Here is a 57671-nt window from a genome sequence, read left to right on the forward strand (position 1 = left end):
TAAAAAATGAATTAACAGGTACGTTTTGTCTTGTTTAGTTTTCAAAGATCATTTTCACTTCTTGTCGAAGCGACTTTATTAATATAACATTTCGACTTTCTTTTGTCAAATGTTTTTTTGATTTATTTCTCCGCCGCTGTGAGCTCATTTTTTCGTAAGCGCATCAGCGACGTTTAATAATATAACACGGTCAAGAATCAGAGTCAACATCTTTTTTAAAAGAATATCCTCGGTGATAGACAGCCTGTCCTTTCGTTTCCATCTGACTGACGTTGATAAGTCCCTTTTCCGTCAGGTAATCAAGCATAACGCCAAGGTCTTGGGTAAAGTGCTCTAGGTCAGGATGCTGAAGAAGCTCACCGAATTGCCAAATGTCTTTTTCTTTCATAACTTCGAAAAGATGTGCCGAACCGATCTCGGCTTTGGAATGAATAAGAAAATCATTTGCTAAGAATAATAATTCGAGTCTTTTTCCCAAGCTCTCGTGACTTTCGATGAGCTCGGAATATAATTTGTACACTTGTGGCTCCATCTGGCGCACTTGGCTCCATACCGTAGTTTCCGGATGGAATCCTCTGTCGATTACTTCAATACGCGCTAAATGATGCAGCGCATGAACAACTGCGTTGTAGGCATCTAAAAATTGATTGGCTTCAAAAAAAGCTTTTCCTTCAACATATCTTCTGATTAATTTTCCGTATTCGAGTCCGATCTTCAGTTTGCGTTCAGCAAACGGAAATGTATTCAGCCTGTCAATCAGCTCAGCAATGTATTCATTGCGATCAAACATGACTTTTCCGTTTACAATCCAATCTATGATTCTTCTATTTGTCCCGAGCAAAATCCATTCTTGAATCTGAGAATCTGTTACCACATGCAAAGAAGCTGTTTTTTGGTCAAATTCATAATGCTTTATAAAAACAGGCTCGTCAGCCTCCTTTACAATCACCAGCAAAGCGGCATCAAAGTTATCTGTTAAGGAAGATGTTTTGTTTCTTCTCTCAATCATTATGACAGCCAGTGTATTGGGATGACTTGCTCTTTCTTGGTAAATTGGACGGAGAAGATTATCCATCACTATTCCTCCAATGCAATTGTTCAAAATTTTTTTATTCTCTATTTGATTCAATTCTATGGTTAAAACGAAATTCCTTTTTTCTAAACACATTGAACTATTATAAACAATTTCACAGTAAGTCTCCATATGTAAATTCCAGTTCAACCGAAAACATGAAGAAAATCCCATCGGCTTTGTGCTATAGTTAAATCAGAGGGGGATGGACATGGCGAAATACTCCAGCAAAATTAATAAAATCAGAACATTTGCGTTAAGTTTGGTTTTCGTTGGGTTTATCATTATGTACATCGGGATCTTTTTCAAAGAGTCGGTTTTGCTTTCCAGTTTGTTTATGATACTTGGGCTTTTATCCATCGGACTCAGCACGGTTGTTTACTTTTGGATTGGAATGCTTTCGACCAAAGCGGTCCGCGTCATATGTCCGGGCTGCGAAAAAGAGACAAAGGTTTTAGGAAGAGTAGATATGTGCATGCATTGCAGGGAGCCTTTGACTTTAGATAAAGACTTAGAAGGAAAAGAATTTGATGAGTCATATAATAAAAAGAAAATCTCCAAATAAAATAAGCTGACCGTTTCGTGCGGTCAGCTTATTTTTAATGGTTTTCTTTTTTCGAACACTCTTGGCAGACGCCGTAAATTTCTAAACGGTGGTGGCTTACTTTAAAACCCGTAACATGGGCAGCGAGCTGTTCAACTTCGTCAAGGCCCGGGTAGTGGAAGTCCACAATTTTGCCGCAGCTTTCACAAATCGCGTGATAGTGATCGGATGTGACAAAATCAAATCTGCTGGAAGCATCGCCGTATGTGAGCTCTTTCACCAAACCGGATTCCCGAAACACACGCAAATTGTTATATACCGTCGCTACGCTCATGTTAGGAAATTTCCCTTCCAGAGCTTTATATATATCGTCCGCTGTTGGATGAGCCATAGAGTTAACGAGATATTCCAGAATCGCATGACGTTGAGGAGTAATGCGAACTCCGGTTTCCTTCAACGTTTCTAAGGCTTCTTTTAGTTCATGTGCAGCCATCCGTCATGCACCTCTCTTCTAAAAAAAATTCTTACATTGTAATGTTTATAATTAGTGTAACTCTTTTTACGATAATTTGTCAATTGGTATTAGGGCAAAAGTAAGCACTCCGTAAGAGGATGACAGACGAATTTACTTTTCCGACATATCTTTGAGTGTCTGTAGGGCTTCAGCGACATGGTCTTTCACTTTTACCTTTCTCCATTCTTTTACGAGCCGGCCTTCTTTGTCAATCAAAAAAGTGGAGCGCTCAATTCCCATATATTCTTTTCCGAAGTTTTTCTTCAGCTTCCATACGTCAAACGCCTCTGCCAGCTTATGTTCATCATCAACAAGAAGCAGAAATGGAAGGTTATGCTTCTCCTTGAATTTCCCGTGCTTTTCCTGGCTGTCCGGGCTGACGCCGATAATAACGGCATCCAGTTCAGCGAAGCTTTCGTGGCTGTCCCGAAAATCGCATGCTTCAGTTGTGCATCCCGGTGTCATGTCCTTTGGGTAAAAGTAAAGCACGATATACTTACCTTTATAATCCGATAATGTTACTGTTTCCCCATGATCGCCTTTCAACTCAATATCTGGCGCTTTTTGTCCGATTTCAATAGTCATTACGTTACCTCCGGATGTGTTTTTATTAAGCGTATCCAATTCTTGTCCAGATTACAACTATCCCCTTCATTCTAAGTTTGAATCCATTGTTCTTGTTCAGAAGCATGCTACAATAGAAGGGACGCATGGAGATATAGGAGGTTTTTATTCTTGCATACAAAATCAATTGAACTTCACAATGAGGCATTAGAGCACATTGTCGGCGGTGTAAACAGCCCGTCTAGATCATATAAAGCAGTCGGCGGCGGTTCTCCCGTCGCAATGGAAAAAGCAAAGGGCGCTTATTTTTGGGATGTGGACGGCAACAAATACATTGATTATTTAGCGGCGTACGGTCCAATTATTACAGGACATGCCCACCCGCATATTACAGAAGCGATTAAAAAAGCAGCAGAGAATGGTGTATTGTACGGTACCCCAACGAAACATGAGGTTACATTTGCTAAGATGCTCAAAGAAGCCATTCCTGCTATGGACAAAGTAAGATTCGTCAATTCGGGAACAGAAGCTGTTATGACGACTATCCGTGTGGCTCGCGCATATACAGGCCGGACCAAAATCATTAAATTTGCAGGCTGTTATCACGGACATTCAGATCTTGTTCTTGTCGCTGCAGGTTCCGGCCCGTCAACTCTCGGCACACCAGACTCAGCCGGTGTACCGAAAAGCATCGCAAACGAAGTGATCACAGTTCCATTTAATGATATCGAAAGCTACAAAGCGGCCCTTGATAAATGGGGCAGTGAAATCGCGGCAGTTCTCGTTGAACCGATTGTCGGCAACTTCGGTATCGTTGAGCCGATAGAAGGTTTCTTAGAAAAAGTAAATGAATTGACGCACAACGCAGGCGCTCTCGTTATTTACGATGAAGTTATTACGGCTTTCCGTTTTATGTATGGCGGCGCGCAGGATCTCTTACAGGTGAAACCGGATTTAACTGCTCTCGGAAAAATTATCGGCGGCGGACTTCCGATCGGCGCCTATGGCGGTAAAAAAGAAATCATGGAGCAGGTAGCTCCGCTTGGACCGGCTTATCAGGCTGGAACAATGGCCGGGAATCCAGCTTCCATCCTATCAGGCATCGCTTGTCTGGAAGTACTCAAAGAGGAAGGCGTGTATGAAAAGCTTGATCATCTAGGCGCAATGCTGGAGGAGGGCATTTTACAGCACGCGGAAACACACGGCATCACAATTACGGTTAACCGGTTAAAGGGTGCACTTACGGTTTATTTCTCTGATGAGAAAGTTGAAAATTATGAGCAGGCTGAACGGAGTGACGGAGAAACATTCGCTACGTTTTTCAAGCTGATGCTGGAACGCGGAATTAATTTAGCACCTTCTAAATATGAGGCCTGGTTTATTACAACAGCACATACAGAGCAGGATATAAAAGACACGCTTGCAGCGGTTGAGGATGCTTTTAAACATCTTAAAAACTAGAATCAGACACCTTTGACAGGAGCATTGAGCTCCTGTTTTTTTATTGCTTCTAACATCGTGTAAGATTTTGGTCATTTTCTTGAAAAATAGCTTGAATATTTGTATCGATCCCTGTATATTACTTAATTGTTTAGCAAATAAACTGACCGGGAATTTTAAGGATTAGCCATTTGCTATGTCACACAATTTATTATAGAAAGGAATGCACGCACAAACTAATGAAACTTGGTGCCCGCATTTTCAAAACAGGGATTGCGATTACACTTGCCCTTTATTTGGCTTCGTGGATTGGGCTTCCCGCGCCGATTTTCGCTGGGATTGCAGCGATATTTGCGATCCAGCCGTCGATTTACCGCTCTTTTCTCATTATTATTGATCAGGTTCAGGCAAATATCATCGGAGCTGTGATTGCCACAGTGTTCGGCCTTATTTTTGGACCCAGCCCGATTATGATCGGGTTGACAGCAGTTATTGTCATTACAATCATGCTGAAACTTAAAATTGAACATACCATTTCAATTGCTCTTGTAACAGTCATTGCGATATTAGAATCTGCCGGCGACGACTTTTTAATGTTCGCGCTGATCAGAACAAGCACAGTCATCTTAGGGGTGCTTTCTTCCTTTATCGTTAACCTTGTGTTTTTGCCTCCTAAGTACGAAACAAAGCTGATTCATAATACAGTCGAAAACACAGAAGAAATTATGAAGTGGATCAGGCTAAGCATGCGGCAGTCAACAGAGCATTCGATTTTGAAAGAGGATATTGAAAAACTGAAAGAAAAAATGATCAAACTTGATCAGACTTATCTTCTATATAAAGAAGAAAGAAGTTACTTTAAGAAAACGACTTATGTAAAATCACGAAAGCTTGTCCTGTTCAGACAGGCAATCATTACTGCAAACCGAGCGCTTGATACACTTAAGAAGCTGCATCGTCTGGAAAACGACATCTATCATATGCCGGAAGAGTTTCAGGAAACACTGACTGAAGAACTTGATTACCTGCTTCACTGGCATGAACGGATTTTGATGCGATTTGTCGGCAAAATCAAGCCGCATGATGACGCAGTTGAAGAAGGCATTCGATATAAGCAGCTTTTAACAAAATCATTTTTAAAAAACCAGCAGAACACGGATGATGAGCTTATTGATTACAACATGCTCAATATTATGGCAAGTGCAGTAGAATACCGCGAGCAGCTTGAACATTTAGAAACACTTATCACAAGTTTTCAAACGTATCATCCGAAAGACTGCGAAATAGAAACAGAAGAGTAACCCGGTTACAGAGCCGGGTTTTTTTATATACAAAAAAATCTTATACCCTTGTTGAAAGGATATAAGATTCAAGTTCAGTTCAAATTTTGAATGGTAAATAAGTGCTTGTACTGGCTGTCATAGTCCATGAGCTCATCATGGGTTCCGATTTCGATGATTGTGCCGTTTTCCATGACAACAATCTTATCCGCATGTGTGATGGTCGATAAGCGGTGGGCGACAACAAAAGTTGTTCTGTCCTTCGCCAGTTTGTCCATCGCTTCTTGAATGTAATGCTCGCTTTCCAAATCAAGAGCTGATGTCGCTTCATCTAAAATGAGGAGCGGCGGATTTTTCAGAAATACCCTCGCAATTGAGATTCGCTGCTTTTGCCCGCCTGACAGCTTAACGCCTCTTTCTCCCACCCGGGTCTCATACCCTTCAGGAAAACTCATAATAAATTCATGGGCATTGGCAGCTTTGGCAGCTTCCATAATCTCTTCAAGAGTGGCATCAGGTTTGCCGATTGCGATATTTTCCCGAATCGTCTCACTGAATAAAAAGGTATCCTGAAGCACCATGCCAACCTGGTTGCGAAGGCTTCTCGCTTCATAATCGCGAATATCTGTCCCGTCAATCAGCAGTCTGCCGTTTGTCACATCATAAAATCTCGGGATCAGGCTGACGAGTGTTGATTTGCCCCCTCCGCTCATGCCGACGAGAGCTACAGTTTCTCCTCTATTCACTTTTAAAGAGACATCATGGAGAATGTTTTCTTTTTCCTTCTCATATTGAAATGAAACGTTTTGAAATTCAACTTCTCCGCGGATCTGATCTGCCTTAATGGCATTTGGTTTGTCAGTGAGTTCATACGGCTCGTCAATAAATTCAAACACCCTGTCCATTGATGCAATTGACTGTGTCAATGTTGTAGACGAATTAATCAGCCTTCTAACAGGGTTGTACATTCTGTCAATATATCCGACAAACGCGACCATTGTTCCGACTGTCAGCGGTCCATTAATGACAAAATAACCGGCGCATGCAATCACGATGAGCGGCGCCAAATCTGTTATGGTATTGACGACCGCAAAGGTTTTGGCATTCCAATTCGTGTGGCGGATGGCTTTATCTAAGAAATGGCTGTTTTTCTCATTAAAATGAGCCTGTTCATGATCTTCTATCGCAAAGCTTCTGATAACAGGCATGCCTTGAATGCGCTCGTGCAAATGACCCTGCACTTGAGCGAGCGCCTGCGAGCGCTCTCTTGTCAGCTTTCTTAAACGGCCGTAAAAATACTTCACCGATATGCCGTATAATGGAAATAAAACGATAGAGATCAGTGTTAATTTAATATCCAGTGTCAGCATGATAGAGATCACAATCAAAATCGTCAGCATATCAAGCCATATATTCATCAGTCCCGTGATGACAAAATCCTTTGTTTGTTCTACATCATTGATCACTCGGGAAATAACTTCCCCTGTTCTCGTATTCGCATAAAACCGAAGGCTCAGCTTCTGTATATGGTCAAACAGCTTGGCCCTTATATCATAAAGCACCTTGCTGGCTGTCCACTGGGCAAAATATTGACGATAATATTCAACAGGCGGGCGCAAAATTAAAAATAAGGCGAACATGATCGCCATAATGGTGAACAATGACGTGGTTTTGTCACTGGCCGTGCCGCCTCCTTGAATAATGTCATCAACTACGTACTTCAGAAGCAATGGGAGAGCAAGCGGAATGGAGAATTTTACGATCCCGATTAATACTGTAATAAAAATTTGCTTCTTATAAGGTTTGACGAATTGCATGTAGCGTTTCATGACCCCCACGTTGATTCCCCCTCTCTCTTTACCATGATGTGTGTGAGCCCATGTGAAAAACCTGTTGTACCCCGCAACAGGTTTTTACGTAACTATTATTTTGTATAGCGCAAATACCGTTCATACCACATATCGACAAACTCGGGCGCAAACGGCCCCTGCCGCTGGTGAATCCAGTGGAGCAGCGTGTTTAAGTAGTCTCTTAAAATACTGTCGATTTCTTTTGGGTAATTCATGGCTTTCCGATGATCGTCATATTCGTCTTCATCGAGAATATTGTAGGTCATATCAGGGAAAACCTTAACATCCAAGTCATAATCAATATATTTAATTGCTTCGCCATCATAGGCAAATGGAGAACTGATGTTGCAATAGTAATGAACCCCGTCTTCCCTCAGCATCCCGATGACATTAAACCATTGTCTTGCGTGAAAATAACAGATTGCGGGCTCTCTCGTTATCCATGTCCGGCCGTCTGATTCGGTTACCATCGTCCGGTCATTGGCTCCGATGACACACATTTCTGTACTTTTTAAGATTGTTGTCTCATTCCAAATTCTATGAATCAGCCCGTTATGCTTATAGCTGTGAATTTGAACGGTTTCTCCTTCCTTGGGATAGCCCATATTTCTCCCCTACTTTCTATAAAGCCCTACAGTTAGTATGTCCAAATTTGCTTACCGACAACGTCTTTTACCTATTATAACGTTACAAATTGAAAAATGAAAATAAAAGAGCCATTCCGGCCGGGGAATGGCACATTCCTGCTCTACACAAAGGAAGACGGCTTTTCTGAGCTGCGATAAGAACGAATCACCTGCTCTGTCTGCTTTTGAAACATATCTTGAATATCGGCAAGGTGTTTCCGTTTTACCGCAATTTCAACCCGAATATCGTGCAGCCTTGCATCCCTTTCCAAATGCCGGAGTTCTGCTTCAATTTGTTTGCAGCGGTCGAGCTCTGATTGGAGATCGAGAAGCTTATCCATCGTTTTCATTTGTTCGCTTACCAGCTTTTCAAATTCCGTCATCGGTTCCTCCTTAGCCCGGTGAAAGTATAAACGTTTCCTCCTTTATTCATTTCGATTCCAATTCAGCAAACCCTTTGACTCATTCTGTAGACCTTTCACAAGTTTTGTCGTTTTCAAACAGAAAAAAAGCACTTCCACCCGAAGATGAAGTGCTTTTTTCTGTTTCAGTGATTAGCTGTTTTGTTGTTTGTTTTGTTCAGCAGATTGGTTTTGCTGTCTTACCTGCTGAACGTTCGTTTCACTAGCGAATTCAGTGCCGAATTGACCTTGTTGGCCAGCAGCTGATTGCTGGTTTTGTTTTCTGACTTGCTGAACGTTTGTTTCGCTAGCAAATTCAGTGCCGAATTGACCTTGACCAGCAGCTGATTGTTGATTTTGTTTTCTAACTTGTTGTGCGTTTGTTTTGCTGAAATTGTTTGAGTTAGCCATTGTTATCACCTCCACGGTCATTAGAATGTGCAGGTGACCGTATGGCTATTCCTCTTTTTTAAAAATTTTTAAACGAGCAGTGAGCGTCCGCCGTCAACGATAATTGTCTGTCCGCGAATCATGTCAGCCTTGGAAGACACTAGAAATTCAACTGTATCAACCATATCTTTAATTTCGACCATGCGTCCCGCCGGCGTGTTTTGACGCGCATCCTCAAGCAGATCCTCTCTGTTCGGGAAGTGTTTCAGTGCATCTGTGTCAATCGCTCCGCCTGAAACGGCATTGACGATAATTTGTTTTGGTGAAAGTTCCACTGCAAGATAACGGGTTAATGCTTCTAACGCCGCTTTTGATACACCAACCGTCGTGTAGTTTTCAAGGTAGCGGATAGAGCCTAAAGAACTGATGCTGACGATATGCCCGCCTCCGTTCTTTTCCATTAGCTTGGCTGCTTCCTGAGCGCAGAAAAGCAATGCTTTCGCGTTAATGTTCATCGTCCAGTCCCAATGTGTTTCTTCTAATTCCATGACAGGTCTCAGAACGCCTGAAGCGGCATTATTGACAAAAACATCAAGTCTGCCGAACGTTTCATCAATTTGCTGAAACATTTCTTTGATTTTTGCCGGCTGTCCTACGTTTGCTTTTACGACAAGCACTTTGACGCCAAGCTTTTCGATTTCTTCCGCTGTTTCCAAAGCTGCTTTTTTGCTGCGTGCATAGTTAATGACGATGTTATAGCCGTTCTCAGCAAGTCTGATCGCAGCTGCTTTTCCGACACCTCGGCTGCTTCCTGTTACGAGTGCGCATTTATTTTGTTCCATTTTTCCTCATCTCCTTGTAGCGTATAGTTCTTTTATTTCCACAAACAATAATGGCAAGAACTTATAAGGGGGTCTTCTGTTATGTATGTCGGACGTGATATGAGCGAATTAAACATGGTTTCCAAAAAAGAGTGGAAAAACAGTGAACTCGCCTATTTTCATCATGCCTTTCAGCAAATTATGCCTTATTTGAACGAAGAAGGCCAATCAAAATACCGGGAATTAACGCAAGAAATTGAAGCGCGCGGCGGCATGAAGCGCAATGAAGCGGACTACAGCCACGGCACGCGCGTCACTTACGATTAAGACGTTCTTACGGAGCAGCCGAGTATGCGGCTGCTTCCACTGCCATCTTCCAGATTTTTTGATGTGACACCGGGAACGCAAATTGTTCGAGCTCTTCTTTCGTTACTTTTTTCAGCTCAACGGTATCCGACACTTGTTTTACTTTACCGAAAAACACAGAAATATTCCATACCAGGTGGGTGAAAACGTGCTCTACTACACCTTGCAGATCACTAATATCAGCTTGTATCCCGCATTCGTTTTCTAAAAATGCAGCGAGCTGTTCGCGCTCGGTCTTAATCCCTTTTTGCGTTTCAAGATTAGGGAATTCCCACAGGTTGGCAAGCAAACCTTTTGACGGCCGTTTGTGTATATACACTTGTCCGTCTTCATCAGTCAGCACGATTGCGGCCATTGTTTTGATTCCGGGCTTTTTCTTTTTGCTTTTTACCGGAAGTTCCCGTTCAGTGCCTTCATCAAATGCCGAGCAATGCCGCTGAACTGGACATAATAGGCATGAAGGCGATTTCGGCGTGCAGATCAAGGCTCCAAGCTCCATCAGGCCTTGATTGAATTCAGATGGTTTTTCTTTGGAGATGAATGCACGGACTGCTTCTTCAAAGATCGTTCTTGTTTTTGGCTTGGCAATATCGTCCCAAATGGAAAGAATCCTGGACATGACACGCATCACATTTCCGTCAACCGCAGGAATCGGTTTATTATAGGCGATGCTGAGCACAGCTCCCTTTGTATAAGGGCCGACGCCTTTTAAGCCGCCAAACGCTTTCTCTTCTGATGGAACAATGCCGCCGTACTCGTGTTTCACTTCTTTTACCGCACTTTGCAGATTTCTGACTCGGGAATAATAGCCGAGCCCCTCCCATGCTTTCAGCACTTTTTCTTCATCAGCATCAGCGAGCGCTTCCACTGTTGGGAACTGTTCCACAAACCGCAGAAAGTATGGAATCACCGTCTCTACTCTCGTTTGCTGCAGCATCACTTCAGATACCCACACTTTATATGGATCTTGGTCCTCTCTCCACGGCAGCATGCGCTGCTCCCGTTCGAACCATGAGATTAAATCATCGCGAAATTGCTGTATGTCTTTTTGTTTTAATTTGTCTTCAAGTACGTTCATATGTGTTTCTCCCCAGTCTTTCGCGCCCCGCTTTTCTTTCGACTGTTTTTTGTTGTACACTAAGGGCACAGTACGATAATATGTTACATTAAATAGAAGTAAAGAAAAAGCGGAAACATATGAGAACGATTGAATCGATTTAAAAATTGGGTATATGAAAATGGGGAATATCTTACAAAAGTGAATGTGCAGGACAATCCTGCAAGGAGGTCACCTATGGATACAGGCACACATGTCGTCATGGGCATCGCACTGGGCGGTATTGCAACGCTTGATCCTGTAGTCGGATCAGATCCGGCAATGGCTCACGCTGTTATGATCGCAACGCTTGCGGGCTCTCAGGCTCCGGATATTGATACTGTGTTAAAGCTTAAAAATAATGCGGTTTATATAAGAAATCATAGAGGATTTACCCATTCAATTCCCGCCGTTTTATTTTGGTCTGTCATCATCCCGGCCATTCTGTATATATTTTATCCGCAGGCCGATTTTCTGCACCTGTGGCTGTGGACACTGCTGGCAGTCGTGCTGCATGTCTTTGTTGATATTTTCAACGCGTACGGAACGCAAGCGATACGTCCGTTTTCGAAAAAATGGGTTGCGCTCGGCCTGATTAATACGTTTGATCCGTTTATTTTTATCAGCCATCTGGCGGCGATTGCGGTTTGGTATGCAGGCGGCAGTCCCGGCATCACATTTCTCAGCTTATATATCATATTGGCAGGCTATTATTTGGTGCGCCTGATCATGCAGCTGAGAATTAAACGGAAGCTACATGAGATGATTCATGATGAGATCGAAAGCATTATTATTTCCCCAACGATGAAATTCAGACAATGGCGGATCGCCGTGACGACAGCCCATGCTTTTTATGTAGGAAGAAGCATGGAAGGACATGTGGTGATTCTGGATACGTTTAACCGCGTGCCAGTTCCTGAAACCGAAGTGATGCAAGCGGCAAAACAGGATGATAACATCGCGGCGTTTCTGTCGTTTTCTCCGGTTTACCGGTGGGAAGTGGATACGTTTAAAGATCATTATGAGGTGAGGTTTATTGACCTTCGTTATCGGAGCAAAGGCCATTATCCGTTTGTGGCTATCGTTCATATCGGCCATGACCTCAAAATTCGATCTTCTTATACGGGATGGATATTCAGCGAAGAAAAGCTTCAGAAAAAACTAAAGCTCGGCTCTATTTAGAGCCGGGCTTTTTTTCGTCTTATATATAAAACAGCAAGCAGCAGACTGACGAAAGATATGAGCGCCGATATTTTGAAGTATGGCGGATAGTAGGTCAGTTCAATGTGATTGTCTCCCTTTTGCGCTTTGAAGCCTATAAAAGCATAATCTGCTTTTTCGATCGTCTGCGGTTTCCCGTTGACCTTCAGCTCCCAGCCTTTTTCATAGGGGATCGGTAGCATGATGTACTCATTTTTCGGAAGGCGATATGCAAACGTCAGCTTATTTTTATCCCATTTCAGGTCGTCTGCTTTCTCTGTCTTATTTTGCAGTACTGCGCTATTCAGCGTTTGATAGTTTTCTTCATAAAGCGCTATGTTTCTCAGCTCATACGTTCCTTTCGGAAGTTTGATTGAGATAGCGCCTGATTTAGGCACTCTGATCGTGATATCATTTACTCCGGTTTTATAAATCGATTGGTTTGATTTCCTCGTCGTGACATAATCATTTACCTTTAACGTAAATCCTTTGTCTTTTGCTTTGCTTTTCAAATAAAAGCTGACATAGTAGTCTCCCGGAGCGGATGACGCCTGTTTCGGAGTGATCATTAGTTCTCCTCCGCTTTCTCCAGTTACGATAAACAGTCCATTTTGATACTGGGCATGTTTTGCGGTGATGTCAGATTCAGGAAGAAGATTGGTCAGTTTTGGTGCCTGCTCCGTTTTTCCCGATGGATCTGCTATTACAATCCCTTTCAGCATTGCCTGTTCTTTCGAAAGTGCGGGCATTTTGTCCAGCTCGCTTTCGCTGTATATGGCATCGGCTGATTTGACGAAAGGAAGCATGTATTGATTTTCATAAACGACATAATGCTCCGATTCCAAATACTTTTTGAAGCCGTACGGGACGCTGGCTTCGTTTGTTTTTTCCGTCATATAGTATTTGCCGTAAAGCAGGCTGTACAAATTCGCCCTGTCTCCCAATGACGCATAACGGCTGACGCTTTCCCTCCCCATATCGATGCTCAACTCATTCCAATAGAAGCTCAGCAAATCTTTGTTTAAAATGCTGGAATAGGCACTGAAACCATTGAATCCGTAAATGATTGGCGTATTATTGCGAACCCCGTTCATCCAGTCGATTCTCATGAGCGGATCATCGTCTTCCCTCTGTAAACGCCTGATAAGTTCAGCTGATTCTTGTCCTCTGTATTCCTCACCTGTGAGATATGCCCTTGTCACACTGTCCAGGCCGCCACCTTCAGAGAGTGCGTGCTTTTGATAGGTGTTGGCGACAAAGAGAGAGGATAGAATGATCACACCGTACACAGCCACCGTTGCCCATTTCTTCGCAAAAGCCGCAGCAAACAAGGCAGCGATTGTCAGGAATAAAAGCAATAGAATGCTTTCATTCGCAGGCTTCCATAGATCCAGCTCATACCGTTGGATATGATACAAGTAAAGAAGCAGAACAAGAGCGGCGGCCGGGAGCAGTTCTTTGTGCTTGAGCTTGGCAAGCTGTGACAGGCCCGCCGCTGCCGCACCGGCGATCGTAAAGGCCAGAACATATTCAAACCTGTTTTGCGGGGCGGAAAAGCCGTTAAACACACTTGCTGCATACGGGCTGAAATGAAACAGAATAAACAGCAGGCTCAATCCGGCAAAGAGTCGAAACACGCGGTTTTTGTAAAACGTCACAATAAACAAAAACAGCAGAAAGGCAGCCGGCAAAATGATGATCCGGCTCGAAAATAAGATATTATCATCGAAATTGAACCACTCTATTTTTTGGCTGTACGGAGGGCGCAGGTTGTTTAAATAACCGTATACCACCGGCACAAACGCAGCCGCACTGATGCCAAAGGAAACGATGCCCGAAACCAAAAACATTCTGCATTGAATCCATCTTTTCTCTTCATGTTCCTCCAGTCTGATCAGCCACCTGAACAGCACGTAGATTCCGATGAAAATGAGGTTTATGTATGCAAAGTAAAAATTGTTGATTAACGTCAGCGAGCACGCAACGATAAACCATGCCGGACGCCGCTCTCTCATGATTTTTTCTGCTCCGAGCACAAGCAGAGGAAGCCAAATCATAGTATCGGTAAAGAATTCCCAATACGCTTCGTGGCGGAAATAAATGATCGACACACCGTATAACACGGCCCCCGTAAACGACGCTGCTCTATGTTTGAGAAGGTAGTGAAAAACTGAAGCGGCCGTAAAGATGATCACGCTCAGTTTGAAAATGCTGATAAAAACAGCTGACTCTGCCCAAAAAAGCGTATCCGCTTCTCCAATCAGCTGTACGGCTTGAAGAAGCCAGACGGCGGCAGAGACCGCAAGAAAAAGAAAGGAAGCAGAAAAATAATAGCCAAGCTGACTGAATGTGCCGCCGCCAAGTCCGAATGAGTAATTGTAGAAAAAATTCCCGTGTGAATATTGGTCAAATAATAATTGTTTAAATACGATCATTTGCGCAAGCCCGTCACCCGGACCTGTCATATATCTGCCGTCCGCCCATTCTTTCACAAAAAAAGCGTGTGCCAGAATGGAGACCAGCAGACTGGCCGCATAGATCATGACATATTTTCTTTTCATATACATTCTCCAGTCTTGCTTTTGAGATGGTAGTAGACACGCAAAAAAAGCACTGCCAATGGTATTGGTGATTTCAGTGCATTTTTGTCAGACGCCGCACGCTTTTCAATTCGTTCGTTTCAGGCATGTCTTTGTTCGGGATATTCGCTTCTTTAATCAAATAATGCGGGCGTTTTTTTGTTTCATAATAGATTCGGCCAATATATTCCCCTATGATTCCGAGGCTTAACAGCTGTACTCCGCCGAGAAATAACACAGCTGAGATGATAGTGAAATATCCTGGCACAGAAATGCCGTTTGTCAAAATTTTAACAAATGTAGTAATGATATAAATGATGGAAAGCAGCAAAATGAAAATGCCGGTATAAAAGCAAATTCTCAGCGGTTTATGATTAAATGATACAACGCCGTCCATCCCGTAGTTAAACAGGCTGCTGAACGACCATTTGGATGTGCCGTTTTTTCGTTCGACATTTTCATAAAACACAATTTTCTGATCGAAGCCGATCCAGCAAAACAAACCTTTTGAGAAGCGGTTGCCTTCGCTCAGCTTCAAAAGGGCGTTCACGGCTTGGCGGCTCAACAGCCGAAAGTCCCCGACACCGTCACGCAAATCAACCTCCACCGCTTTATTGATGAACTTGTAATACAGAGAGGACAAGAGTGAGCGGACAGGGCTGTCCCCTTTTCTGTTCCTTTGGGCAATGACTTGATCATAGCCTTCTTCATAGCCTTTAATAAAATCCTTCAGCAAATAGGTCGGATGCTGCAGATCGGCGTCCATTACAATAACCGCCTCGCCTTGGGCATGCTCAAAGCCTGCCAGAATCGCGGCTTCTTTTCCGAAGTTTCGAGAAAAAGATATGTATTTTACCCGGCTGCATACGGCGGCCAAGTCTTTGATCTGCTGAAGCGTGTCATCAACACTTCCGTCGTTTATGAAGAAAATTTCATAATCATAATGAATGCTCTTAAATTCCTTTTTCAAAGATTCATGAATGAGCTTGACATTATACCCTTCATTGTAAGACGGGATAATAATTGAGATTAATCCTTGCTTCATTAAGGCACCTTCTTTTTATTATTCTTTTTAAGCATTGCCTTAGGGGAGTTTTTGCACAAATCTTCAGTAAGGCTATTCCTTTTTTTAAAGTCGTTTAAACCTGTTTTTTGTTACATTTTTCAGGTGACATTCATGATTTTTATTGTTATTTTGTCATGTTTAAAACAGACTATGAAAAAAACGCACAGAAAAAGTCTGCCATTATGGCAGACGGATCGAAAGAATCCCGACTCATTACTTTGTAAGATAGTCCATAATCAGCTGATTGACGATGGCTGGTTTTTCGTGGTTAATCCAATGGGAGGCTTCATCTACAAAAATGAGATGTCCATTCGGGCAATGCCTTTCCGTTTCTTTCGCCAGCTTTCTGCTTAAAAAGCGGTCTTCCATTCCCCAGATCATCCGGTAAGGTACTGTTTCGTAAGGGGTTTTCTCTGCAAGGCTTCCCTTTCTGAGGGCTCTGTACCAGTTCAGCATAGCAGTCAGTGCGCCCGGCTGTCGCCACGCTTCTTTGTACCTGCTGACATCCTCAGAAGAAAAAAGCTCTGGACGGTCCGATAATCCAATCGCTTTATCTAATGTTTCATAATCATTTTCCTTTAGCGATGCCTCCGGTATATCGGGCAGCTGGAAGTAAGCGATATACGAGCTTTTCAGCCATTGCGGCGGATAAACCGGTGTTACGGATTTCATGATGTGCGGGTGCGGGATGTTGATGGCAATCAGTTTTTCTAGATATTCCGGTCGTGTGGAAGCCAAATGCCATGCGACAGCACCTCCCCAGTCATGACCGATGACAATCGCTTTTCGCTCTGTGAATTGCGTAATAATGCCAATGATATCATCTCTTAATGTATCAATCCGATATGCCTCAATACCGTCCGGTTTGTCACTGAGATTGTAGCCTCGCTGATCAGGAGCAATGACCCGGTAACCAGCGTCGGCAAGCGGTTTGATTTGATTTTTCCAGCCGTACCAAAACTCAGGAAACCCGTGAAGCAGGACGATTAACGGGCCATCCTCCGGCCCTGCGGCTGCAACATGGAGCGTGATTCCGTTTGTTTTGACAAATTGGCATTTAACTCCGTCCACATATATCTCCTCCTTGACTTTGCGTCATGTTTTTTAGCCTTTTCTCCGTTAGCATAAACGTGATGACACAGGCGGCAAGCAGCAGGATCAGCTGAAAAACGATCCAGTTTGATCTCAGCAGCAAACCCGTTCCCGCAATCACCAACCCTGAAAGGATCATCAATGATGCACTGTAACGGTTCGCTTCATTCCATAATATATGATCTGTCATTGAGAGTCTCGTTCTGTACCCGTACATACTGTTGATTGATTTAGGAGGAAACAGTTTGATCAGTATACCCGCAATGATCATGAGCCCTCCGCCGACCAAACCAGCCATATCATCATCTCCTTTCTCATTGTTACGTGCAGAAAGAAGAAATGTTTCATCCACAGGCAAAAAGACAAGCCTCTGCCTGCCTTTTTATCGTATTTGTAAATCCTTTGTGTGAATATAGCCTTGGACACCGCCGTAATCAACAAATGCCCAGTTAAAGTCAAAACCGCCGTTGTCACTGAATCCCCATCCGAGTATTGTCACCTCCGTTCCGGATGAGAGTTGTTTGGCTTTTCCGTTTTCGGGTGTCGGTGCATAGAAGGCTGTCTGTTTTACTGTTTTCACTTGGCTTGCGGTTTTCATTAAGAAGTGTGTTGAAATATATGCTTTTTTTCCTTTGAATTGAATTTGAGCCCAATCGGCATTTGCGAATCCATTAACTGTGACTTTTTGTTCTGATGATACAGTGCCAAGAATTTCACCTTTATGATTTGGCTCTGTCCGGACATTCAGCTTTCCTGCTTTTATGATGTAAGAATCGGATGATGGCATGCTGACAGATATGTCGTGAAGGGGCGCAGCTTTTGCTGCGGGAGCGGAATGAAGTGCTGTCAAACCCAGTCCTGCGGCAGCTGTGAAAGCGAGCATCACTTGTTTCTTTTTCATATAAAGCTCCTCCTCGCATTTGACAAGATATAAGTGGTATTCCCTGATTGACCGGCGGGTGAAACCCGTTTTGTTTATTTTTCTCTCTCTGTTAAGTTCATTTTAAGAAAACAAAAAACCTGCCGGATGCTAACGGCAGGTTTTTTAATGCAAAAGGCCTCTGCTTTGGTTTAAGTAATCATTTACATCATGACGGGAGCTTTGGAAAAGGTGAAGCTGGCTGCCATAGTTTTCAATCCATTGCGAAACGATTTTTTCGGTCATTTTTTCACCCTGATAGGCGTGTCCCGCTTTCGCATAGGTGGCTTCGAAATCGCTCCATAACAATTCCACCCATGTCTTTGCCTGTATATAGCTGATCATATCGTTCTTTTCCAGAAGCAGATTTGTCAGTTTCTCAATGTACGTATTCATATGTGCAGTCTCCTTTCTTCAGGAAAAAAATGACGCTTTAAAACGTGTTGTTCTCCATATACTAACCTTACGTCTTCATCTGCAAAGACGCAACTTTTTGATCTCGAACCTAGGGGGAAATGACATGGTCCGGAATAAAGAAAAAGGATTTCCTTACGAAAACGAAAACAAATTTCAGGGCGAACCGAGAGCAAAGGACGATTATGCTTCGAAACGTGCTGACGGATCAATCAATCAGCATCCTCAAGAAAGAATGAGAGCCTCCGGCAAACGGTAAAGAAAACAGCTGCATGCGCTGCAGCTGTTTTTACCCTTTATTGACTTGATATTCGTAGACGCTCTTCTTTTCTGATAAGTGTGAGAAGGTAGAAAGCACAAGTCCGCATGCGGTCATAAGCGCACCTCCTGCAAACAGCCAGGAATAAGAGCCTGTTCCGTTTAAAATCATTCCGCCGATCCATGCACCAAGGGCATTGGCAAGGTTAAAGGCTGATACGCTGACAGCTGCGGCAATGGTTGTGCCGCCCTCAGATGAGGAAATGACCTTTGTTTGCAGAAGAGGCGGCGTGCCGAATGCGCATGCCCCGAATAGGAACGTTGCCACAATGGCTGCAGCCGGGTAAATGGCGATGTAAGGAAATACAGCCAGAACACCGATTAAACCGATCATTACGCCGATCATCGTCCGAGTCAGCAAAGGCAGCGGCACTTTTCCAGCAAAGAAATTCCCTGCAACGCCCCCCAAGCCATACGCAAAGAGGGCGCCTGTAATGCCAACCGTGCTGAATCCGGCTGAATGCCTCAAGATCGGCTCGATAAAGGTGTAGGCGATAAAGACGCCAGAATAGCCTAAAATCGTAATCGCGAAGGAATACAGCACTTGTTTGTGTTTAAATACTCCCCATTCATTCATAAGCATCGGGATCACTTTTGGTTTTCTGTTCGGCACGGCAGCCATAAGGCCTAAGAATCCGATGACACCTAGGGCGGTAATGATAGAAAATACAGCTCTCCAATTCAGGACATCTCCGAGATAAGAGCCGAATGGCACCCCAAGCATCAGAGCCACTGTCAGCCCGCCATTCATTGATGCAGCGGCAGCGGCACGCTTTTCAGGCGGAACCATTTCACTGGCAAATACCATGGCAATCGCGAAGAAAGCGCCGTGAATGGACGCAGATAAAATTCTTGATATGGCCAATACTGCAAAATTAGGCGCGAGCGCACTCATCAGGTTGGAAAGGATAAAAACCGCCATCAGCCCAAGAAGCACAGGCTTTCTCGGAAGCTTGACGGAAATGATGGTGACGATCGGTCCTGTCAAACAAACGCTTGCCGCATAAGCCGTGACGAGAAGACCCGCAGATGAAACCTGTATATGAAAGTCATTGGCAATCGACGTCAAAATACCCATCACCGCGTATTCTGTATAGCCGATTGAAAATGTACAAATCATAAGAACAAATATAATGAATTTTACAGATGGGTTTTTGATACTCAACGTCATCGCCTCCTTTAGTTTTAAAAAACAACGAGTTTCATCTTAAAAGATTTTTGGAGTGAATTCAATGATTTTTTCTTTAAGATTTCGTGTAAATGTGCTGCACAAAAAAAGAGGCTGATAATCAGCCTCCTGTTACGCTTTATTCTTTTTCTTTCAATACTGAAATTGGCAGCGCTTCCTCTTGCTGAGGGGAAGAGGTCCTGTATCCCCATGCGAAAACGCCATTTAAATAACTGATGGTAAACTCGTCCTCAGTGTCTTCCACACGATATGTTTCTCCCGGTGAGTAATCTTCCGGGTTCAGTAAATATGCTTTTGCCATCGTAATTTTCCGTTCGAGCACTGCCAGTTCGTTTATGATTCCATGCTGTTCCGCTTTTCTTGCTTTTTCAGAAAGTGATGCGATTTCGGTATTGAGTTCGTGCGTTGTCATTTGACTGTATCGTTTTTCCATTTTTAGCTACTCCTCTTCCTGCAGAAATTGCTCGATTAAATCGAGTGAGAATCCTTTGCGGAATAAAAATTGTTTCACTTTCATGGCGCTTTCATATGAGCCGTCATAGCGGTATTTTCTAAACGCCTTTTCAGCGTGAAGGCGAAGCGCCTCTTTCTCTGTGTCTTCATCATTTTCATATTCAATCTGCTCAAGCGCCGCGCTGATGACATCAAATGAGTAGCCCTTGCGCTGAAGCTGCAACTGGGCGCGCTGTTTAAGTTCTTTCGTCGAAAGCTTTTTATCTTTTTTGAGAAGCTTTTCAACGTGCTTGACCGCTTCTCTTATCTGATCTTCAAAGGAAAAGGAACTTAGCGCGTCCTTAATTGTATCGTCGTCAATTCCCTTCGCTCTCAGCTCTCTAAACAAAACGTCAGGGCCTTTTCCGTTCGTTTTTTTGTGGGTGCTGACGTAGGCTGCGGCAAATTCCTGGTCGTTTAAGTACTTATAGTCGTTGAGCTTATGGATGACTTCTGCAATGACGGGCGCCGGGGTTTCTTTTTTCTTTAGGTGATCCTTGACCTCTTTTGTTGACCTCATTCGGTAGGATAAAAATTCAAGCGCACGGTTGAAGCCTTTCTTTACTTCATCGCCGTATTGAATCTCAATGATGTCAAGGTCATCAAGCTCTTTTCCCTTTTTGAGCTCAAATTTCACGAGCACATCCGCGTCCACGCTGAAGGCGTATTTATCATCGAGAAAAATATTGAAGCGTTCCGTATTCTTTTTTTGCGTTGATATTTTTGTAATAAACGGCATCTTTATCTCCCTTCTCAGGCCTGAAACGCGTTTTCTTTTATGAAAATGAGGTAAAGTATATTTACCAGAACGATGAGGAGAGATGTTCATGAATATCGCAATAACGGGCGGATCCGGCTTTCTCGGCCAGCATCTGACAGGCGTTCTTACCCGCCAAGGACACCATGTTTATATTTTATCAAGAAACGCAAGGGAAACTGAACAAAAAAATATGACATATGTCCAATGGCTAACAGATGGAGCCGCGCCGGAGCAGGAGCTTCCTCAGATAGATGTCTGGATAAATCTTGCGGGACAATCGATTTTTGGCCGCTGGACAGAGAAAACGAAGCAGCACATTCTCTCCAGCCGTATCAATGCGACGCGTGAAGTGCAGCGGCTTATTCATAAACAGAAGGAGAAGCCGCAGACACTGATCCAAGCCAGTGCCGTGGGTATTTACGGCACAAGCCTAGAGAAAACCTTTACAGAGGATTCTGCAACGTCAGATGAGGATTTTCTCAGTCATACTGCGCACCTGTGGGAAAAGGAAGGACAGAACATTGAGGCGATGGGCATCCGGACGGTTTATGCAAGATTTGGCGTAATGCTTGGAGAAAAAGGCGCTCTCCCGCTTATGGTTCTTCCCTATAAGCTTCTGGCCGGCGGCACAATCGGAACGGGCAGACAGTGGCTGTCGTGGATTCACGTAGAGGATGCGGCCCAGATGATCCGATACGCGATGGAAAACGCCCGCATCTCAGGTCCAATCAATGTCACCGCCCCCAACCCTGTGGAAATGAAGCCATTCGGAAAAGCGATTGCACGGGTCAAGCACCGTCCGCACTGGCTCCCTGTTCCAGAATTCTTTTTATCAAAAGCATTGGGTGAAATGAGTCTTCTGATTGTCAAAGGACAGCGCGCTCTCCCAAAAAAAGCGATGACCTCTGGGTTTCGTTTTATCTATTCGGATCTTGAATTTGCACTCTCACAGCTGCTAACGAACCGATTGGCTGTATAAAAACAGAAGGAAGCGTCAACCTTAAGAATAACATGGTTGAAGGAGGTCCTTTTTATGGAAAAGAAGAGGGAGAAGCATCAGCAAGGAGCCAACCTGAAAAAAATGCAGGAAGTTCTTTATTCAGGCGAATTTAAAAAAGCGGAAAAAGCTGCTAAGCGGAAGTAGGAATACATAGCCCCTTAAAGCCAGATACTATGTTTGTTTGATATCACTTTTTAGGGGGAATTTGATATGGGCAGAAATCATATCCACAAAAACCGTGATAAAAACAAACAAAAACTTCCTCAAGTTCCCGATGCATTAAAAAGGGAAACTGACGGCGTTTACGAAGAATATTCAAGCGAGCTTGCTGATGCGAATGACCGCGAAGCGCAAGAGCGTGCGAAAGCAGCCGACAACAGAGCGAAAAAGAAAACCCGTTAATGAAAAACCCCTTGTCTCCGTTTGAGACAGGGGGTTTTTTACATTTCGGTGAAGCGTTCACGGATCGGCGTGCGTTCTTTCACTTTCGGCGCTTCGTCAGGATAGCCCGTTTGTATGATGGCGGCGAATCGTTCATTATCCTGTAAACCAAAGGCTTGATGAACTTCTTTGTCGTAAAGGATTTTTCCGCTTTTCCAAACCATGCCGATTCCTTTTTCCCAGGCAAGAAGCTGAAGGTTTTGGATCAATGAGCTGGTTGCCGCAAAATCATCGTCGCGCGCTCTTTCGTTTTCATCTTCCTGAAACACGACAAGCAAAAAGCCCGGGACGCGTCCAAGTGTGTTTTTGAAGCTTTGAAGCTTTTCCTCTGTCATATCCGGCTTGGATTTCTTAGAGAACGCTGCAAATGTGTTGATCAGGTTTGCTTTTCCTGTCTCACTGGAAACGTAAATAAATCTCCACGGCTCTGTCACTCTATGGTTTGGCGCAAATTTTGCCGTTTCAAGCATGTCAAGAATGACTGCTGAAGGAACTGGCTCCTGTTTAAATTTTCGAATTGATCTTCTGCTGCGTATGATGTCCCGCAGTGCTGAATGCTGATGTATCTGTTGGGTTTGAGGCATACCGTCTCACCTTCCTAAGTAATTGAAAATGATTATCATTTCATAATGATAACGGAAAGTGCATCTTTTTGTAAACCATCATCCGTATTAGATTTTAAGAATACGGGTTTCTGAGTAAACGGCTGTTCCTGTCATGTTCACTTTCACATGGCCGCCGACTTCGTTCATTTCGATCTCCACTTTTCCGTCTTTCCCGATTTCCTGCCCTTGTTCAATGATAAATTCACGCTGCTCAGCATTGCCGTACTGTTTCATATATGCCCCCATTACGCCGGATGCTGTTCCGGTCACGGGGTCTTCTACCGTTCCCGAATAAGGGGATGAAAAGTGGCGTCCGTGCAGGTCGCTGTCGGAATGAACGGTTTCAAAGGTAAACGGGTGAACTGAAGCCTTTGGCAGATCAACTAACACTTCCGGAAATTGCTTGTTATCCGGAACCATTTTTTTGCAAGCTTCTAATGATCGTAGCGGAACGATAGCTGTCCAAATGCCGGTGCTGCCAAACACAATCGGGAGGTCTTCATGAAAATCCGCTTCGGTGATTCCCAATGCGCCGGCAAGTTTTTCCCGATCGCCAGTAAATGGTTTGAATTGCGGAGAAGCCTGTTCAAGCGTGATATGAATGCGGCCGCCTTTTTCAGCAATCTTCACAGGCAGGATACCGGCTTTCGTTTGGATGCTGTACGTTTTTCCGCTCTCCAGCATTCCTTTTTCACATAATGCGTACAGAGAAGCGACTGTTGCATGACCGCACAAATTCATTTCGTGTCCAGGGGTAAAGTAACGGAGTTCAAGATCAGCCGACTCGCTTTTGCGGATAAAGGAGGTTTCTGAATATCCGGCACGCTCAGCTATGGTCTGCATCTCTTCGTCAGTGTAATTGCCCCCCTGCAATACGACGCCTGCAGGGTTTCCTTTGCCGGGACTGCTTGTAAATGCTTCATATTTTAATACCTTTATTTCTTTCACTTGTCTGCCGCCCTTTCTTTATCAATGTCTCTGTCAGTATAGCAAAAATGATTGTGAATTTTCAGTAATTATCAGAAAAACCCATTTTCTTTTTAAGAAAATGGGAGTGCTGACGATCAAGAATTTCTCGTTTTATAGAGCAAATAAATAAAATACGGGGCGCCGATAGCTGCAGTAAAAACGCCGGCTGGCACTTCCACCGGAGCAAATAAGGTTCTGCCGGCGATGTCTGCTGTTAAGATCAGCAAAGCCCCGATGAGTGAAGACACCGGGAGCAGCGCACCATAAGACGAGCCAACGAGCCGCCTTGCAATATGGGGCGCCATCAGCCCGACAAAACCGATTGTGCCGGCCACCGAAACCGCACATCCCGTAAGAGCCGTACTCAAAAGAAGCAAGAAAAAACGATTTCGCTGCACGGCGCTTCCCGCACCCGCCGCAATATCTTCGCCCAGCATCTGTATATTCATATTTTTTAGCGCAATCATACAAATCAATAAGAGAATGACAGATAAAATAATAGCTATTTTTACATGCTGCCAGTTTGACCCATAAACTGACCCAGTAATATACACATTAGCTTGGGATGCCCGGTAAATCGGGCCTTTGATCATCAGGAGGGTGGTCATCGCTTGTGCCGACATGGAAAATCCGATCCCGATGAGCACCAGCCGAAATGTAGAGGCACCATTTTTGTATGCCAATAAATAGACGACGAGTCCGACTGCTGAGGCGCCGATAAAAGCAACCGCCGGAAGCCATGACAGACTGATCGTAAGTGTACTGCTGCGATCTGAGAAGAACATCATCAAAAGCACAACTGCTACCGCCGCTCCTCCCGTTATTCCGATAATATCCGGAGATGCGAGAGGGTTTCTGACGAGCCCCTGCAATAATGCTCCTGCCGCCGCCAAACAGACGCCGGCGCATAATGCGGTCAAAATTCTTGGCATGCGGAATGACATAATCATCAGTTCGTTCAGCTTCGAACCTGCACCAAAAAATGTTTTTGCCACATCCCAGGGAGGAATAAACCTTTGCCCGAGACCAGCGCTTATGATCAATACAGCTGCAGTTAATCCCAGTAACACAAAAAAGACGATCCATGCTTTTTTTTCAGCCGCGGTAACGCCAAAACGAAGTTTCATAGTTTTGCCCCCCTTCTAGCGATGTACACAAACACAGGCATACCGATTATGGCGGTCATGACCCCGACAGGAACTTCCTGGGGCATAATGATGTATCGCGCACCGATATCCGCCGCAACAAGCAAAATCGCACCCAAAACCGAGGAAAACGGCAGAACCCAGCGATAATCATTGCCGACGATAAATCGGGCAAAATGCGGAATAATGATGCCAATAAAGGAAATAGGCCCGGCAATGGCAACAGCAGATCCGGCAAGCAAAACAACACAAACTGCCATCACACATTTCAGCAGGCCCGTTTTTTGGCCGAGTCCTTTTGCCACATCTTCTCCCATGACGAGGAGATTAATCTTTTGGCCAAGAAAGAAGCAGATCACAAGCGCTGCAGCTGCATACGGGAGCATTGTCATCAGCAGATCCAGACTCCTGCCCTGCACAGAGCCGGTCAGCCAAAATAGCACCTGAGCAAGCTCGAGTTCATTGACAGAAAGCAAGCCTTGGGTGAGAGAAGAAAACATGGCCGCCATGGCAGCCCCCGCCAGCGTCAGTTTGATTGGCGTCAGCCCTTCCCTTCCAAACGATCCTGCGGCATAGACGATCGCGGCGGTAAATGTTGCCCCTAGAAACGAGCTCCATACCAGCGCCTGGGGTGACTGAATATGCAGAAAAAACGATCCGGCAACAATAAAAAACCCGGCACCGGCATTAATCCCGAAAATGCCCGGTGACGCAAGCGGATTTTTTGTGAGCGCCTGCATGAGAGCCCCCGCGGCTGCAAGCGAGGCGCCGACGACTGTCGCAACCAAAGCGCGCGGAAGCCTGACATCCTTGATGATGACATGCTCATTTGTTCCGTTGAAGGAAGTAAACGCCTGATAAACCTGTCCCCATGACGTACCTGTATAGCCGAAAACGACGCTTGCGCAGACAGCCGCCAGTAAAATGAAAATCAGACATACTAACACAATCCATTTTGAAGATGCCTTTTTGCAGATCATGATCTAATTCTCCTAGTTACTTACTATGTAATGTTTGTTTTTGAGAATAATCCTCAATTAGGGATTGACACTCTTAACACTGCTTATTATGATCTAAATGATAATGAATTTCAATATCAGGAGGAAAAAGATGAAAAAGCATATCAGCATGCTATTCGTTATTTTAATGGCCGCTATGGTACTTTCTGCCTGTAATGGTTCAGAAAGTTCAAGCAACAGCGAGGGATCAAGCAATAAAACAAGAACGGTCAAACATGCAATGGGGACATCAGACAACATTCCCGCCAATCCAAAACGGATTGTTGTTTTAACAAATGAAGGAACAGAAGCGCTCTTAGCGCTTGGCATTAAGCCGGTCGGAGCCGTAAAGTCATGGAAGGGCGACCCTTGGTATGACTATCTGAAAGATGACATGAAAGGTGTTAAAAACGTCGGTCTTGAAACAGAACCGAATGTGGAAGCCATCGCAGAATTAGAGCCTGATTTAATTATCGGAAACAAAGTGCGCCAGGAAAAAATTTATGATCAGTTAAACGCAATTGCGCCGACTGTTTTCGCTGAATCTTTAGCCGGGAACTGGAAGGACAACCTGACTCTGTACGCCAACGCGGTGAATAAGGCAGACAAAGGCAAGGAAGTGGTTGCGGATTTTGATAAACGCGTTTCTGATTTAAAAGACAAGCTTGGCGACCAGACTGACAAAACCGTTTCTGTCGTACGCTTTTTATCCGGCGAGTCAAGAATCTATTATACCGATTCATTCTCGGGGATTATTTTAGACCAGCTTGGCTTCAAACGCCCTGAAAAACAAGTGGAGCTGTTTAAGAAACAGAAGGACCAATTTACATTCTCAACAGACAGTAAAGAGTCCATTCCTGATATGGATGCTGATGTGCTGTTTTATTTCACATATAAAGCCGATAATGCAAAAGAAAATGAAAAATGGGCCAATCAGTGGACTAGCAGTTCACTATGGAAAAACCTGAAGGCCGTGAAGTCAGGTAATGCCCATGAAGTTGATGATGTGGTGTGGACAACCGCAGGCGGTATTAAAGCCGCAAACTATCTGCTTGATGATATTGAAACCTATTTCTTAAAAACAAAATAAAAAAGGCTCCGTCTTACGAGACGGAGTCTTTTTTGCTTTTGCCGATCAGACGCGTGACGAGGAACATGGTGACAGAAAGAGATCTGTTTTTTCGGTATGCCAAGTATTTGCCGCGCCACTCGGGTTTGTATTTTTCTTTAAAGGCTCTTAGTCCGCTAAAGCTGTACATGTATCTGACATTATTAAAAATGATGGCGGCAAATCTTTCTGACCAGAAGGATGTAAAAGCCGTGCCAACATTGGCCAAGGGCGCCATCCCCATGTTAAACGACGTGAAGCCCTCCTCCTTCGCCCATAAAAACATCCGGATAAACAATGCATCCATAATGCCGTTTGGGGCGTCATCGCGGTAGCGCATCAGATCAACTGATATCTCCCCTTCCTGATACATCGGCATGACATTTGCGAATGCAACGATCTCTCCTTCTGCATTTTTCATGTAGGCGATCGGCGCTTTCTGTAAATAGGAGCGATCAAAAAATCCGAGCGAGAATCCCTTCTCCCTTTTCGGGCCGAGCCATTCGTCAGAGATCTGTTTCAGCTCCTCCAAAAACGCTTCGGAAAATGGGGGATGATCCACATGGAAGGTATATTCCTCCCGTTCAAACCGGTTATTGATTGCCCGGAGGCCGGCTTTTTTCTTCCCTGTCAGGGTAAATGTATTTAAATCCACATAGGCTTCCTCGCCCAGTTTAAAGAAGTTATAGCCAAAATCGTGATACAGCGCCATGTCCTCTCGTTCAATTTGATAGAACAGGACACTGAAGCCTTTTTGATGCGCTTCGTTTAGAAATTCTTCCAGAACGAGCGGGAATGATTCTCTTTTGCCTGACGGATCGCCGAGCACGACCAGTCTTCTGGCGATTTTTCCAAACAGCAGCATTGCATTTCCGTCACTTGAAAAATAAAACCGCTTATCTCCAAGAAAGCCGAGATGGCTCAGCGCGTTGCCCCCATTTTCATTTAAAAACGAAGCAAGGCGTTTGGAATCAGCTTTTTCCCCGATGGGTTTTGTCTTCTTATGATACACCATTGTAAATATGAAGAAGAACAGCGGCACGATGATAATTGCCATGATCGTCGCATACGTAATATGAGAATCGCTGTGGACGAAATATTCATGCCGCATCACCTTCTTCATCCGGTCCCAAATGAAACTTGCGATGACGTTGTAGTTAAAGAGCGCCACAGTGAAAAGCGCTACAGCGAAAAGCAGTTGCCCCAGCGTATAGGATGCCTGTTCCCGGACAAATTGTTTTTTCAAAAGCACAAGCAATACAATAATCATCGGCAATACGAATATGGCACTGATATTGAGTCCTTTTAAGAAGCTGAACACAAACCCGCCGACGAGGGCTGTTATCGCCATCGTATAGGATCGTTTTGTCCGTTTATAAAGCTCGATCGGCATAATCAGCAGAATGAGCGCTGAGCTTAAGGACAGCCCGTTGAACAGCAAAAGCGCCGGGCGCGGAATGTGCGGAATGACGGTAAGCCTGTCAATCGGCAAGGATACTGACGCCAAGACAATCAAGCCGGCAACAAACACAATAAGCGAAAGCGAGCCTTGCAAAATTCTCACTAAGATTGCCCGCTGGACGATAAGCAAAACGTTTGTCGTCTCAATAGCCGGTGCGATGCGCGGGTTCGTTTCGAGCCGTTTCATTGTATTTTCGGTCAGGTCGCCGGCAGCAAAGAACAGTCCGAGACCGAATGGGATAAATGAATAGACGATCCTGTACAAAACAATTGATGTAACAATCGCCTCCTGGTGATAGCCAAGCTGCTCCATCCCGAGCAAAAACAAAAGGTCAAACGAGCCGAAGCCGCCCGGCACGAGGCTGATCATCCCTCCGATCGCCGCAATGACGAATACACCGAACACATACCTCATATCGGCATGAATGCCCATCGCAAACAAAGACAGGTAGATGACGACTCCAGCCATAAGCCATTCGGCAACCGAAGCGCCAATATATGCGAAAATCGGATTTTTCACTTTATCCGCATTCTCTTCATCTTCGCCTTTTTTGCCTTTTATTTTGGACACTGCCAGGGATATTGGCAAAATTAGCGCAAAACCGATAACGACCGCCCACAGCCAAGGCTTTTCATGAATCACTTCATCCACTGGCAGCACTCGTGCAGCGACGAATATGCTGAATACAGATAACCCGAGCAGCATAGATGATGTCAGCCAGGCGATTCCTTTCACAAGGGCCTTATGGTCCTTCGTATGCTCCTTATAAAACATCATTCTTAACCCGACTCCGGCCAAACCGCCAAACCCGAGCACATTATTAAATGAATTGGCGATCCAGGAAACCCTGAATACCTTTCCGTTCGTGATCGATAGGCGCAGCGAGTATTTCAGGACGTAATCATACAGCGACATGGCCGCCACAGCCAGCAAGCCGATCAATACAAGGATGAATAAGTCCGTTCGTTCCAGCCCGTTGATGACCATGAGTGTACGTTTGAATGACAGATTTGTCAGTTCTTTTTTCGATTGATAAATAACAAATAGCAAAACAGCAATAGGAAAAACGATTTTTAACATTGATAAAGCATTTTTTTTAATCAGCAATGGTCTCTCCAATCATATTCTAGTTCGATCTTTTTCCCCCAATAATCTCCAACTCATTATACACTACCGCTATTTTTCGGACAAAGTCCCTAATACAGTTTCTGCTCCCTTTCTTTCAGCAGTGAAAATCGAGTAATATGGTAAAAGGAGCGAATGATGAGGAAGTGATGAAATGGAATATAATTTACATGATACTACAGTCTTAAACGAAAACATTCTTTCATCTGAGGAGCGGGAAATATGGGTGCTCTATATGAAGGTCTTAACCTCTGCCGGACTCGGTGATGTGTCTGAGTGGATGAAGCTGGATATGAGCATGCCGCAGATGAAAGTGCTGATGCTATTAAACAATCACGGAACACTGAAAGTGAGCGACATCGCTGAAAAAATGGGGGCTTCCCTGTCCAATACAACAGGACTGCTTGACCGCCTTGAAAAATCAGGATTTGTCAAACGCTCACATTCTGAAGAAGACCGCCGCTCTGTAGTTATTCAGTTGACAGAAAATGCAAAAAAAATTTTTCGCGGTCTGTATGAAAAGGGCCACCTGAAATTAAAGCGTTCACTGGAACTGCTTTCTCCCGAAGAAAAGCAGGCCGTTTCCGAAGGGCTTTCTATCCTTTCCAAAGCATTGGAAAAAGCGAAAAAGGAATAAGGTTAAAGTCTGTCATCCGCAAACTGCGGGCGCAGGCTTTTTTTATTTGACATTTAGTTCATTTAAAATGAATAATATATTCAAAGTGAATTAAAAAAGGGGATGATGAATATGTCTGAAGCATTAACAGAGCAGAAAAGCCAAAAGTGGGCAATCAGCCTGTTTACGATTGGTGTGTTTATGGCTGCGCTTGATAACGGAATTATTTCGGCTGCTTTAACAACAATAAACGAGTCGTTTGCCGTTTCTCCTTCTTGGGGATCATGGGGCATTACCCTTTATACGCTCGGTCTTAGCGTCAGTGTGCCAATCGTCGGAAAGCTCTCCGACCGCTACGGCAGAAAAAAACTCTTCCTCATTGAGGTTTGCCTGTTCGGGCTTGGTTCTTTGCTTGTTGCTTTGAGTCAAAGCTTCCCGCTCTTTCTGATATCGCGGCTGATTCAGGCGCTTGGGGGCGGCGGGATTTTCATCATCGGCAGCTCGCACATTCTCGCGACCCTTCCAAAGAAACAACAGGGGAAGGCGCTGGGGCTGCTTGGCGCGATGAATGGGATGGCTGCTGTGCTCGGGCCGAATATTGGAAGCTTTCTGCTAGATTGGACTGGGTCTTGGCATTGGCTGTTTTTGATTAATTTGCCGATCGCGGTGCTATTGGTTGTTTTCGGTTCACGTTTTATTGCGGAAACAAAAGCGCCTGAAGCTAAACGTCTCGATGCGGCTGGAATCTTCCTTCTGTCCCTGTCGATTTTAGCTGTGATGTACGGCATGACGAATCTTGACGGAGCACATCTTTTAAACAGCTTGGGAGATCCGGAGGTTTATGGGTGTATTCTTTTTGGCATTCTCTGTTTTGCAGGGCTTGTTTGGTTTGAAAAACAGGTTGAAATGCGCGGGGGCGATCCGATTTTGGCGTATTCTCTGCTGCGGAACAGCACGTTTCAGCGCACGCTTATGATCGGTTTGTTATCCGGCGGACTCTTGGCGGCGGTCATTTTTATCCCGTCATATGTTGAGCAGTATTTAGGCGTCCCCGCGGCAAAAGCAGGCTATTGGATGACGCCGCTTGCGTTAGCTTCCGGAATTGGGGCCTGGCTTGGCGGAGTTCTCACAGACAAAAAAGGACCGGTGAAAACCATTGTTCTTTCGGGAATCATTTCATGTGTGGGATTTGCTTTATTTCCGCTCTGGGTGACGGAGAAATGGGAGTTTGTGATCGCAAGTGTGATAGCTGGGATCGGTTTTGGCTTTCTGTTAGGCGCGCCGCTGAACGTCCTTGTATCAGAGGCAGCGAAAACGAATAAGGGCACAGCGCTCGGCACACTTTCATTGGTAAGGCAAATTGGCCTGACATTGGCACCTACTCTTTATGCAGGCTTTATCACAGCCGGGTTTAACCAAATCGACGATGAGATCAGCAGCCGCTTACCGGACAGCGGACATTCAGAAAAGGCGATGCAGATGATTCCGGAAATCAACAGTTCTGATGTTTCTTCTTTACAAGAACAAATCGAACGCATTCCCGTGCCTGAAGTCCAAACCGCGATAAGCGACGCCATTCATGCAAGTATCGCCAGCGGCTATCATCATTTATATGCCGCTGCTGCTGTGATTTCACTGCTGGTGATTGCTGCTATCACTCTTCCGGCTTTCCGCCGGCAAAAGCGTTAAGACCACCCCATCCGTTTGGAAAGTTCCGTAATATGAGCGATATGGTGATGTGAGTGCCAGACATACAGCCCTAGCGCGTTTTCTAGCGTCATGATCTCCTTTGTATCAGGATGGTAAAACCCGCGCTGAAATTGCTGCTTCGTTAGACTGCGGAGAAGAGCCGTCCATCGTCCGTGAAGCTCCTGTAAAAGTGCTAGTGAACCGCTCGGATCTGCTGTTTTCGAGTCCTTTAGCTCTGACCATGCTTTTTCATCATACGGACGGATGGCCGGTGTCTCCTCCGTCAAGCTCAATTTAAAACGAGTATAGCCGTTCATATGACTGTCAGCCAGATGATGAACAACTTGGCGAACGGTCCATCCCCCGTCCCGGTAGGGTGTGTCAAGCTGGCTGGTTGTCAAGCCTTCAACGGCTTGCATCAGTTTGGCCGGCACCTCTTCAAGCGCCTGAATCCATTCTTCTTTCAGCTCCTTCGATACGGATTCCCTCGGCTGGTATTCTCCTATTGGATAGCTTAGATTGGCTGTTGTCATGTATGTTCTCCCTTCGGTTCAATCTTCTCCTTTATTTTACAAGAAAAAGATTGTGCACGTGCATAAATTAAACCCGCTGAAGGTTGAAGGAATGGAGACTGCAATCATAATGTAAACAGAATAACACATTACAAACGGCAGGAGCCTCTCTCCTGCCGCTTATTTTTCACCCCGCGTGATCACGCACTTCTACTGTTACTTTCTTCTGTTTTGGCTGATAGACCTTCCCTACAAATAAATAACCGTATTTACATTTATTCAGCGCCCATGAGGTCAGGATCGGGCCGGCTGTGCACACGGCAAACAACAGGAGAACAGCCGGTACGGCAGGTATTTCGGGCATATTCAAAAGCAGCACGTAGCCGATAATCATAAAATAGGCATGGAGCAGATAAATCGAAAAGGAGTAGTTGCTGATAAACATCATGATTTTCGGCACATGCTTTATTTTAGAAAACAAGTGAAAGCACAGGAAAATCATACTTGTTGAGTACAGCATGATATCGGGCCGTTTTGAGCTGATCATGCCGATTTCACCAACATAAGAAACAGTGACAACCAGCGCGCCAGAAGCAATTGCGGCGCCGTATACCACCCAGCGGTATTGGTTCAGCAGCGTTAAAAAGCGCTTGTACTCTTTTCCGCAATAGTAGGCAAGACAAAAGTAGAAAAGCCAGCCTGCGAACGGAACCCAGAAAAATGGAAACCCCCCGCCCTCTTCAGGAGCAGGAGCAGAAGCAGGACTGACTACAGCGAAATAGCTTAAATATGCCGCTGTCACCACAAATGAAATGGACAGCACCCATTTCAGCGATGCTTTTTTCAGATACTCATGAAACAGCATATGCAGAAAGTAAAATTGAAAAATAACAAGAATGAAGTATCCAATAAAGTTTCCTAAGAATACATTCGCCAGGTACTTTTGCACGAACGCAAGAAAGGTTACCTCTCCCCCCATCGCACTTGTCATCAGCAGCGCATCGACAGCCGCGATAAATAAAAAAGGGACGAAAATCACTTTCCCCCGCTTCTTTAAAAAACCGTCCGGGACCCCGTCAGGATAAGAACGCGCCAGCAAAAATTCAGAGATGAAGATGAAAGCAGGCGTGCTGAACATCAGGAGTGTGCGGAACGAATCAATAGTGTGAGACATATCAGCGAGAGCTTCTGCCTGAAGCATCAGGACCATTGAAATGATATGGAGCAGAACGACACTTAAGCACGAAATGCAGCGGATCATAAAAATTTCTTTAATTTGCATAACAGCGCTCCTTTATTTCAAATTTTTAGAAATCGATGGTTGTACCTTAACATGTCTGAACCACTTTGGAAAAGTGCCTGATGACATAAATTAGAATATGAATTATAGACTAAGGTCTTAAAAATTCTTGTTTTAGAGAATCGAAAAAACCTGCTGTCTTGTTACAGCAGGTTTTTGGCAATGAACTATTAATTTGTATTAAGGCCTCCGCCATTCAATCCTTCTTTGATATAGCCGTTCACTTGGCTATTAGAAAGCAAGCCAATATGGCCGATGCCATAAAGCTGGATGTTTCTGGCTCCTTGTAAACGAGACAAGCTATTGATTACAATTTCATCATTTAGACTGTAGATAGATGTATAGAGGATTTTCTGATTTGGATCTGTGCCCGGCAGTGCTGTTGATGAAACTAAACCATTAGCCCCTCCAAGCGTTACCACATTTTGAATCTTATTGCCCCCGCCTAAATATTTAATATAATACAGCGTGTTGGCGCCTCCCATACTATGAGCCACAATATCTACTTTTTTGGCTCCCGTTTCTTTTAAAACACGGTCAACATATGCAGCGAGCTGCGGGCCGTTATTTAGGTTGTTCCCTGTTTTATCATAAAAATCAATTGCATACAGTTTGTTGCTTTGCCAGCCTTGAGAAATTAAGTAGTTTTTAATAGCGAAAAAGTTGTATGAGGCACCACTTATTCCATGAACAAGAACAACAGGATTATGTACTGATTCAGCTTTTGCGCTTGACGGCGGCGCGGCTAGAACAGATAGAATCAGTGATAAACAGATAGTGGATGCAAAAAGTATTTTTTTCACGTTTATTTCCCCCTTAAAATGTTTGTACCACCAATTTCCTATTATACATAAAACATCTACTTTGTTAATATTTTTTCAGAAAATTAATTATATATATTTTTTTCAAATGATAAATGAAGCTGAATCCCATATTCTTCGATTCATTTCGTACCTATCATCTTTATTTCCCAAGTAGACAGGTTGTGTTCCCTTCCTCCCTTTTCTATAATAAGGGGAATAGGCAGTTAGGATCACAGTTGAGCATTGGCTCATCTTTTTTGTGAAACAGCCATAGACACGGAGGAAAGCATGAGAGTATTAAAATACGCCATATTAGGGCTTTTGCGAAAAGGCGAATTGAGCGGATACGATATTACGAGTTATTTTAAAGAGGAGCTCGGCCAATTTTGGAGCGCCAAGCACAGCCAGATTTATCCTGAGCTCAAAAAGCTGACGGATGAAGGTTTTATCACGTTCCGGACGACAATTCAAGGCACAAAGCTTGAGAAAAAAATGTACACCCTGACAGACAGCGGAAAGCAGGAGCTGCATGACTGGCTGATCCGCCACCAGCCGATACCGGAGACGGTCAAGGATGAATTTATGCTGAAGGCTTATTTCATTTCTTGTCTATCGCGACAGGAGGCTTCTGAGTTGTTCAAAGACCAGCTGCAAAAACGCAAAGCCAAGCTGTCTGATCTGCAGGGAAGCTATGAAAAGCTTATGGCTTCAGCGGAGCCGATGTCGTTTTCTTCACCAGACTTCGGCCACTATCTTGTGCTGACGAAAGCGCTGGAGAGAGAGAAAAATTATGTTTCTTGGCTGGAATCAATTTTAGCTATGATCGATAAGGATTAACCGGGAGCGCCCTTCAGGCTGCACCCATACGAATGCGTGGGTTTACCCACATGCAAAAAAACATCTGCCTAAACGGCAGATGTTTTTTACGCGCGGAGCGCTTTCAGCCCCACTGTGAAGGTAATTGCCGCAAAAGCAAGCAGGATGCCGCAAATCCCGAGAATATCTGTGACGTGCGCGTCGTTTGCGATAATCTCAGTCAGCCCGCTCATCGCCCACTTTTGCGGAAGAAATTCTGCAATAGACTGCATAAATTTCGGCTCAATGTCTATCGGCCAATACATTCCGCTTACCATACATGTTGCGATGACGAATAAGTTGCCGAACGCAAGCTGCTGTTCCGGCGTTCTGACATTGGCCGCAATCACCAATCCGAAGCCGACAACAGTCAGCAGAAAAAGCGACACTAACACAATAACCGCAGCCGGATTCCCCCAGTTAACGCCAAACAGCCAATGGGTTGCGAGAAGCAATATGCCAAATTGAATCCAGCCAATGACGAAGAAGGACAGCACATATCCTGCACCAATTTCCGCTCGGCTGACGGAGGCTGTAAGCAATCTGGACCAGACGCCGTTTTTTCTTGCTTCTAAGATGGTTCCCGTTGCCCCCATCATGGTCAGCATGACAAACAGGATAGAAAAGCCTGCTGCTCTGGAAGCTGTATCACTTATGCCCGTGCCTTCTTTTTTATCACTGAGCGCCTTTTGTTTTACGGCTGGCACTGCATCTTCATGCTCTATTGCGATAACTGATTTATAAGCCGCCTTCCAGTTCTCCCCAGCAGCCTGACCCGCCGCTTTTGCCGCTGCAATCTGAATATTGAGCTTTGCCAATGTGCTTTCTGCGTACTGTTTCGCCATCGGCGCTTCCGACAGCTCCGGGCCGTGGCGGAAGATCAGCTCAGGATGTTTTCCATTTTCCAGCTGTGCTTGGAAGGAGCGGGAAATGACAATGATCCCGGCAATTTTCTTTTGTTTCAGCTTTTCTGATGCTTTGCTTTCAGACATGTTTTCGAACGTATACATCTCATCGTGTGCCGTCAGCTGCTGAATATAATGCTGTGAGAGAATCGTATCATCCTGATCAACGATTGCAAGACGTAGCTTATCATCATTACCGCCAAGCATACTCCCAAATACAAAGGTAAGCAAAAGCGGGGCAGCGAACATCATCAAATAATTCTGCGGTTTCTTGAAAATGAGAGAAAGCTCAATGCCGCAAATGGCTATGATTTTTTTCACCTTGGTGTACCTCCTTATCTTGTATGAAGCCGTCTGATACCAAGCACGAGTGAACAAAGGCCGATCGCCGCAAAAAGAAGGACAGGCATTTGAAGGTCAGCCCAGCCTCCCCCTTCCATTAAAGAAAGAAAGCCGTCAAGCGCCCATCGATTTGGCACCGCTTTGGATACAGACTGCAAGACGTCCGGAAATTGGTACAGCGGCAGCATGGACCCGCCGAGAACCGCAAGCAATTGAATACCGAACCCGCCTATCGCATCTGCTGATTTCATATCGCTGATGCACGACGCAAGCAGCATAGAAATGCCGGATACAGCGGCAGCGTAAGAAAGCCCGAGTACACTTACTAACAGCAGATTGCCGCCCCAGTCCACACCAAATACATAGGTTGTGACAATGACAAATATAAAAAACTGTATGATGGCAAACAGATAGGTTCCGAGCCATTTTCCAAAGAGAATGGCATATTTTTGCGCAGGCGTCAGCAGCATTCTGGCAAGCGTTTCCGTATCCTTTTCCTGTAAGAACGATTTCGCCCCGACTGTCATATGAAACAGCATAAACATGCAAAGCATTGCCGCAGAATAGTATTGAAAACTGGTAACGGCTTTGCTGCCGACTGATTTCTCCGTCACAGTGAGCTTGTTACCCGTTTCTTTTTCGAGCGTCTTGACCAGCTTTTCTGCAAAATGCGAAGGATCAAGTTTTCCTTGCTTGACAGCTTCCGTTTTGCTGAGGTAGTCCATTGAGGCTGACGCGGCTTCCTTTACCGCTCTATATTGCTCTATAAAAGAGCCGGCGGCTGTTTTGATAATGGCGCTTTTTAAGGTTTGATCAGGGTCAGCATAGACAAAAGCTGAAGTTTTGCCGGTTTCCCATTGGCTCGGAATGACGATGCCGACATCGATTTTCTTTTCATCAAGCTGTTTCTTCATTTCATCTTCACTGCCGGCTTGTGTGACCTTTATCGACTTTATTTTTTTGAGTACATCTGTTTTGAACATGTTCGCTGCTTCTGACTGATCAGCTTGGACATAGCCGACTTTGATGTCATCAATCTGGCTGCTTCCGTCAACAACCGATCCAAGCGCCGCCCCTAAAATACACGTTAGGATCAGCGGCATTAAGATAAGCATCATAAATCCTTTTCTGTCCTTGATTCTGATTTTGACATCTTTCCATGCGATCCATATGCTTTTTTTCATAGAAGTCCCTCCTCAATCCCGCAAAGTGCGTCCGGTCAGATTCAGAAATAGGCGCTCCAGATTTGGTTCCTGCACCTGAAGAGACAGCAGATTTATATGGTGGGCAGCGGCTTCAGCAAGCAGACTGGTGACAACCTTCTCATGGCGGGCCGCAGAAATGTCAATTTTGAGCTCTGATTCTTGTACTGTGACATTATTGACATGAGCCAAAGAACGGATCGCAAAAAGAAACGCTTCGTCCATCCCGCTAACCGTGAGCTGAATGATGGTATCGCCTCCAAGACGGCTGCACAAATCGGTTTTTGTACCGATCGCAATCATTTCTCCACGATCTATAATGCCGATCCGGTCGCATAAATACTCGACCTCTTCCATGTAATGGCTCGTATAGATCACGGTCATGCCTGTTTCATTAAGCTGTTTCACCGTTTCTAAAATATGATTTCTCGATTGAGGGTCGATGCCGACAGTCGGTTCATCCATGATCAGCAGCTCTGGCTTATGCATTAAGGCGGCCCCGATGTTGATTCTCCGTTTCATTCCGCCTGAGAACGTTTCAATTTTATCTTTGGCCCGCTCAGTCAGGCCTACATATTCAAGGACCTCTGCCGATCTTTTTTTGGCCTCGCCGTGTGAAAGTCCGTACATTTTCCCCCAAAACATCAGATTCTCAATGGCTGTCAGCGTCGGATATAAAGCAATTTCCTGCGGGACAACGCCGATTTTTTGTTTCGCTTTGGCCGTTTCTTTTCCGATGACATAGCCGCCGACTGTGATGCGCCCGCTGTCATGCGGCACCAGGCCGGAAATCATCGAGATGGTTGTGGACTTTCCCGCTCCGTTTGGGCCGAGCAGCCCGAACGACTCCCCTTTTTGAAGGGAAAAAGAAATGCCTTTCACGATTGTTTTTTTTCCATATGCCTTTTTGATGTTTTCTGCTTGCAGCATGTCGTTTCACTCCTTTTTTAATCCCATTGCCATTGTAGAAAAAAGAGAGGCATGCGGCATGTAGCGGCAGATAGAACATAAGGCATGAAAAAAAGGCCTGGAAAAAGGCCTTTTCAGAGAAACGCATATGCTGAACGTCATATGTCAAAAGACAGATATACCATATCTGACGGAATAGATGGCGGCTTGGGTTCTGTCTCTGACAGACAGCTTGCTGATAATGCTTGAAACGTGATTTTTTACTGTACCTTCTGTAATGAACAGCTTTTCGGCAATTTCTTTGTTATTCAGCCCGTACCCCAGCTCAGCCAGAACTTCCATTTCACGCTCGGTCAGGTCGAAGAGCTCCTTAGGTTTTTCTATCTCGTTTATTCCTTTCAGCTGTTTTTCACGCTTCCATTCATTCAGCATTTGGGCAGTCAGTTCCGGAGGAAGCACCATTCCGCCCGAATGAACAGTCATCACTGCTTTTACAATCGTATCTGCCGACATATCCTTCAGCAGATACCCGCTCGCACCTTCTTCAAGCGCTTCTGCAATCAGCTCTGAATCCTTGAAGGTCGTCAGCATCAAAACCTTTACGCCGGGCAGCGAGCTTGTAATCAATTTTGTTCCTTCAACTCCGTTGGACACCGGCATTCGGATATCCATTAACACAATATCCGGCTTAAGTTCCTTCGCCTTTTCGTAGGCTTCCTGTCCGTTTCGCGCCGTGGCGATGACATCGAGCTCGTCTCTGAGCTGAAGCAAGGAGGCCAGCCCTTCTCTGACGATATCCTGATCGTCGGTAATGATGATCTTAATCATGATAAACTCTCCTTTTGCTGCGCGGGCCCGAAGCTCCATTTTTTATTAGCCAGTGAAAATTCGGCGATTACAGTAAATCCTTTATCCGGTTCGCTCTCAAAACGGATCAATCCCCCATGCTCCGCTGCCCGCTTTTTCATATTCAAGAGTCCAAATCCAAGTGCTGCCTCGGGATTGCCTTTTCCGTCATCCTTAATGACAAGGCGGATGCTGTCCGTTGTGCAGGCAAGCTGTATCGAACAGGCTGTGGCGCCGCCGTGCCGTTTGGCATTGGTCAGTGCTTCCTGCACCGTTCTGACCAAAGTCGGATGAAGAGACAGCGGGATCATTGCAGGATCACCGCTGACCGCAAATTCGGCTGCAACTCCCGCATTCTTGTAAAAGTCTTCTGTCAGCTGTTTTAGGGATTCAATTAATGAAGGACTGTTTTCCGTTTGCAGAGTGCGCACTGATAAGCGGACATCATCAAGCGCTTCACGTGCCAGCGTTTCACATACCCCGACCGTCTCCTCCGCTTTTTGGCCGTCTCTTTTTTGCCATTCACGAAGAAGCTGCAGCTGAACGAGAAGAGCCGTCATTTTATGCCCTACTGTATCATGGATGTCCCTTGCCATTCTGTTCCGCTCGTGAATGGCGGTCAGCTCTTCAACCTGTTTCGCATATAAATGCAGCTCCTGGTGTGCAGCAGACAGCGCCAGGTGGGACTTCGTCAGTTCCTGATACTGCTGTTTTGCCGTTTCCTCCGCATCCATCAGCTTGCGGATTAATTTGCCTACGACTCCGCAGAAGACAACAAATGTCATGCTGATACAATGATCCATCACATATTCATCACCGAACATACGATATGTGCGAATGAGAACGATCAGCCACATCATAAAACAAAAACAAAGGACAAACCACACAGTTTTGCGGTCAAATCCCTTCAGAAAAAAGGTAACAGCAACCGGGCTGAGCAATGTAATATATAAACCTGTACCCGGAAACATGAAACCGAACGAAAAGCCAACTGCAATATCAATCAGGCAAAACAAGATGCCATATTTCTCTACTCTTAATATAAGATGATTTGCTAAGAAAACACCCGCACCCGCAGCTATGAACAAATACTCATACCATCGGTCGTCCTCTACAAGGAAAAAATAAACCGAACAGCTTACCATTAAGGTGAAAATTCTAGTAAATATAAGAGCCTTCACGCCCATCACTCCCGAATACCCAATTCCCTTTTTATCATACCTGCCTCAAGGCATTTTTGACAGGAGTTTCCGGAAAATAAAAAATCCCCTAGCTGTTTTTTCAGCAAAGGGGATTATAATCAAATCACAAATACAATATGGGCCCCAGAAACAGGATCTTTCACACAGAAGCTGTTTTCCGTTTCTTCAATCGAATATCCGGCATGTTTGACCCGGTCTGCCACTCGATCGAGTTCCCCCCGATGAGGCAGGACAACCGTGTAATAGTCTAATCCGCTGGCATTTGTCGGTTTAGGCGGCGCGTTTCGTCCCGCCCAAATGTTTAAGCCGATATGGTGATGGTAGCCCCCGGCTGAAACGAAGAGAGCAGACATGCCCGCATAGTCTCCGACAATGTTAAAGCCCAGCACATCTGTGTAAAACGCTTTTGCTTCTTTCAGATCGCTGACATGCAGATGAATGTGTCCGATCATTGTATCGTTCGGAAGTGCTGTTTTCCGCTCAGCTCCGGCTTCTTCCATAAGACCCTCGATGTCCACCGCGGTTGTCGTCATGACGTAGTTTCCTTCACGATCACGCTGCCACGTGCTGCGGGGGCGGTCAGCGTACATTTCAATGCCATTTCCATCAGGATCAGACAGATAGAGCGCTTCGCTGACAGCATGGTCTCCATGTCCGATGGCAATGCCGTGTTCAATCAGGCGGGCGAGTGCGATACCAAGTTCCTTCCTGTTCGGAAGAAGAATCGCAAAATGATAAAGGCCGGTTACAGATCGTTCAGGCAGGACGACAGCGCTCGGATTTTCTTCAAGAACAAGCAGGACGTGTTTTCCATCAGCCGTTAATTCGGCTTGGCGGTCAGTCTTTTGTAAGACTTGAAAGCCGATGACATTACAGTAGAACTGAAGAGAGCGCTCCAGGCTGCGGATTGTAAGTTTGGCATAGCCAATGTTTGTATCCTCATGAATGCTGGTCATGCTGTGTATGCCTCTTTTCTTATGCTGATACGTTATCGCTCTTTTTTGCTTTAAACACAAGCGGGTCCAGCGCCAGGAAACGGCTTCCGGAAAGCGCAAGGTGGACAGATGTCAAAAGCAGAAGGTAATCAAATTCTGAATTGCCCATGAATGGCGCTTTCAGCTTAACTGTCATAATGGCGCCGACCAGCGTCAGAGCAAAGAGAACACCGACAATGCGTGTAGCCAATCCGAAGAAGACAAGCACTCCGCCAACGAGTTCAATCACTGCGATGACATACGCCATAAAGCTTGGAAGGCCTATGCTGCCGAAAAATTGGATGGTGCCCTCCATTCCCTGAAACTTTGATAAACCGTGAACAAAAAAGATAATACCTGTCATTACCCTTAAAAGTAATGTGCCAATTTCAAATGATTTATTCATGTGATCCTCCTTGATAAATGTTATCACTTACTTAATGTAAGCTAGTATATATACATAACTTGTTTACGTCAAGTAATTTTGTTACATTTTACGAAAATGAAATAAAAGTACTATAAAACTGTAACAAAAAAGACCTTTGTGAGGGACAAAGGTCTTTTTCTTTATTTCTGAAATTGGCTATCGTATAAGTCACAGTAAAATCCTTTTTGGCGCATCAGTTCATCATGGCTGCCTTTTTCAATCATTTCGCCGTCTTTTAATACGACAATCTGATCCGCTCTTTGAATGGTATTCAGCCTATGGGCGATGATGACGCTCGTTCTCCCCTCCATTAAACGGGCAAGCGCTTCTTGGATTTTCACTTCTGTTACAGTATCAATGTTGCTAGTCGCTTCATCCAAAATGAGCAGAACCGGATCGGCCAGCACGGCTCTTGCTATGGAGATCAATTGTTTCTGTCCTTGACTGATGCCCGAGCCGTTTTGCGTCAGCACTGTATCATATCCTTTTGGCATCCGTTCAATAAAGCCGTGGGCGTTCGCTGTTTTTGCAGCGGCTTCGACTTCCTGATCGGAAGCATCAAGCCTGCCGTATCGAATATTTTCTCTGATTGTTCCCTGAAACAAGAACGAATCCTGTAGGACAAATCCCATGTTTTTTCTCAGGCTTGCTCTGGTAAGGGTTTTAATATCTATACCGTCGATTAAAATCGTTCCCTCGTCAGGCTCATAAAAACGGGCAAGCAGGTTGGTGACAGTTGTTTTCCCAGCTCCCGTCGGCCCGACAAACGCGATGGACTGCCCGGCAGGCACAGTAAACTGTAAATGTTTTAGTGTCTGCTGCCCTTTATCGTAACCGAAGGACACATTCCGGAATTCAATACTTCCTGTTTGGATCGGCTGATGCACGGCATTCTTTTCATCCTCGCGCTCTTCTTTTTCATCAAGCACGTCAAATACCCGCTCAGCGCCGGCAATTGCAGACAGCATCGTATTAAACTGGTTGGCCAGATCGTTTAAAGGACGTGTGAATTGTCTTGAATACTCGGCAAAGACGACGATGGAGCCGATGGAGATCCAGCCTTTCAGCGCGAAAAAACCGCCGATTGCGGCAATCATCGTAAAGCTTAAGTTGTTCAAAGAGTTCATGACTTTCGGGATAAAACCGGAAATCGTCTGCGCCCAGAAACCCGACGTCTTGAGCGCAGCGTTTTTTTCGAGAAATTCGGCTGTGATCTGCTTCTCACGCGAATAGGCTTTGATGACCTTTGCGCCGGAAACAGATTCCTCAATATATCCATTCAGCTCACCCAGGTTTTTCTGCTGTTCTTTAAACAGCTTACCCGTTCGGTTGGTTATCCATTTCAGGCTCGCTGCCATTACCGGAATAATGGTCAGCGTAATCAATGTAAGGAGCGGGCTCATATACAGCATCACCGCAATTGTTCCGACAAAGGTAATCACGCTTGACAAGATTTGAATGACTGACGTATTTAAGGTAGAGCTGACATTTTCGATGTCATTCGTCACCCGGCTCATCAGCTCGCCGTGCCGCTGTTTATCAAAAAACGGAATCGGCAGCTCATGCAGATGGGTGAACAACTCGCTTCTCATTCTGAAAACAGTGCCTTGAGAAATCGTAATCATCCAATAGTTTTGAAACCAGAGCGACAGGGACTGGATGATATAAATGGCGAGAAGAAGCAGCAAAACGGGAAGCAATCCGCTGACCGTTCGCCCAACAATAAAGTGGTCGATGGCCTTTCCGATCACAAAGGGGCCGAGAAGCCCGAATATCGCGCTGATCACAACCATCAGCATGACAAGTATCAGCAGTCCTTTACGTTCAGCCAAGTATGACCAGATTCGCCTGAGTGTGCCTTTTGTATCCTTTGCTTTTGCCCGCTTTTTCGCGCCCTCTTTTTTGTCGATTGGCAGTTTGGGATATTGGAAAGGCTTGCGGATGTCTTTTAGCATGACTCGCTCCCCTCCCTTCCGAATTGCGACTCGTAAATGCGCTTGTATAGCTGTGATTCAGAAAGCAGCTCATTGTGCGTGCCTTTTTCAATCAATTCGCCATCCTCAAGCAGCAAAATCTCATCAGCTTTCATCGCCGTGGTCATTTTTTGCGTAATGATCAAAGTTGTGCACTCATATGTGCTGATCGCCTCAAGCAGCTTCGCCTCTGTTTGCAGGTCGAGCGCGCTTGTGCTGTCATCCAAAAGAAGGATGGCCGGCTTTCGGATCAGCGCCCGCGCGATGGAAATCCGCTGCTTCTGGCCGCCGGACAGGTTGACGCCTCTTTGCCCCAATACGGTGTCATACCCATTTGGGAGCTTCATAATCGTTTCATGAATTAACGCATGTTTGGCCGCTTCCATTATTTCATTAAGTGAAGCATTTTCTTTGCCCCAAGCGATATTTTCTTTGATTGTGCCGGAAAACAGGAGCACCTCCTGCGGTACATATCCAATTTGCTTGCGAAGCCCGTCAGCCGGGAAATCACGAATCGGCTTTTCATCTATGTAAATGCTGCCTGAATCCGGCTGATAAAGCCGCGGAATGAGCTGAAAAAGCGTAGACTTGCCAGACCCCGTCGCGCCGAGAATCGCGATCGTTTCTCTTGGTTTTGCGGAAAATGTTACATCCCGCAGCGCTTCTCTGTCCATTTCGGGATAACGGAAGGATACATGCTGAAATTCAATCCGTCCCGCCAAACGATCAGATATGGCGCCTTCCTCCCGCTCATCACCTTCCGTTTCAAGCACCTCGCCAATTCGATCTCCTGAAGCCTTCGCACGGGTAAAAATCATAATCAAAAACGGAAACATCGAAAGTGCGCCCGTAATTCGTGTTGCGTAGTTAATAATTGCAACAACATCGCCGACCTGAGTGCCTCCGCCCGCGATACTGTAAGCCCCTGCCCACAAAACCAAAAGGATGCAGAGGTTCATCATCAGCATCAGCACAGGCATTGTGAATTCCACAAGCTGAAAGGCTGAAACCGTTTTTTCCATCAGCCTCGTGTTCGCTTTGATAAATCGTTTGACCTCGTGGCTGCCGCGGAGCAGCGCTTTGATCAGCTTAATCGCTGTTAGGTTTTCCTGCATGACGGTATTCACCTGATCGAGCCGCTTCTGCACTGAGCGGAACAGCGCCCCGCCTTTCTTTAGGACCCAAAGCAAAAACACGATCAGGATCGGAATGGTCACAAGCAGAAAAAGGCCGAGCTTCACGTTAACGGCGAGCGACAGCACAATACCGCCTGCGATCATTAACGGTGCCCGCAGCATAAACCGCAAACTCATAAAAATCATGTTTTGAACCTGTGTGACATCGTTTGTCAGCCTTGTGATATAAGAAGAGGACGAAAACTGCCCAAATGTAGAATAGGAGAAGGACTGGATTTTTTGAAAAAGCCCTTTTCTCGTATCATAAGAAAAGCTTTGGCTGACATGGGCGGCATAAAAGGAATTCAGCATTCCTGCTGCAAATGATAACACCGTCAGTCCGATCATGACCGCTCCCCATGTCCATACACGCTGCATATCTTGCTTTAATATCCCATCATCGATGATTTTTGCGATCAGTAAAGGCTGCATCAGTTCAACCGCAAGCTCCGTCAACATGAGAATCAGCGCAATTCCCACCAGCAATGAGTATGGTTTTAAAAACGATAAAGCCTTTTGCATGTAAAAGCCTCCAAACCCCTTTTTTACTCGATTATCTCTTTCTTTACTTTACTATGACGGTCTTTTTGACGGCAAACGAAAACCCTCCCGAAAAGGAGGGCTGGCATTATTGATTTAATATTTTCTCCACACGCTCCCGCATCTGCGGCACGCTCAATCCGATAATCACCTGAAACGCCTTCCCATTTCTGACGATGCCGTGCGCGCCAAGCGCTCGGAACACGCTGTCAGCCTCAACCTTTGTTTCATCCTTGACGCTGACTCTGAGACGGGTGGCGCAGTTTGTCACTTCAGTGATGTTGTCCTTTCCGCCCAGCGCTTCAATATACAGAAAAGCGGTATCATCTGCCGTTTCAGCAGCGGAGGCCGTTTCGTCCTTGTTTTTTCTTTCTCTGTATTCCTGTTTCGAATACAGCTTTGTTTCCTGCTGATCATCCTTTTCCCGTCCCGGTGTAGCGATATTGAATTTGAGGATTAAGAATCGGAAGACGAAAAAATAAATAGCTGTAAAAGAGAGCCCAATCAAAATTTGATACACATACGTCATACCGTGGCTGCCAAAGAGCGGGATCCAGTTCAAGGTTACCGCTTCGATCAGCCCGCCTCCCATATTACCGACGACACCGGCCATGTACATGACTGTCGACATTGTTGCGGCAAGCACAGCGTGAACTGCAAATAAGAAAGGAGAAATGAATAAGAAAGTGAATTCAATTGGCTCAGTAATGCCCGCGACAATCGCCGTCAGCGTAACAGGGATCAGCAGCCCTGCGACCAGTTTTTTCTTTTCCTTTTTGGCTGTGGCATAAAACGCCAGGGCGATCCCCGGAATGCCGAAGATTTTCGAGTTCCCATGAAGCGCGAATCCGCCTTGCGGGAAAAGCTCCTTCAGGGGTTTGGCGCTTTGCGAATATTCTCCGAGATGCTGTGCCCAATACGTGACGATCCCGCCTTCTGCTACTGCAGGCCCATAAATAAACGGCGTGTAAATAAAGTGATGAAGGCCGGTCGGAATCAAAATCCGTTCCAAAAATGTGTAAATCCAGACGCCCACTGCCCCGGAAGCAACCAGGAAGCTCTGAAGAGATCCGATTCCCGTCTGAACCATCGGCCAAATGTAAGACACGGCCAAAGCGATCGGGATCATAATGAAGAAGGAAATCATCACGATATACGTTGAGCCTTGAAAGATGCCGAGAAAATCGGGCAGTTTTTTATCAAAATAGCGGTTGTGCAAAAAGACGACAATCGAAGAAATAAAGATGGCACCGATAATATTGGTATCAAGTGTTTTGATGCCCGCAATCATCGTTAACCCGCTTGTTCCTCCGACCTCTTGGTTCATGTCGACGCCGAATGCGCCTCCCCATACCGTCAAGATCGAACTGACAAAGTAGTTGAACGTCAGATAAACCGTAAGCGCTTCCAAACAAGCGCGCGCCTGAGCTTTCTTCGCCAAAGCAACCGGGATGCCGATAGCGAATAAGAGCGGCATTTGATTAAATACTGTCCAGCCGCCCTGCTCAATGATATACCAGCACTGATACCAAAACCCGTCAGGATCAGCAAGCGGGCCCATGAGGGTTTTATTTTTAAAAAGCGTACTGATACCGACGATAATGCCGGCGAACGCGAATAATAGAACAGGCACAAACATCGCGCTTCCAAAGCGCTGAATTTTTTGCATCATACCAGAACCCCCTGCTACTCAATGTCATTTTTTTCTGCCTCTTTGTAATCAACATATGCGCGGAACAATGCTTCGCCAACGAGAAAAAATGGTGCAAAAGCAACAATTTCCGTTTTATCACTTAATGTCACAGGTTTGCTTGCCGCATAAAGATTATGCGGAGTCAGTTGGGCGAGGACATTGTTTTTTAAATTCGTAATGGAAATAAAGGGAATACCCTTTGCAGAAAGCATTCTTGCCTGAGGAATCAGCTCCGGTGTTTCTCCGGAAAGAGAAATGATGATAAACAGATCGTTTACTTTAAAATCATCGCGCATCAGTTTAAATTCATTTCTGTCTTCAATCAAAATAAGATACCGATGGCGCGGAATAAACATTCTTTGCAAATCACGGGCGCATATCTTTTGCGCATTTCCTGATCCATACACGAAAATGCGGTCGGCTTCATCAATCAGCTGGCACATCTCCGTCATGTCCTTTGACCTTAAGAATTTCAGATTTGATTCAATATCGTCAAGCAGCTTTTGAAAACTCATACTCTCGCCTTCTTCCGGCTGATCTTCCCACTTTAAAAAGACGCGAAATTCACTGTAGCCGCTGAAACCGAGCTTTTGGGCAAGCCGCAAAATCGAGGAACGCGATACACTGCAAGCTTTGGCCAGCGCGTCAATTCCAAGATGATAGCACGTGTGCTTGTGATTCAATATATATTTTAAAATATGAAAATCGTTGTCATTTAATTTGCCGTAGTGCTGATTAATCAGTTCGTCGAGCTTCATATCAGATCCCCCCATTTTCTTTCTATTATATACAATAACAGATTCGAAAACGGGGGGTATTTCAGTTATGAAATGCGGGTTGGGCTTTGGTCAAGCTCAGGCCAGAAGTCTTTGTTGGCCTCAATTAAATCCTCAAGAATGAGCCTGGCCACACGCGCATTCGGTACTGTTTTTGAGAGGATCAGCGCCTGCCAGAGCTTTTGGAACGATTTCTCCGCCCACGCTTCAACAGTCAGTTTCTCAACAGATACCTGCTGCTCCATCAGCCCTTTTTGGAATTGCGGAATAGTGCCGACGGTGATCGGTTCAGGCCCGTTTGAGCCGACGATACACGGCACCTCGACCATCGCAGTCGGGTCAAAGTTCGCAATCGCACCGTTGTTTTCAACGATCAAGAGCATTCGTTCACCAGTGTTGTAAGCAATCGCCCGGGCTAGATCTACGATATATGAAGCATGATCATCGATTTTAATTTCGCTGTTTTTCGAGGACTGCTCGCGTGTGATCATGTCACATTGGCTGAAAATAAAGGCTTCTCGCCCTTCCATCACTTCGTTTGCCCGCGTATGATTCGGATTTGATTTTTTCACCATGTCATCCGGGAACAAATAATATTGCAAATACGTATTCGGCAATGTGTCAGGATCTGCGGCCTGCACGTCACGCGCCTTGGCGAACGTGTCATTCCAGCTCGCTTCAACAGCTTCAGCCTCTGTTTTCGGAATATACCCGTATTGAGATACATGCTCCTTCAGCTTCGGCATTAAATCGTTGCCCTCTTGATCCTGAATTGATGTCCACCAGCCGAAATGGTTTAATCCATAATAGCGGACCTTCATTTCTTTTCTAGAGGCCAGGCCAAGAATTTGCGCCATCCGGTCTTCAATTCCAACCGGCATATCGCAGATGTTGAGGATTTTTGAATTCGGTCTGAGGCGTCTCGTTGCTTCGGCTACGATCGCCGCCGGGTTGGAGTAATTCAGCATCCACGCATCCGGCGAGTATTTTTCCATGTAATCTAATATTTCAAGCACGCCGCCGATGGAACGCATGCCGTATGCGATACCGCCCGGCCCGCACGTCTCCTGGCCGACAACTCCGTACTTCAAAGGAATTTGTTCATCCAGCGCACGCATCGCGTATTTTCCTACCCTGATGTGCGCCATAACAAAATCGACATCTGTAAAAGCTTCTTCTGGGTCAGTCGTCGCTGTAAATTCAATGTCCGGCGCTTTTTCTCTGATAAAAACGTCACAAGCACCTGCTATGCGATCCTGTCTTTCCTTATCATTATCATACAGCTTCAGCTTTCTGATCGGAAACTCCTCCAAATGGTCCAAGAGCATCAGAACGATCCCTGGAGTGAAAGTGCTCCCTCCGCCCGCTATTAAGATTGAGAATGATTTTTCCTTCATATGACGACCTCCTTGATAACGTTTACATTTCATTTATACCATGAAAGGGTCCGTCCCGTAACACGTTTGGCGCACTTAGGTCATTTGATCAACTTTAGTGTTTTTTCCCACAGAGCGGGAAATTTCTCATTTACCTTATGTCTGGACGATTTGATTTTTTTACCTTTTTTGTAATCTTAAAGTCTCACCAACTATGAATTTTAAGTGAATATACGCCCTTCCAATTCTTATGAAAAGGTTCTTTTGTACGATTCGGATGCATGCCGAATTATTTATAATCATTTATATAAAACATCCATTTGTGCGTGAATTTAGAAAAGGCAGGGGACAAAAGTTGGACTCATATAAAGTCATTGAGCTGGCAAACAAGTACAGTGCGGCCGCAGAAGAGGTCAGAAGCTCCAAAATGCTGCTTGAATCCCGGTTATCTGCATTGGGAGATGCCTGGCAGGGAAAAGCCAGAGAGTCATTCGACCAGGATTTCGAGGAAACGAAAGCCGCCTACGATCAATTTGAACAGGAGTTGCTTGAAACAAGCCAGGAACTAAAAGCAGCCGCAGTCAAAATAGAAGAACGAAAAGCTGAAATTGCCAGAATGGAAGAAATGGAACGTAAAGCAAGAGAGGAAAGACATAAACTCGGGAGGTGAACGGTGTGTCAGGAAACATTGCAGTTGATCCGGATAAGCTCGAACAGCTTGCAAATGATGTAGTCACGGAATTAACTGATATGGAAAACAAATATAAGGACCTGCATGTGGAGCTGGGGCAGATGATTTTGCAATGCGATCCCCGCTACAGCAGCTGTTTTTCTGGAGTGGGCGATGCGTGGAGCTCAGGAAAGGCGCTCGTCACCAAGCTGAGTGACAATGAGATTTTCATCAGAAAAACGGGCGATAAATTTGTGGAACAAGATGATATTTTGCGAAAGCTCTACAATGCCTACGACAAATACGGTACGTTGACAAGCTTAACCGCCCTTATGCTGACGCAGGGAAAATATTACGGGTTAGGGCTTACGAAATTTGTGAAACAGCCAAGCGGCTTGCATACCGCCCAGCACTCAAAACTTCTATTGGATATTTCCAGGGCTGTTGACAGCTCGCGTTATCAAAAAGCCGCCAGAGTGCTTTTGAATCCTAAATATTTGCTTAAAAAGACTAACCGGCCATTTTCGGATTTGGTACATAAAAAATTTACAAAATACTTTCCTCAGGATACGGTGGATTTTTCAAACAGCGTCAGGAGCTACACAAAAGGATTTCTTAATGAAGCCGGCGTACGCTCAACTTTAAAGGATGTCGGAAAAACAGGATTGAAATTCGCTAAAGGAAATGCCATTACCGCGACACTGATTACCGGTGCAACCGAAACGTTCGGAGCGGGCTTGAAAATAGCTGAAAATTACGCGAAATACCAAAACAAACCGGAAGTTCTCAAGCGTGAAAACGCCAAGGCCGTCGGGAATGCTGTGAATAATACGATTTTTGTTGCCGGCGGTGCCACAGCTGGTGCTGTCATCGGCGGTGCAATCGGAAGCTTTGCAGGACCTGTGGGTACTGTCCTTCTTGGGGCAGCAGGTTCATACATTGGCGGAGTCGTCGGAGAACAAATCGCCAAATATACAGCCGGTTTTGCCGAAAAAGCAGCCTTAAAGCTGAAAGAACCGATCCATGCTGTCGTCGATACAGCCAAGAAAGGGCTGGAATCAGCCGGCAAAGTCGTGAAATCAGTGAATGACGGCATAGATGCGGCAAATAAAACGATCCATAAAGGAATAGACAGCGCGAAAAAAGGAATGGAAAAAGCAAAGAAAACAGCGGATTCGCTTATACACGGCGCAACCCATTTCCTCAAAGGGAAACTTTCATTTGGATAGGAGAATAAACAATGAAGCAGTTTACGATCAGCATAGAAGAACTCTTATTTTGTTTTTACAGCGAAGGGTTTTTTGAACAGGGAATGGCCTTGAAGCAGGCCTATTTTCCGGAAATAGAAGATGAACAGCTCGGCGCTTTGTTCGAAGCGGCGTGCCGCTCACTCTTAGCCAAAGATGCGGCGGAATATCGGAACCATCAATATCGGTTAAAGGACGAGTACTGTCCGTTTATCCATGTATTAAACGACGCTGACTATACAGTGAAGCTTTCTAAATTTAACGGGCAAGGCGCCGAACAGAATGTGTCCTGCCATGTATCAAAATTCGGCACGTACTCTCACGAACTCCTTTTTGATGAACAAGTCCATCGCATTACAAAAATGGAATCAAGTGAAGGGTTACTTGCTAAGACAGATGAGTTTTTACATATAATAGATACAGAGGATAAAAGAGAATCGATTGTGACATTGACATCAAATGAATTTGAAAAGCTCTTGGAGGGCGCTTCAGACAACCCTTCACATCTAAAAGAGTTCCTTGAAAAACATGACCACCAAGAGGACGTTACCCGATTTGTAAATGATCTGGCTTTGCGGAAAGGGAAAATGGATACACTTATGCGTCTGGCATATGGCAAAGATAACACTCCTGAAGTGGCTGACATGGCATTTGTCCTGCCGGGGGCTCACCATACTTGGCTTGTCACAGGCATCACCCAGAATGAATTTTCTATCCTCCCTGCTCATAAGGATATTGTAAATCAAATCATTTCAAAATGATAACAATTGAATTAACAAAAGGAGAAAAGCATTGAAAAACCAAGAAATCATTGAAGTCAAAAGCAAAATGTTCCTGAGAATATGGGCTTTTGTCGGATCTGCCGGTATGGGATTAGCATGTTTCTGGCTCTTTTATATGGGTATTACGTTTCAAACGAAATATTACCTATTAGCCATTCCTGCTGGCTTTCTGTTCACCTTGTTTTGTTTATATTTATTTATCATCTTCTTTCCGGCTTTCACCCCGCGGGGAAATACCATTTTCCGCATCAAGACAGGAAAAGATGGAGAAGTGTTCACTGACAAAGTGTCTGTTACGTTTACTGATATCAAGAAAATTGAGATGAGCCGCCATAAATTTAGTCTAAAAGGAATTTTCCAGGAAGATATATTGATCCAAACCGTTGATCAGAAGACCATTCGCATTCCCACTTGGAACATCATTCCGAATCCGTTGTTTTTCGAAGCGGTTGAACGCTATATCCTTCCCCATCTGAATGAAGAGGCGAAAAGCAATTGGATCGGTCAATTTACGGAGATTCAGCGCAGCGCGTATTTAAAGGAATTTGAGAATCATCCAAAGCTTTAACAGCTCTCCTCCTTTATAATGAAAGAGAAAAGCAACTTGAGGAGTGCGCGTGATGCTGATTACCATTCTTTTATTTCTCGCGGCGGGGCTTGCCGAAATTGGCGGCGGGTATTTGGTTTGGCTGTGGCTGAGAGAGGCAAAGCCAGTCGGCTATGGGATCGCCGGAGCGCTGATCCTTGTTGTCTATGGCATTCTTCCGACGCTTCAGTCCTTTCCTTCCTTCGGCCGTGTATATGCCGCTTATGGCGGGGTATTCATCGTGCTTGCGGTCCTGTGGGGATGGCTTGTTGACCGAAAAACACCTGATCTGTATGACTGGGTCGGTGCATTCATTTGTCTCATCGGCGTCTGCGTCATCTTATTTGCGCCGCGCGGATAACAAAATGGCCAGCTTATGAAGCGGGCCATTTTTGTTTAATCCTCTTTTAAGTTAGTCAGCTGCACTTCATGCTCCTCTTGCGGTTCGTCAAGCGGATAAATTCTTGCTGTTCCAGTTTCTTCATTTACGTGCTGAATGTAAATAGGAACGCCGTTATATGTTACTTTCTTCATGTCGGGAGATTCTACAATTTCTTTCGCCCTTTGAATATTCATAGCAACACCCTCCTTCATACATAATGTTTCCATTTCCCGAAGGAAGTATGCTTTATGATTCAGCGGACAAATTGAATTTTTTCAAGCGTTTGTAGAAAGTGCTGCGGGGTATCCCGCTGATTTTGGCTGCTTGAGAGACGTTTCCTTTTGCAGATTCGAGCGCTTTGATGATGATATCTTTTTGGATTTTCTCACGAAGAGTCAGCGCGCCGGCAGCAGCCGGCTTTTTTTCTGCCGGGCTGACCGGAAGTCCGGCAGCCTCCAGTAAAGCGGTAAGCGGCTCATCTCTCAGCCTGCCGTCCGGAAATCTGATAGAAAGACGTTCAAACACATTAAACAGCTCGCGAATATTTCCCGGCCACCTCCATTGCTTCAGCACCTCCAAAAAAGCAGGAGGAAGTTCTCCGGGCCAATGATGTTTCTGTTTGTAGTACTGAAAAAGATCCGGAATATCTTCGGGGCGTTCGCGTAAAGGAGGAAGTTCGACCGGATAGACATGCAGGCGGTAAAACAAGTCCTCTCTGATTTTGCCGCTTTCGGCAAGCTCGCGCAAATCACAATGCGTGGCGGCAATGACTCTGATATCAACCGGAATTTCTTTCGTCCCGCCAACCGGCGTAATCTTGCGTTCCTGAAGCACCCGTAAAAGCGCAACCTGCATCGAGTGGGAAATTTCTCCGATCTCATCTAAAAATAAGGTGCCTTGATTGGCTTTTTGGAAGGCGCCTTTGTAGCCGCTTCGTTTCGCTCCCGTAAAAGCGCCCTCCGCATAGCCGAACAGCTCGCTTTCAATCAAATCAGACGGGATCGCTCCGCAATTGACAGCAATAAACGGGCCGTGCCGCCGCCCGCTGTTCTCATGAAGCGCACGTGCCGCGACTTCCTTTCCCGTTCCAGTTTCACCCGACAGACAGACCGTGGCATCCGCTGCAGCTGCTCGTTGAAGGCTCTTCAGCATCGCTTGCGATCTGCCGCTTTTCCCGATGACTCCATTGAATCGAAACGCCGTCTTTTTCTCTTGTTCCGAGAGATAAAAACAAGTGCCGCCATCCCCCATAGTGACGGCTTTTTCGATTGAAAAGCCCCTTTCCTTCAATTCATACAGGTGCCTTCCCTGCCAATCCGGCATTGAGGTTCGAATTGCTTCACTCGCGCTGATGATATGCTGTTTGGTATTGCAGAGCACCATTGGCACACGGGATGCAGCCCTATCCCCAAAACGGCTGATCAGCTCCAGCTCTTTCTCACGGCTTTTAGCTGCCAGTTCCCGTTCCGCGGCATAGGCAATCGCTGTTGCAATACCGAGCATATGAGGATGCGCGCCTGCTGCCGGACACGATATGTCAATCACACCCGCTAGACTGCCATCCTCATGGTGAATCGGAGCGGCTGAGCAGTTCCATTGATGGGAAGCAATTGAATAATGCTCTGATCCTTGTATCGCAACCGGCTCGCTAATGTGAAGCGCCGTGCCAATCGCATTTGTTCCGACAGCCGTTTCCGTCCAGCATGCGCCTTCAACAAAGTTGATGCATTTGGCTTCATAAAGTGCACGGGGATGTCCGTCCAATGCCAAAACAACGCCGTCTGAATCAATTAACAGCGCCATCATTTCCATTTCTTTTATGGCAGGCAGCAGTTTTTCAAGGTAAGGCTTTGCGGTCGTCAGGAAAAATGAATGCTTTTTTGACTGCTGATCCAGCTCGGTTTGCTGTAAAACCTTTGGGCCTTTTTCTAAATAAGGATTGACCTCAGCTTTTTTGCAGCGATGCCATGACTCGGCGATCCGTTTTCTTAAACGGGCTTCGTCAAGCACACCGTCTTTCACAAAACGTTTCCAGGTTTGCAAATCGTTTGGGACCGAATTCATCTCCTTGATCGCTCCTCCCTTACACGCCGTTTTCATCTATTGTAGGGGAAAAATAAAGCGCTTTCAACAATAAAAAAAGCAGACGCCGTATATTCCCTGCGCCTGCTTTTTTCCTTGTTACGCATGCACTGCAAGCCCGATCGTGCTTAACAGCGCCTCGTGCAATGTTTCCGACAGTGTCGGATGGGCGGCAATAAAGTGCTCCGCCATGTCAGCCGTCATCTCGCTATTCATAATCGCAGCCGCTTGGCCGATGAGCTCGGTCACATCCGGTCCAATCATCGAGACACCGACGATTTCGCCGAATTCCGGTTCGGCCACGATTTTGACCTTTCCTTCTGCTTGCTGTTTAATGAGCGCCTTGCCGTTTGCGGAAAAAGGAAATTCGCCAATCTTCACATCCCCGTATATGCTTCTTGCCTGTTGTTCTGTCATTCCGATACACGCGATTTCCGGTGATGTATAGATGCAGCGCGGTACATGTTTCTCATTGATTTTGACATCCCTGCCGGAAGCGTGAGAGGCAGCGATGATGCCCTCATGGAAAGCTGCATGCGCCAGCTGAATGCCTCCGATTGCGTCCCCGCATGCATAAATATGAGGAATGTTTGTCTGCATGTGGTCGTTCACCGGAATGCCTTTTGGGGAAAAATCAACTCCAGCCTGCTCCAGCTGTAATCCGTCAAGACGGGGTTTTCTGCCGATCGCGACCAGCACATAATCGGCCTTCGTTTTAAACTCCCGCTGCCCGCTTTTCCAAATGGCCGTTTTGTCCGCTTGATCCACCCGTTCTAACCGGGATGAGGTATGCACTTCAACACCGTCTTCCTCAAGCTTTTCCTGAAAGAGACGGGCAATATCTTCATCTTCAGCCGGAATCAGCTGGCCGGCTGCTTCAATGATGGTCACCCTCGATCCCAGTCTGGCAAACAGCCCGGCGTACTCGCAGCCAATGACACCCCCGCCAACAATGACAAGTGATGACGGAATTTCAGAAAGAGAAAGCGCATCCTTGCTGTCGATGATCCATTCGCCGTCAAACGGGGCAAATGGGAGCTCGATCGGCTCTGATCCGGAGGCAATCAATACTTGGTCCGCCTCTCTGATTTCTTTTCCGTTTTCTCCTTCAATTAAGAGCTTTCTGTCAGAAAGAAAGGAAGCCGTCCCTTTCACAGCCTGTATTTGATTTTTCTTCATTAGGTACTGAACGCCTTGGACAAGCTGTCTGACTACCTGTTGTTTTCGATCCTGCATTTTGCCCCAATCAATCGAGATTGCACCGGGCGGAAGCTCAATCCCAAAGCGGTCGGCATGCTTGATTTTATCAAGAACGTTTGCGCTTTCTAACAAAGACTTCGTCGGGATGCAGCCTTCGTTCAGGCAGGTTCCCCCAAGGCGGCCTTTGTCAATCAGCAGCACGTTTCTGCCCTGCTGTGCCGCGGAGACTGCAGCCGCATAGCCTGCAGGCCCGCCGCCGATAATGGCTAGTGTCATGTCGTTTTCACCTGCTTTTCCTATAAAATTAATGCTGCCGGTTCTTCTAAATATGTTTTTATCGCCTTTAGAAAGGCGGCGGCAGGGGCGCCGTCACAGACTCTGTGATCAAATGTCAGGCTGAGCGGCAGGATCGTGCTTTTGACAATTTCTTCCCCTTGATACACCGGCGTATCATAGCTTGCTCCGATGCCAAGAATGCCTGTTTCCGGCGGATTTAATATCGGTGTGAAATGCTCCACTCCGAAAGCGCCAAGATTTGTAATGGAGAAGGTTGATCCTTGCAGTTCTTCACTTCCCGCGCGTCCCTCGCGTGCTTTGTTGGCTTTTTCTGAGATGGAGTGAGCCAGTTCGATCAGCGATTGCTTTTCAGCATGGCGGATGACTGGCACCACTAAGCCATTTTCCAAGGCCACAGCCATACCAAGGTGCACATGGGGATGTGTGATGATGCGCTCATTTTGATAAACGCTGTTCAGTACAGG

Annotated in this window: 60 protein-coding genes (1 of these 60 running past the window's edge); 18 read left to right on the forward strand and 42 right to left on the reverse strand. The window is 45.4% G+C overall.

Annotated elements, in window-relative coordinates; genetic code table 11:
* Positions 1-190 precede the first annotated feature (190 nt).
* Entirely contained in the window at positions 191-1075 is an 885-nt protein-coding gene (locus tag MOB98_RS15610; protein WP_268360249.1) for a nucleotidyltransferase-like protein, read from the reverse strand.
* Between the two features lie 208 nt (positions 1076-1283).
* Between MOB98_RS15610 and MOB98_RS15615 the strand changes: the two genes are divergently transcribed.
* Entirely contained in the window at positions 1284-1637 is a 354-nt protein-coding gene (locus MOB98_RS15615) for a YgzB family protein (RefSeq protein ID WP_268360250.1), read from the forward strand.
* A gap of 34 nt (positions 1638-1671) precedes the next feature.
* On the opposite strand, the gene perR is transcribed toward MOB98_RS15615, so the two are convergent.
* Both perR and bcp read right to left on the reverse strand, forming a co-directional pair.
* Positions 1672-2109: a peroxide-responsive transcriptional repressor PerR gene (gene perR / locus MOB98_RS15620; RefSeq protein ID WP_010333472.1), complete on the reverse strand. Its 438-nt coding sequence runs from the start codon at positions 2107-2109 to the stop codon at positions 1672-1674.
* Between the two features lie 132 nt (positions 2110-2241).
* Entirely contained in the window at positions 2242-2715 is a 474-nt protein-coding gene (gene bcp / locus MOB98_RS15625; protein ID WP_268360251.1) for a thioredoxin-dependent thiol peroxidase, read from the reverse strand.
* 150 nt (positions 2716-2865) lie between these two features.
* On the opposite strand from bcp, the gene MOB98_RS15630 reads away from it, so the two are divergent.
* Both MOB98_RS15630 and MOB98_RS15635 read left to right on the forward strand, forming a co-directional pair.
* Positions 2866-4155, forward strand: a complete 1290-nt coding sequence (locus tag MOB98_RS15630) for a glutamate-1-semialdehyde 2,1-aminomutase (RefSeq protein WP_268360252.1) — start codon at positions 2866-2868, stop codon at positions 4153-4155.
* Between the two features lie 218 nt (positions 4156-4373).
* Positions 4374-5435, forward strand: a complete 1062-nt coding sequence (locus MOB98_RS15635; protein WP_268360253.1) for an aromatic acid exporter family protein — start codon at positions 4374-4376, stop codon at positions 5433-5435.
* A gap of 74 nt (positions 5436-5509) precedes the next feature.
* Here the strand turns inward: MOB98_RS15635 and MOB98_RS15640 are convergent, their stop codons facing one another.
* The 5 genes from MOB98_RS15640 to fabL form a co-directional block, all read right to left on the reverse strand.
* Positions 5510-7252: an ABC transporter ATP-binding protein gene (locus MOB98_RS15640; RefSeq protein ID WP_268360254.1), complete on the reverse strand. Its 1743-nt coding sequence runs from the start codon at positions 7250-7252 to the stop codon at positions 5510-5512.
* 86 nt (positions 7253-7338) lie between these two features.
* Positions 7339-7869, reverse strand: a complete 531-nt coding sequence (locus MOB98_RS15645; protein ID WP_268360255.1) for a DUF402 domain-containing protein — start codon at positions 7867-7869, stop codon at positions 7339-7341.
* 143 nt (positions 7870-8012) lie between these two features.
* Positions 8013-8273, reverse strand: a complete 261-nt coding sequence (locus tag MOB98_RS15650) for a YgaB family protein (RefSeq protein WP_268360256.1) — start codon at positions 8271-8273, stop codon at positions 8013-8015.
* Between the two features lie 171 nt (positions 8274-8444).
* Complete coding sequence (gene sspE, locus MOB98_RS15655; protein WP_268367259.1) at positions 8445-8702, reverse strand: gamma type acid-soluble spore protein SspE; 258 nt, start codon at positions 8700-8702, stop codon at positions 8445-8447.
* Positions 8703-8770: 68 nt separating this feature from the next.
* Entirely contained in the window at positions 8771-9523 is a 753-nt protein-coding gene (gene fabL / locus MOB98_RS15660; RefSeq protein ID WP_003223262.1) for an enoyl-[acyl-carrier-protein] reductase FabL, read from the reverse strand.
* An 81-nt stretch (positions 9524-9604) separates the two neighbouring features.
* Between fabL and MOB98_RS15665 the strand changes: the two genes are divergently transcribed.
* Positions 9605-9829: a hypothetical protein gene (locus MOB98_RS15665; RefSeq protein WP_268360258.1), complete on the forward strand. Its 225-nt coding sequence runs from the start codon at positions 9605-9607 to the stop codon at positions 9827-9829.
* A gap of 7 nt (positions 9830-9836) precedes the next feature.
* Here MOB98_RS15665 and mutY read toward each other — a convergent pair whose 3' ends face one another.
* A complete protein-coding gene (mutY, locus tag MOB98_RS15670) occupies positions 9837-10946 on the reverse strand; it encodes an A/G-specific adenine glycosylase (RefSeq protein ID WP_268360259.1) in 1110 nt (369 codons plus the stop codon).
* Between the two features lie 216 nt (positions 10947-11162).
* Here mutY and MOB98_RS15675 point away from each other — a divergent pair, with 216 nt between their 5' ends.
* Positions 11163-12146 carry a metal-dependent hydrolase gene (locus MOB98_RS15675; protein WP_268360260.1) on the forward strand — a complete coding sequence of 328 codons (984 nt, stop codon included), beginning with the start codon at positions 11163-11165 and terminating at the stop codon, positions 12144-12146.
* Here MOB98_RS15675 and MOB98_RS15680 read toward each other — a convergent pair.
* The 6 genes from MOB98_RS15680 to MOB98_RS15705 all read right to left on the reverse strand — a co-directional run bounded on the left by MOB98_RS15680 (position 12143) and on the right by MOB98_RS15705 (position 18216).
* Positions 12143-14725 (reverse strand): YfhO family protein, encoded by a 2583-nt coding sequence (locus tag MOB98_RS15680; RefSeq protein ID WP_268360261.1) that lies wholly within the window; start codon positions 14723-14725, stop codon positions 12143-12145. The genes MOB98_RS15675 and MOB98_RS15680 overlap by 4 nt on opposite strands.
* Positions 14726-14798: 73 nt before the next feature.
* Complete coding sequence (locus MOB98_RS15685) at positions 14799-15788, reverse strand: glycosyltransferase family 2 protein (RefSeq protein ID WP_268360262.1); 990 nt, start codon at positions 15786-15788, stop codon at positions 14799-14801.
* Positions 15789-16022: 234 nt separating this feature from the next.
* Entirely contained in the window at positions 16023-16880 is an 858-nt protein-coding gene (locus MOB98_RS15690; protein WP_268357827.1) for an alpha/beta fold hydrolase, read from the reverse strand.
* On the reverse strand, positions 16867-17199 hold the full coding sequence (locus MOB98_RS15695) for an SdpI family protein (RefSeq protein WP_268357828.1): 333 nt from the start codon (positions 17197-17199) through the stop codon (positions 16867-16869). Before MOB98_RS15695 ends, MOB98_RS15690 begins: the two co-directional genes overlap by 14 nt.
* 84 nt (positions 17200-17283) lie before the next feature.
* Positions 17284-17802 carry an SH3 domain-containing protein gene (locus tag MOB98_RS15700; RefSeq protein WP_268357829.1) on the reverse strand — a complete coding sequence of 173 codons (519 nt, stop codon included), beginning with the start codon at positions 17800-17802 and terminating at the stop codon, positions 17284-17286.
* A 144-nt stretch (positions 17803-17946) separates the two neighbouring features.
* On the reverse strand, positions 17947-18216 hold the full coding sequence (locus tag MOB98_RS15705) for a YfhJ family protein (RefSeq protein WP_268357830.1): 270 nt from the start codon (positions 18214-18216) through the stop codon (positions 17947-17949).
* Between the two features lie 124 nt (positions 18217-18340).
* Between MOB98_RS15705 and MOB98_RS15710 the strand changes: the two genes are divergently transcribed.
* Positions 18341-18493 carry a small, acid-soluble spore protein K gene (locus MOB98_RS15710; protein ID WP_003223241.1) on the forward strand — a complete coding sequence of 51 codons (153 nt, stop codon included), beginning with the start codon at positions 18341-18343 and terminating at the stop codon, positions 18491-18493.
* Between the two features lie 30 nt (positions 18494-18523).
* Here the strand turns inward: MOB98_RS15710 and MOB98_RS15715 are convergent, their stop codons facing one another.
* The 3 genes from MOB98_RS15715 to recX all read right to left on the reverse strand — a co-directional run bounded on the left by MOB98_RS15715 (position 18524) and on the right by recX (position 20972).
* Positions 18524-19717, reverse strand: coding sequence for an MFS transporter (locus MOB98_RS15715; protein ID WP_268367258.1), 1194 nt, complete (start codon positions 19715-19717; stop codon positions 18524-18526).
* Between the two features lie 142 nt (positions 19718-19859).
* Positions 19860-20174, reverse strand: coding sequence for a YfhH family protein (locus MOB98_RS15720; RefSeq protein WP_268357833.1), 315 nt, complete (start codon positions 20172-20174; stop codon positions 19860-19862).
* Positions 20175-20180: 6 nt separating this feature from the next.
* Positions 20181-20972 carry a recombination regulator RecX gene (gene recX, locus MOB98_RS15725; protein ID WP_268357835.1) on the reverse strand — a complete coding sequence of 264 codons (792 nt, stop codon included), beginning with the start codon at positions 20970-20972 and terminating at the stop codon, positions 20181-20183.
* 88 nt (positions 20973-21060) lie between these two features.
* Between recX and MOB98_RS15730 the strand changes: the two genes are divergently transcribed.
* From MOB98_RS15730 to MOB98_RS15740, 3 genes are all read left to right on the forward strand, one after another.
* A complete protein-coding gene (locus tag MOB98_RS15730; protein ID WP_268357837.1) occupies positions 21061-21972 on the forward strand; it encodes a TIGR01777 family oxidoreductase in 912 nt (303 codons plus the stop codon).
* 54 nt (positions 21973-22026) lie between these two features.
* Complete coding sequence (locus MOB98_RS15735; RefSeq protein WP_003223230.1) at positions 22027-22137, forward strand: YfhE family protein; 111 nt, start codon at positions 22027-22029, stop codon at positions 22135-22137.
* A 66-nt stretch (positions 22138-22203) separates the two neighbouring features.
* A complete protein-coding gene (locus tag MOB98_RS15740) occupies positions 22204-22395 on the forward strand; it encodes a YfhD family protein (protein ID WP_087992610.1) in 192 nt (63 codons plus the stop codon).
* 38 nt (positions 22396-22433) lie between these two features.
* Here the strand turns inward: MOB98_RS15740 and MOB98_RS15745 are convergent, their stop codons facing one another.
* The 4 genes from MOB98_RS15745 to MOB98_RS15760 form a co-directional block, all read right to left on the reverse strand.
* Positions 22434-23018 (reverse strand): nitroreductase family protein, encoded by a 585-nt coding sequence (locus MOB98_RS15745; protein ID WP_268357838.1) that lies wholly within the window; start codon positions 23016-23018, stop codon positions 22434-22436.
* An 87-nt stretch (positions 23019-23105) separates the two neighbouring features.
* Positions 23106-23987: a PhzF family phenazine biosynthesis isomerase gene (locus tag MOB98_RS15750; protein ID WP_268357840.1), complete on the reverse strand. Its 882-nt coding sequence runs from the start codon at positions 23985-23987 to the stop codon at positions 23106-23108.
* Positions 23988-24103: 116 nt separating this feature from the next.
* Entirely contained in the window at positions 24104-25135 is a 1032-nt protein-coding gene (locus MOB98_RS15755) for a FecCD family ABC transporter permease (protein WP_268357841.1), read from the reverse strand.
* Positions 25132-26133: an iron ABC transporter permease gene (locus MOB98_RS15760; protein ID WP_268357842.1), complete on the reverse strand. Its 1002-nt coding sequence runs from the start codon at positions 26131-26133 to the stop codon at positions 25132-25134. Before MOB98_RS15760 ends, MOB98_RS15755 begins: the two co-directional genes overlap by 4 nt.
* A 130-nt stretch (positions 26134-26263) precedes the next feature.
* Here MOB98_RS15760 and MOB98_RS15765 point away from each other — a divergent pair, with 130 nt between their 5' ends.
* The gene (locus MOB98_RS15765; protein ID WP_268357843.1) at positions 26264-27241 is read left to right on the forward strand and encodes an iron-siderophore ABC transporter substrate-binding protein; all 978 of its coding nucleotides are present in this window, start codon (positions 26264-26266) and stop codon (positions 27239-27241) included.
* A 13-nt stretch (positions 27242-27254) separates the two neighbouring features.
* Here the strand turns inward: MOB98_RS15765 and mprF are convergent, their stop codons facing one another.
* Positions 27255-29828, reverse strand: coding sequence for a bifunctional lysylphosphatidylglycerol flippase/synthetase MprF (mprF, locus tag MOB98_RS15770; protein ID WP_268357845.1), 2574 nt, complete (start codon positions 29826-29828; stop codon positions 27255-27257).
* A 172-nt stretch (positions 29829-30000) separates the two neighbouring features.
* Between mprF and MOB98_RS15775 the strand changes: the two genes are divergently transcribed.
* Positions 30001-30483, forward strand: coding sequence for a MarR family transcriptional regulator (locus MOB98_RS15775; protein ID WP_268357846.1), 483 nt, complete (start codon positions 30001-30003; stop codon positions 30481-30483).
* Positions 30484-30594: 111 nt separating this feature from the next.
* The gene (locus MOB98_RS15780) at positions 30595-32151 is read left to right on the forward strand and encodes an MFS transporter (RefSeq protein WP_268357847.1); all 1557 of its coding nucleotides are present in this window, start codon (positions 30595-30597) and stop codon (positions 32149-32151) included.
* Here the strand turns inward: MOB98_RS15780 and bstA are convergent.
* The 3 genes from bstA to estB all read right to left on the reverse strand — a co-directional run bounded on the left by bstA (position 32148) and on the right by estB (position 34766).
* Positions 32148-32684, reverse strand: a complete 537-nt coding sequence (gene bstA / locus MOB98_RS15785) for a bacillithiol transferase BstA (protein WP_268357848.1) — start codon at positions 32682-32684, stop codon at positions 32148-32150. The genes MOB98_RS15780 and bstA overlap by 4 nt on opposite strands.
* Before the next feature lie 166 nt (positions 32685-32850).
* Positions 32851-33945, reverse strand: a complete 1095-nt coding sequence (locus tag MOB98_RS15790) for an acyltransferase family protein (protein ID WP_268357849.1) — start codon at positions 33943-33945, stop codon at positions 32851-32853.
* Between the two features lie 188 nt (positions 33946-34133).
* Entirely contained in the window at positions 34134-34766 is a 633-nt protein-coding gene (estB, locus tag MOB98_RS15795; protein WP_268357851.1) for an esterase EstB, read from the reverse strand.
* A gap of 288 nt (positions 34767-35054) precedes the next feature.
* On the opposite strand from estB, the gene padR reads away from it, so the two are divergent.
* On the forward strand, positions 35055-35603 hold the full coding sequence (gene padR / locus MOB98_RS15800; protein ID WP_268357852.1) for a transcriptional regulator PadR: 549 nt from the start codon (positions 35055-35057) through the stop codon (positions 35601-35603).
* An 86-nt stretch (positions 35604-35689) separates the two neighbouring features.
* Here padR and MOB98_RS15805 read toward each other — a convergent pair whose 3' ends face one another.
* From MOB98_RS15805 to glvA, 12 genes are all read right to left on the reverse strand, one after another.
* Positions 35690-36847: an ABC transporter permease gene (locus MOB98_RS15805; RefSeq protein ID WP_268357853.1), complete on the reverse strand. Its 1158-nt coding sequence runs from the start codon at positions 36845-36847 to the stop codon at positions 35690-35692.
* Positions 36848-36861: 14 nt separating this feature from the next.
* The gene (locus MOB98_RS15810) at positions 36862-38052 is read right to left on the reverse strand and encodes an ABC transporter permease (protein WP_268357854.1); all 1191 of its coding nucleotides are present in this window, start codon (positions 38050-38052) and stop codon (positions 36862-36864) included.
* A gap of 12 nt (positions 38053-38064) precedes the next feature.
* A complete protein-coding gene (gene lnrL, locus MOB98_RS15815; protein ID WP_268357855.1) occupies positions 38065-39000 on the reverse strand; it encodes a linearmycin resistance ATP-binding protein LnrL in 936 nt (311 codons plus the stop codon).
* A gap of 144 nt (positions 39001-39144) precedes the next feature.
* Positions 39145-39807, reverse strand: a complete 663-nt coding sequence (lnrK, locus tag MOB98_RS15820) for a two-component system response regulator LnrK (protein WP_268357857.1) — start codon at positions 39805-39807, stop codon at positions 39145-39147.
* Entirely contained in the window at positions 39804-41006 is a 1203-nt protein-coding gene (locus MOB98_RS15825) for a sensor histidine kinase (RefSeq protein ID WP_268357858.1), read from the reverse strand. The genes lnrK and MOB98_RS15825 overlap by 4 nt, the downstream gene beginning before the upstream one ends.
* A gap of 119 nt (positions 41007-41125) precedes the next feature.
* On the reverse strand, positions 41126-41983 hold the full coding sequence (locus tag MOB98_RS15830) for a VOC family protein (protein ID WP_268357859.1): 858 nt from the start codon (positions 41981-41983) through the stop codon (positions 41126-41128).
* A gap of 19 nt (positions 41984-42002) precedes the next feature.
* Positions 42003-42407 (reverse strand): DoxX family protein, encoded by a 405-nt coding sequence (locus MOB98_RS15835; protein WP_268357860.1) that lies wholly within the window; start codon positions 42405-42407, stop codon positions 42003-42005.
* A gap of 161 nt (positions 42408-42568) precedes the next feature.
* Positions 42569-44383 carry an ABC transporter ATP-binding protein gene (locus MOB98_RS15840; RefSeq protein WP_268360466.1) on the reverse strand — a complete coding sequence of 605 codons (1815 nt, stop codon included), beginning with the start codon at positions 44381-44383 and terminating at the stop codon, positions 42569-42571.
* The gene (locus MOB98_RS15845; protein ID WP_268360465.1) at positions 44377-46098 is read right to left on the reverse strand and encodes an ABC transporter ATP-binding protein; all 1722 of its coding nucleotides are present in this window, start codon (positions 46096-46098) and stop codon (positions 44377-44379) included. Before MOB98_RS15845 ends, MOB98_RS15840 begins: the two co-directional genes overlap by 7 nt.
* Positions 46099-46204: 106 nt before the next feature.
* The gene (gene malP / locus MOB98_RS15850) at positions 46205-47788 is read right to left on the reverse strand and encodes a PTS maltose transporter subunit IIBC (RefSeq protein ID WP_268360464.1); all 1584 of its coding nucleotides are present in this window, start codon (positions 47786-47788) and stop codon (positions 46205-46207) included.
* 14 nt (positions 47789-47802) lie between these two features.
* Positions 47803-48567: a MurR/RpiR family transcriptional regulator GlvR gene (glvR, locus tag MOB98_RS15855; RefSeq protein WP_268360463.1), complete on the reverse strand. Its 765-nt coding sequence runs from the start codon at positions 48565-48567 to the stop codon at positions 47803-47805.
* 65 nt (positions 48568-48632) lie between these two features.
* Entirely contained in the window at positions 48633-49982 is a 1350-nt protein-coding gene (gene glvA / locus MOB98_RS15860; RefSeq protein WP_268360462.1) for a maltose-6'-phosphate glucosidase, read from the reverse strand.
* A gap of 334 nt (positions 49983-50316) precedes the next feature.
* Between glvA and MOB98_RS15865 the strand changes: the two genes are divergently transcribed.
* From MOB98_RS15865 to MOB98_RS15885, 5 genes are read left to right on the forward strand one after another with little or no spacing between them, the layout of a single operon-like run.
* Positions 50317-50631: a WXG100 family type VII secretion target gene (locus tag MOB98_RS15865; RefSeq protein WP_268360461.1), complete on the forward strand. Its 315-nt coding sequence runs from the start codon at positions 50317-50319 to the stop codon at positions 50629-50631.
* A 5-nt stretch (positions 50632-50636) separates the two neighbouring features.
* Positions 50637-51860, forward strand: a complete 1224-nt coding sequence (locus MOB98_RS15870; RefSeq protein ID WP_268360460.1) for a hypothetical protein — start codon at positions 50637-50639, stop codon at positions 51858-51860.
* Positions 51861-51871: 11 nt separating this feature from the next.
* Complete coding sequence (locus MOB98_RS15875; protein ID WP_268360459.1) at positions 51872-52639, forward strand: hypothetical protein; 768 nt, start codon at positions 51872-51874, stop codon at positions 52637-52639.
* Between the two features lie 31 nt (positions 52640-52670).
* Positions 52671-53228, forward strand: coding sequence for a YfjD family protein (locus tag MOB98_RS15880; RefSeq protein ID WP_268360458.1), 558 nt, complete (start codon positions 52671-52673; stop codon positions 53226-53228).
* Between the two features lie 49 nt (positions 53229-53277).
* A complete protein-coding gene (locus MOB98_RS15885) occupies positions 53278-53607 on the forward strand; it encodes a YnfA family protein (protein ID WP_268360457.1) in 330 nt (109 codons plus the stop codon).
* Positions 53608-53642: 35 nt separating this feature from the next.
* Here the strand turns inward: MOB98_RS15885 and MOB98_RS15890 are convergent, their stop codons facing one another.
* The 4 genes from MOB98_RS15890 to MOB98_RS15905 all read right to left on the reverse strand — a co-directional run.
* On the reverse strand, positions 53643-53822 hold the full coding sequence (locus MOB98_RS15890; protein ID WP_024573066.1) for a small acid-soluble spore protein H: 180 nt from the start codon (positions 53820-53822) through the stop codon (positions 53643-53645).
* A 52-nt stretch (positions 53823-53874) separates the two neighbouring features.
* Positions 53875-55692, reverse strand: coding sequence for a sigma-54-dependent Fis family transcriptional regulator (locus MOB98_RS15895; RefSeq protein ID WP_268360456.1), 1818 nt, complete (start codon positions 55690-55692; stop codon positions 53875-53877).
* Between the two features lie 117 nt (positions 55693-55809).
* Positions 55810-57186 (reverse strand): acetoin dehydrogenase complex dihydrolipoyl dehydrogenase, encoded by a 1377-nt coding sequence (gene acoL, locus MOB98_RS15900; protein WP_268360455.1) that lies wholly within the window; start codon positions 57184-57186, stop codon positions 55810-55812.
* A gap of 20 nt (positions 57187-57206) precedes the next feature.
* A protein-coding gene (locus MOB98_RS15905; RefSeq protein WP_268360454.1) for a dihydrolipoamide acetyltransferase family protein crosses the window boundary here: on the reverse strand, positions 57207-57671 show its final stretch. 732 nt of this gene lie beyond the right edge of the window; only the last 465 of its 1197 coding nucleotides appear in the window; the start codon falls outside the window, past its right edge; it ends in the stop codon at positions 57207-57209.

The sequence above is a fragment of the Bacillus sp. N13C7 genome, from assembly GCF_026790065.1.
GTDB lineage: Bacteria > Bacillota > Bacilli > Bacillales > Bacillaceae > Bacillus.

Bases quoted from the DNA above. Each gene is read 5' to 3' on its own strand.
- MOB98_RS15610 (WP_268360249.1), bottom strand. From the start codon at position 1,075: ATGGATAATCTTCTCCGTCCAATTTACCAAGAAAGAGCAAGTCATCCC.
- MOB98_RS15615 (WP_268360250.1), top strand. From the start codon at position 1,284: ATGGCGAAATACTCCAGCAAAATTAATAAAATCAGAACATTTGCGTTA.
- perR (WP_010333472.1), bottom strand. From the start codon at position 2,109: ATGGCTGCACATGAACTAAAAGAAGCCTTAGAAACGTTGAAGGAAACC.
- bcp (WP_268360251.1), bottom strand. From the start codon at position 2,715: ATGACTATTGAAATCGGACAAAAAGCGCCAGATATTGAGTTGAAAGGC.
- MOB98_RS15635 (WP_268360253.1), top strand. From the start codon at position 4,374: ATGAAACTTGGTGCCCGCATTTTCAAAACAGGGATTGCGATTACACTT.
- MOB98_RS15645 (WP_268360255.1), bottom strand. From the start codon at position 7,869: ATGGGCTATCCCAAGGAAGGAGAAACCGTTCAAATTCACAGCTATAAG.
- MOB98_RS15650 (WP_268360256.1), bottom strand. From the start codon at position 8,273: ATGACGGAATTTGAAAAGCTGGTAAGCGAACAAATGAAAACGATGGAT.
- sspE (WP_268367259.1), bottom strand. From the start codon at position 8,702: ATGGCTAACTCAAACAATTTCAGCAAAACAAACGCACAACAAGTTAGA.
- fabL (WP_003223262.1), bottom strand. From the start codon at position 9,523: ATGGAACAAAATAAATGCGCACTCGTAACAGGAAGCAGCCGAGGTGTC.
- MOB98_RS15665 (WP_268360258.1), top strand. From the start codon at position 9,605: ATGTATGTCGGACGTGATATGAGCGAATTAAACATGGTTTCCAAAAAA.
- mutY (WP_268360259.1), bottom strand. From the start codon at position 10,946: ATGAACGTACTTGAAGACAAATTAAAACAAAAAGACATACAGCAATTT.
- MOB98_RS15675 (WP_268360260.1), top strand. From the start codon at position 11,163: ATGGATACAGGCACACATGTCGTCATGGGCATCGCACTGGGCGGTATT.
- MOB98_RS15680 (WP_268360261.1), bottom strand. From the start codon at position 14,725: ATGAAAAGAAAATATGTCATGATCTATGCGGCCAGTCTGCTGGTCTCC.
- MOB98_RS15685 (WP_268360262.1), bottom strand. From the start codon at position 15,788: ATGAAGCAAGGATTAATCTCAATTATTATCCCGTCTTACAATGAAGGG.
- MOB98_RS15695 (WP_268357828.1), bottom strand. From the start codon at position 17,199: ATGGCTGGTTTGGTCGGCGGAGGGCTCATGATCATTGCGGGTATACTG.
- MOB98_RS15700 (WP_268357829.1), bottom strand. From the start codon at position 17,802: ATGAAAAAGAAACAAGTGATGCTCGCTTTCACAGCTGCCGCAGGACTG.
- MOB98_RS15705 (WP_268357830.1), bottom strand. From the start codon at position 18,216: ATGAATACGTACATTGAGAAACTGACAAATCTGCTTCTGGAAAAGAAC.
- MOB98_RS15710 (WP_003223241.1), top strand. From the start codon at position 18,341: ATGGTCCGGAATAAAGAAAAAGGATTTCCTTACGAAAACGAAAACAAA.
- MOB98_RS15720 (WP_268357833.1), bottom strand. From the start codon at position 20,174: ATGGAAAAACGATACAGTCAAATGACAACGCACGAACTCAATACCGAA.
- recX (WP_268357835.1), bottom strand. From the start codon at position 20,972: ATGCCGTTTATTACAAAAATATCAACGCAAAAAAAGAATACGGAACGC.
- MOB98_RS15730 (WP_268357837.1), top strand. From the start codon at position 21,061: ATGAATATCGCAATAACGGGCGGATCCGGCTTTCTCGGCCAGCATCTG.
- MOB98_RS15735 (WP_003223230.1), top strand. From the start codon at position 22,027: ATGGAAAAGAAGAGGGAGAAGCATCAGCAAGGAGCCAACCTGAAAAAA.
- MOB98_RS15740 (WP_087992610.1), top strand. From the start codon at position 22,204: ATGGGCAGAAATCATATCCACAAAAACCGTGATAAAAACAAACAAAAA.
- MOB98_RS15745 (WP_268357838.1), bottom strand. From the start codon at position 23,018: ATGCCTCAAACCCAACAGATACATCAGCATTCAGCACTGCGGGACATC.
- MOB98_RS15755 (WP_268357841.1), bottom strand. From the start codon at position 25,135: ATGAAACTTCGTTTTGGCGTTACCGCGGCTGAAAAAAAAGCATGGATC.
- MOB98_RS15760 (WP_268357842.1), bottom strand. From the start codon at position 26,133: ATGATCTGCAAAAAGGCATCTTCAAAATGGATTGTGTTAGTATGTCTG.
- MOB98_RS15765 (WP_268357843.1), top strand. From the start codon at position 26,264: ATGAAAAAGCATATCAGCATGCTATTCGTTATTTTAATGGCCGCTATG.
- MOB98_RS15775 (WP_268357846.1), top strand. From the start codon at position 30,001: ATGGAATATAATTTACATGATACTACAGTCTTAAACGAAAACATTCTT.
- MOB98_RS15780 (WP_268357847.1), top strand. From the start codon at position 30,595: ATGTCTGAAGCATTAACAGAGCAGAAAAGCCAAAAGTGGGCAATCAGC.
- bstA (WP_268357848.1), bottom strand. From the start codon at position 32,684: ATGACAACAGCCAATCTAAGCTATCCAATAGGAGAATACCAGCCGAGG.
- MOB98_RS15790 (WP_268357849.1), bottom strand. From the start codon at position 33,945: ATGCAAATTAAAGAAATTTTTATGATCCGCTGCATTTCGTGCTTAAGT.
- padR (WP_268357852.1), top strand. From the start codon at position 35,055: ATGAGAGTATTAAAATACGCCATATTAGGGCTTTTGCGAAAAGGCGAA.
- MOB98_RS15810 (WP_268357854.1), bottom strand. From the start codon at position 38,052: ATGAAAAAAAGCATATGGATCGCATGGAAAGATGTCAAAATCAGAATC.
- lnrL (WP_268357855.1), bottom strand. From the start codon at position 39,000: ATGCTGCAAGCAGAAAACATCAAAAAGGCATATGGAAAAAAAACAATC.
- lnrK (WP_268357857.1), bottom strand. From the start codon at position 39,807: ATGATTAAGATCATCATTACCGACGATCAGGATATCGTCAGAGAAGGG.
- MOB98_RS15830 (WP_268357859.1), bottom strand. From the start codon at position 41,983: ATGACCAGCATTCATGAGGATACAAACATTGGCTATGCCAAACTTACA.
- MOB98_RS15835 (WP_268357860.1), bottom strand. From the start codon at position 42,407: ATGAATAAATCATTTGAAATTGGCACATTACTTTTAAGGGTAATGACA.
- MOB98_RS15840 (WP_268360466.1), bottom strand. From the start codon at position 44,383: ATGCTAAAAGACATCCGCAAGCCTTTCCAATATCCCAAACTGCCAATC.
- MOB98_RS15845 (WP_268360465.1), bottom strand. From the start codon at position 46,098: ATGCAAAAGGCTTTATCGTTTTTAAAACCATACTCATTGCTGGTGGGA.
- malP (WP_268360464.1), bottom strand. From the start codon at position 47,788: ATGATGCAAAAAATTCAGCGCTTTGGAAGCGCGATGTTTGTGCCTGTT.
- glvR (WP_268360463.1), bottom strand. From the start codon at position 48,567: ATGAAGCTCGACGAACTGATTAATCAGCACTACGGCAAATTAAATGAC.
- glvA (WP_268360462.1), bottom strand. From the start codon at position 49,982: ATGAAGGAAAAATCATTCTCAATCTTAATAGCGGGCGGAGGGAGCACT.
- MOB98_RS15875 (WP_268360459.1), top strand. From the start codon at position 51,872: ATGAAGCAGTTTACGATCAGCATAGAAGAACTCTTATTTTGTTTTTAC.
- MOB98_RS15890 (WP_024573066.1), bottom strand. From the start codon at position 53,822: ATGAATATTCAAAGGGCGAAAGAAATTGTAGAATCTCCCGACATGAAG.
- MOB98_RS15895 (WP_268360456.1), bottom strand. From the start codon at position 55,692: ATGAATTCGGTCCCAAACGATTTGCAAACCTGGAAACGTTTTGTGAAA.
- acoL (WP_268360455.1), bottom strand. From the start codon at position 57,186: ATGACACTAGCCATTATCGGCGGCGGGCCTGCAGGCTATGCGGCTGCA.